Below are 57,671 nucleotides of genomic sequence, written 5' to 3' on the forward strand. Positions count from 1 at the left end.
ACAACAACTTCAGCCAGCGGCGATTGCCGAACCGAGTCATCCGGAATAAAGCGGAGTTACAGGCTCCTCACACCGGGTGATCCTTCGGGTGCGCGGGGTTGTCCCAGCGGCGAAGTCCCGGCCCTGGCCCCCGGCCACCGGGCCGAGGGCCCCGAAAGCGATGAGTTTCCGTGCGGAGCAGAGTCATGGCTTCGGAATGGGTACGTCACCCACAAGGAGGAGAGCCGACATGCTGCTCAAGGACAAGACCGCCGTCATCTACGGCGGCAGCGGCGCCATCGGCAGCGCCGTGGCCCGGACCTTCGTACGGGAAGGCGCCCGGGTCTTCATCGCCGCCAGGACGCCCGCCCCGCTGGAGCGTGTCGCGTCCGAGATCGGTGCGGAGATCGGTGCCGAGAGCGGCGTCATCGAGTCCGCCGTCGTGGACGCACTAGACGAACAGGCCGTGGACGCGCACGCGGACGATGTCGCCGCGCGGGCCGGGGGCATCGACATCTCGTTCAATCTGATCTCCCACAACGATGTGCAGGGCACCCCGCTCGCGGAGATGTCGTTCGCGGACTTCCACCAGCCCGTCGAGACCGCCCTGCGCACCAACTTCCTGACCGCGCGCGCCGCTGCGCGCCATATGATCCCGCGGCGGTCGGGCGTGATCCTCATGTTCGGGGGGTACGGCGATCCGCACCCCGGCTGGAATCTCGGCGGGCTTCAGGTCGCCTTCCAGGCCCTGGAGGCGCTGCGCAGGCAGCTCGCCGCCGAGCTGGGGCAGTACGGAATCCGCGCGCTCACCCTCCAGACCGCGGGCATCGTGGACACGATCCCCGAGGACTTCGAGGGCGGCCAGGCCATCGTCGAGGACATCGTGCGGCCCACCCTGCTGAAGCGGGCCGCCACCCGGGAGGACGTCGCGAACGTGGCCGCCTTCGCCGCCTCCGACCGCGCCCGCTCCATGACCGCGACCGCGCTCAACATCACCTGCGGTGCGGAAGTCGGCTGAAGCCGGTCGGGGCGGGGCGAGATCACTTGAAGCCGGTCGGGGGCGGGGCAAGATCACTGGTTGACGGGTCCGGCGGCGTCCGCATAGCGTCGCCGCCGACCCCCAGGACCGGGCACCCCGACCGGACCGCTGAAAGACCGCCGAGCGGCCACCAATCGACCGCCGAGCGGCCACTGAGCCACCTCCGATGAGCGACCTCCGAGAAAGGTGCCGCGTGCCCGAGCCGGACATCCTGACCGCGCCGGGTGCGCCCTTCGCCGTCGTACGGGCCGAGAACGGTTCGCCGATGTATGCCGACGGGCCCCGCACCCTGCGCGAGTTCGTCGAGGCGACCTGGGCCTACGGCGACCGCCCGTTCCTGGTGGCGGAGGGCGGAACGTACACGTACAGCCGGTTCTTCGCCGCCGCCACCGCGCTCGCCAACCACCTCCACGATTCGTACGGGCTGCGCCCCGGCGACCGCGCCGTCATCGCGATGCGCAATCACCCGGAGTGGCAGATCGCCTTCTGGGCGGCCCAGTTGGCCGGGCTGGTCGCCGTACCGCTCAACGCCTGGTGGACCGAGGCGGAGTTCAGCCACGCCCTGGACGACTGCGCGCCGCGCGTGCTGCTCGTGGACGGCGAGCGGCTGCCGCGTGTCGCGCGCTGGGCCGGGCGGCGCGAGGGGGTACGGACGGTCGTCTTCCGCTACGAGGGCACCGAGCCCGCGGGGGGAACCGAACGGTACGCAGCGTACGAACGGTACGAGGACCTGCCCGCCCCCGATCCCGCCGCCGCCCCGCCCGATGTCGAAGTACGGGCCGAGGACGACGCCACCATCATCTACACCTCCGGCACGACCGGCCGCCCCAAGGGCGCCGTCGCCACCCAGCTCGCACAGGCCGGGGCGGCCATGAACCCGCGCTTCCAGGCCGCCGCCTCCGCCCTCGCGCGCGGGCGGATCCCCGGCCAGGGGCCCGCGCCGGTCACGCTCATGACGTACCCCTTCTTCCATGTCGCCGCGTTCACCTGCTTCTATTCGGCGATGTCGGTCGGCGGCACGCTCGTCCTGATGCGCAAGTGGGACGCGCGGGAGGCCCTGCGGCTGATCCGTGTGCATCGGGTGACGCAGTTCGCCGGGGTCCCCACCACCGCGCTCCAGCTCCTGGACACAGAAGCCACTGAGAACGCCGGCAACGACCCGCTGGCGATGCTCACCCTCCTCAGCACCGGCGGCGCCGCCCCGCCGCCCGCGCTGCTCACCCGCCTGACCGCCCGCTGCGGCGAGCGCGTCGAGCCACGCAACGGCTACGGCCTGACGGAGACCTGCGGCGGAGTGCTGGCCGCCTTCGGCGAGGAGTACCGGCGCTTCCCGGGCACCGCGGGCCGGCCGACGCCCGCCACGGAGCTACGGATCGCCGGCCCGCGGGGCGAACCCGTACCGGACGGGCGGTCCGGCGAGCTGTGGCTGCGCGGGCAGTCGCTCGTACGGGGCTACTGGCGCGACGAGGCCGCCACCGCCGAGGCGTTCACCCCGGACGGCTGGTTCAGGACCGGCGATCTCGCGGTCGTGCGCGACGGGCGGGTCACGGTCGTGGACCGGATCAAGGACGTGATCGTCAGGGGCGGCGAGAACGTGTCCTGTGTGGAGGTCGAGGGCGTACTGCACGACCATCCCGATGTCCTCGACGCCGCGGTGCTCGGGGTCCCGCACCCGGAACTGGGCGAGGAGGTCGCCGCGGTGGTACGGGTCCGGCCCGGCGCCGCAACCGCTGTCGCGGAGCTGCGGGCGCATGTCGCCGCCCGGCTCGCCGCCTTCAAGGTCCCGGCCCATGTGCTCGTACGGGAGGAGCCGTTGCCCCGCAACCCGTCCGGCAAGCTCCTCAAGCGCGAGCTGCGCACGGAGGTCCTCAAGGCGACATCTCACGGACCGGGGACCTCAAGGGCGTGACACCCGCACCCGGAAGTTCCCGCCCGGCTCCTTCGCCATCACCGTGATCCGGATGTCGTGGTCGCTGTCCACGAACGTGTCACCCGGCTTGTACAACGCGTCCGACAGTTCCGCGTGCACATTGGGCCGCCGCGTGCAGCCGCCGCTGTTCCTGCGGCTGTCCGAGACCGCGATCGGGCCGCGCCCGGTGTCGACCGTCGAGTCCACGCGGTAGATCAGGACGCCGGGCTCACAGACCGCTTCATCGTTGCCCTCCCGGGTCCGTACCTCCACCGCGTAACCGGACTCCTTGGAGACCGGTACGAAGGTCACCTTGGGGCCGCCCGTCCTGGCCAGCGGTTCCAGCAGATACTCACTGACCCCGGCCATCGACGCGCAGCGGATCTGCTCGTCGTCGAGCCAGCCGAGCTTCCACTTGTGCCAGCCCAGCAGATCGTTGTTGGCGCCCCAGTCCTCGGACATGATGTCCCAGTGCCCGACCGAGCTGCCGCCGTCCATGGTGTAGAGGTCGGGGAGGCCGAAGACATGGCCGTTCTCGTGCGGCAGCACGCGGTAGCCGGTCTCCGAGTACGAGCCCGAGCCGTCGTCCTGGCGGCTGTAGACGAAGGACGTGTTGGCGAGGGGCGTGCCGTCGGCCTCGGGGGCGTCCGGGTTGCCGGAGAAGGTGACGGACAGCACGGTGTCCAGCGCAGAGGGCCCGGCATTGGGCGTGACCAGGACGTTGACCAGGTCGTACGCCGCGAAGTCCACCTGGGCGTCGGCGGCGGCCACGATGTCCTCGACGAGCCGCCGGTAGCCCGGTTCGTACGGCGCGCCGCGCTCTATCCCGTACGCCGCGAACGACAGCGGCATCCGCAGCCAGTCCGTCAGCGGAGCTTCGGCCTTGTAGTCGAGCCGTCCGTACGAACTGGTTCTGAACCACTGCGCGGTCTTCGGGAAGAACTCGCCGAGCCGGTCGAGCGCTGTGCCGGGGCCCTGTGCGTCCGGGAAGTCGATCATGAGGTTGAGCGCGCGGACCGTGCCGGTGGAGGGGGAGTAGCCGGGCGGGGTGGGCAGCCCCTCCGACATCTGTACGGTCGAGGCGGCGGCGATACGGCAGGGGGCGAGGGAGGCGTCCCTGCCCGCGGCCAGGGAGCCCGCGGAGGCGTGGGTGGGGCCGGAGAGCGTGTCGCTGGCGGTGGTGAGGGCGGCGAGGGCGAGGGCGGTGAGACCGGCGAGGGTGGAGAGCCGGTGGGAGCCTCCGCGGTAACGGTGTCCGCGATGTCCGCCGCCCGGGGTGGAGCCGGCGCCTGGGTGCGTGCCGTCCCCCGGTGCGGTGCTTTCGCCACTTGTACCGCTGTCGCCACTGGTACTGCCGTGGCCCGTTTTTCCGGCACTGCCGCCGGTTCTGCGTATCCGACGCGTCTGCTTCATGCGGTCGCCTTCGGGTCCGCGGCAGTCGGCCGTCCTGACTGCACTCCGTTCGATCACCCTCCGCCGTTCGGCGTGTCCGCGCGCGCTGGGTTCGGCCGAACGTGGGTACTTTCGGCGCGTCGAGGCGTGTCGGCGTGTGTGCTCAGACTTTGTGACTCAGGTCACATGGATTCACGGGGATTCCTGAAATAACCGGGGACCGCTTCCCCGTTTGCATCTACGTCCGACTGAACACCTCCGTACCTCCCGAACCGGGGACACCCCCCGAAGCGGGGACGGACCGAAAACCGAGGGAAGGGCCAGACGTGACCGCCGTTACCGCCGCCGCACCCGAAGCGCGCCGTACGACACGGCCGCGCGCGGACGCTCTGCGCAACCGGGAGCGGATCGTCGTCGCGGCACGCGAGCTGTTCGTGGAGTACGGAGCCGAGGCCCCGCTCGACGAGATCGCCCGCCGCGCCGGAATCGGCAATGCCACGCTCTACCGCCACTTCCCCGACCGGAACGCCCTCATCCACGACGTTGTGCTCTTTGTGATGGCCCGCGCCACGGACCACGCGGAGAGGATCAGCGCCGAGGAGTCCGACCCGTTCCACGCGCTGCGCCGCTTTGTGCACATCGCGGCGGACGAGCGGATCGGGGCGCTCTGCCCCCTGCTGTCGAACGCGTTCGACAGGGACCATCCCGATCTGCACGCCGGACGTGAGCGCCTCGAAGAGGCCGTCGAAGGGCTGATGGAGCGGGCGCGGAAAGCGGGACGGCTGCGTACGGATGTCGCCGTCGGCGATCTGATGGTCGCGCTGTCCCAGCTCACCCGCCCGCTGCCCGGCACCGGCTGCCTGACCATGGACCGGTTCGCCCACCGGCACCTCCAGCTCTTTGTCGACGGCCTGGAGGCGCCCGTCCGGTCCGAACTGCCCGGCTCGGCCGCGACCCTGGAGGATCTGCGCCGCGCCGCTCCGTGACGCGCCCTGAACCATGAACTCCGGCCCCGGAATCCCAGCCCGGCGGCCGAGCGCAGGAACCGGTGACCGGGGGCTGCGCATCCCGTACGGACCAGGTGGACCGTACGGACCGTATGCGCGGCTGCCGCGTACCCGTCGTCGTACCGACGTCCGGTCGGTCGTACCACCGTCCGGTCGTTACGTCGCCCGGTCGTTACGTCGTCCGGTCGTCGTCTGGTCGGCCGTAGTGTCGTCCGGTCGGTCCGTCGGTCCGTGCGGCACCCGTTCCCGTACGCCCCCGGATCCTCCCGTACATCATCCGGTCACCTGGTGATCCCGGTGGCTCCATGACCTCGTAAGTCCGGCAGCGTCGCCTGTACTTACCGACCTTTTCGCCTTTCTGCACCCTTAGGTGGATATCTCCATGTCAAAATCAGCGTCCTCGGCCGAACCGGCCGGATCAGAACAACAGCCGGCCCCGGCCGCGCGGCACGCCTCGGCGCCACATGTCGAGCCCACCCGCTGGAAAGCCCTGGGCTTCATCGCCCTCGCGCAGCTCATGGTCGTGCTCGACGCGACCATCGTGAACATCGCGCTGCCCTCCGCCCAGCGGGACCTGGGCATATCGGACGGCAACAAGCAGTGGGTCATCACCGCCTACGCCCTCGCCTTCGGAGGGCTGCTGCTGTTCGGCGGGCGCCTCGCCGACCTGTGGGGACGTAAGCGCGTCTTCGTCATCGGTCTGCTCGGCTTCGCCACCGCGTCCGCGATCGGCGGCGCGGCCAACGGCGAGGCGATGCTGTTCGGCGCCCGCGCCCTCCAGGGTGCCTTCGGCGCGCTGCTCGCGCCCGCCGCGCTCTCGCTGCTCGCGGTGCTGTTCACCGACGCCAAGGAACGGGCGAAGGCGTTCGGTATCTACGGCGCGATCGCGGGTGGCGGTGGCGCGGTCGGTCTGATCCTCGGCGGTGTCCTCACCGAGTACCTGGACTGGCGCTGGACCTTCTTCGTCAACATCCCGTTCGCGATCGTCGCCGCGCTCGGCGCGTACTTCGTGATCCGCGAGCCGGAGGGCGGCCGCAACCGCAACCCGCTGGACCTCGCCGGTGTTGTGCTGTCCACGCTGGGCCTGGTCTCGCTGGTGTACGGCTTCACCCGCGCCGAGTCCGACGGCTGGTCCGACACCACGACCATCTCGCTCTTCGTCGGCTCCGCCGTGCTCCTGCTGGCGTTCGTCGTCGTCGAGTCGAGGGTCGCGCACCCGCTGCTGCCCCTGCGGGTGGTCGCCGACCGCAACCGCGGCGGTGTCTACTCCTCCCTGGGCCTCGCGATCATCGCGATGTTCGGTCTGTTCCTCTTCCTGACGTACTACCTCCAGGTCGTCAAGGGCTACTCGGCGATGGAGACCGGCTTCGCCTTCCTGCCGATGATCGCGGGCATGATCACCGGATCGACGCAGATCGGCGCGCGGCTGATGACCCGGGTGGCGCCGCGGCTGCTGATGGGCCCCGGCTTCCTGGTCGCGGCGATCGGCATGCTGCTGCTGACGCAGCTCGAAATCGGTTCGTCGTACGCCGGTCTGATCCTGCCCGCGCAGCTCCTGCTGGGTCTGGGCATGGGTACGGCGTTCATGCCGGCCATGTCGCTCGCCACCTACGGCATCGAGCCGCGGGACGCGGGCGTGGCGTCGGCGATGGTCAACACGTCGCAGCAGGTGGGCGGCGCGATCGGTACGGCGCTGCTGAACACGATCGCGGCCTCGGCCACGACCTCGTACATCACCTCGCACGCGACGGCCGGCGGCAACCCGCAGCTCCTGGAGCTGCGGGGCATGGTCGAGGGCTACTCCAGCGCCATCTGGTGGGCGGTCGGGATCCTGGCGGTCGCCGCCCTGATCGCGGTGACCGCCATCAACACCGGGCGTCCCGACAACTCGCCGGCGGCCTCGGGCGGCGAGGGCGCGGAGGGCCTGGAGGACGCTACGAAGATGCCGATCGCGATGCACTGAGCGTGATGCATTGAGGATGCACTGACGTGGTCGTACGGCCTGGTTGTCGTGTTGTCGTACGACCCGGCAGTCGCATCCGGTGATCACCGCCGAACAAGCATCACCGCCGAACAAGCATTGCTGTCGAACAACCGAAGAACGGATGATCTGCCCTGGTGTTCCCGCTGCTCAGCGGCGCCAGGGCAGATCCGCGCCCGTGCCCTCCGGCTGCAGCCCCTCGGCCATCACCTGCATGATCTCCCCGAGTTGCTTCACCTGCTCGGGGCTGAGCCGGTCGAAGATCGCCTGGCGTACGGCGGCGACATGCCCCGGCGCCGCCTGCTTCAGCACCTCGTTGCCCAGCTCGGTCAGGAAGGCGTTCTGACCGCGCTTGTCGGAAGGGCAGTCCTCGCGCTGGACCCAGCCGTGCTGCTCCAGCCTCGCGATCGCATGCGAGAGCCGCGATCTGGTGATCTTGGCGTCCTTGGCGAGCTGGGTCATCCGCATCCGGCGCCGTGGCGCCCGCGCGAGATGCACGAGCAGCGCGTAATAGATGTGCGGCATCCCCGAGTCGCGCTGCAACTGGCGGTCGAGATGGTCCTCCAGCAGCGTCGTCGCCTGGAGATAGGCCTGCCAGACGCGCTGTTCCTCGTCGCTGAGCCAGCGCGGCTCCCCGCCGGTACCGGCGTCATTGCCGGTGGATGCCGTGGTCATGTAATCCACTGTACTCATTCTTGAAAGTTAAACTAGGGCTGGATAGGGTTGTATGAAATGAGTGCTTGAGGTTTCAAACGAATTGCCCGGGAGTCGCCATGAACGCTGTCGCGAAGCGCATGCCCGCCCTCTATCTCTCCCATGGCGCCCCGCCGCTCGCCGACGATCCGGTCTGGCCCGGCGAGCTGGCCGCCTGGGCCGCCGAGCTGCCGCGCCCCAAGGCGATCCTGGTGGTCTCCGCGCACTGGGAAGAGGCCCCGCTCGCGCTCGGCGCCATCGAGACGGTCCCCCTGGTCTACGACTTCTGGGGCTTCCCCGAGCACTACTATCAGGTACGGTACGCCGCCCCCGGCGCGCCCGAACTCGCGGACTCGGTGCGGAAGTTGCTGCGAGCGGCCGGTACGCCTGTCGTCGACGTGCCGGACCGGGGGCTCGACCACGGGGCGTATGTGCCGCTGGTGGAGATGTTCCCGGCCGCCGACATCCCCGTACTCCAGGTCTCCATGCCGACGCTCGACCCCCGGAAGCTGCTGGAGACCGGGCGCAGGCTGGCGCCGCTGCGGGATGAAGGGGTGCTGATCGTCGGCAGCGGCTTCTTCACCCACAATCTGGCGGCGCTGCGGCACCCGGGGGGAGGGGTGCCGGGCTGGTCGGCGGAGTTCGACGACTGGGGGATGCGGGCGCTGCTGGCCGGGGACGTCGACGCCCTGCTCGACTTCGAGAACAAGGCGCCGGCGGGGCGGTACGCCCATCCCCGCACCGAGCACTTCGCCCCGCTGTTCGTGACCCTCGGCGCCTCGGAGGGCGAGCTGGGCGGCGGCAGGAGCGTCATCGACGGCTTCTGGATGGGGCTGGCGAAGCGTTCGGTGCAGTTCGGCTGAGGCAACCTTTGCCGAGCGGGGGCCGTCTTGAAGATGAGAGCGAGGTTACTTCGGGGGAGGCGGAAGATGCGGCGACGGGGTGCCCGAGAAGGTCGTTACCCTGGCCCTGACCTGGGGTTCTGTCCCCCTCTGGGGCTTCTGTCCACCCCGGTCGGCGGCACAGGGTACTGCATGATCAGAAAACAGATGTACGCCATGGGAATTCTGTCCGGATTCCAGTCGTTGTTTCCTTCGGATGCAGGGCACCCGTGAGGGTGTCGCGACCTACTCAGTTCAGTAAGGGAGCTCGCATGGCAACCCGTGCCGTCGCCCGTCGTACCGCCGCCGGCGGGACGAACGCGGCAAGCAGTGTTCGCGCTGGAGGCGGGGAGATCGCCGACCGCGACCTGGTCGGCATGTACCTCGACGAGATCGCGCGTACGCCGCTGCTCGACGCCGCAAAGGAAGTCGAGCTGTCCCAGACCATCGAGGCCGGAGTCTACGCCCGCCAGATCCTCGACGGACAGGTGGAGAGCGAGGCGGGTGGCGCCTCGCGCGAGGAGCTGGAGGCGCTGGCCGCCGCGGGCGAGCGCGCGAAGGACATCTTCATACGGTCGAACCTCCGCCTGGTGGTGGCCGTGGCGCGCCGCTATCCGCGCAGCGGTCTGCCGCTGCTGGACCTGATCCAGGAGGGGAACGCGGGCCTGGTGCGCGCGGTCGAGAAGTTCGACTACGCGAAGGGCTTCAAGTTCTCCACGTACGCCACCTGGTGGATCCGCCAGGCCATCACCCGCTCCATAGCGGACCAGTCGCGCACGATCCGGCTGCCGGTCCATCTCGTGGAGGAGCTGGGCAGGATCCGCCGTGTGCAGCGGGAGTTCAACCGGGAGAACGGACGGGATCCCGAGCCCGAGGAAGTCGCCGCCGAGCTGGGCACGAACCCGGCGCGGGTCAACGATGTGCTGGACTGGGCCCGTGACCCGGTCAGCTTGAACATGTCGGTGGACGACGACGGCGACACCCAGTTCGGCGATCTGCTGGAGGACACCTCCGCCGTGTCGCCCGAGCAGTCGGTGCTGACGCTGCTGCGCAGTGAGGAGCTGGAGGACCTGATAGGCAAGCTCGACCAGCGCACGGCCTCGATCATCAAGATGCGGTACGGCATCGAGGACGGCCGGGAGCGTACGCTAACGGAGGTCGGCAAGCAGCACGGTCTGACGCGTGAGCGGATCCGGCAGATAGAGAAGCACGCTCTGCTGGAGCTGAAGAGGATGGCACGGGATACAGGTTTTGACGCGGCTGCGTGAGGACTTTTCGACGCGGCGGCGTGACGTCGCCGTCCAGTAGCCGTAGGGTCGGCCTTACTCGTACTGTTCCTCGTACGCACCGGCCGATTCATCGGCCCCCATAGACGAGCCCCGGCACCAACCCCCCCCAGGTGCCGGGGCTCACCTTTTCTCCGGGTCCGTGGTCTTCTGCTGGTCCGTCGTGCCGACGGCGGTGGCGCGGATGAGGCGGGCCGCCAGTTCGCGGAGATGCTCCGTCAGACTCGCCGGCTGACGCACGGTGAACTCGCAGTCGACCAGCGCCAGTCGCAGCGCCAGCCACTCCGGGGAGTCGCTGGTCGTGGTGCGCAGCCGGCAGGAGTCCGGGCCGGTCGGCTCGGGTGTGCCGAGATAGGCGGGGAGCCGTGCCCGTACCGCCTCCACGGGCGCCGCGAAGCTCACATCCACCTCCGTCAGCGGCTGCCTGCGGTAGATCGACCGGCTCAGAAACTGCCTGGCGTCCCCGGTCGGCACCTCCCTCGGGCTGAACCGGGCGCCGGTGGCGAAGGGCTCGTCGACCCGGTCGACGCGGAACGTACGCCAGTCCTCGCGCCCCAGGTCGTACGCCACCAGGTACCAGCGCCGGTCGGTGGAGACGAGGCGGTACGGCTCGACCTGCCGCTTTGTCTCCGTACCGGCCCCGGAGCGATAGCCGAAGCGCAGTCTCTCGTGGCCCGTGACGGCGGCGGCGATGACGGTCAGGGTGCGGGGGTCGATGGTCGCGCCGTCGCCCCGGGTGAGCGGAATCGTCGCGGCCTGGAGGGTGGAGACGCGGTGGCGCAGCCGGGACGGCAGCACCTGCTCCAGCTTGGCGAGGGCGCGTACGGAAGCCTCGTCGACACCCTCGATCGCATGGCCCGCGCCGGCCCGCAGCCCGACCGCGATGGCGACGGCCTCCTCGTCGTCGAGGAGCAGCGGGGGCATGGCCGTACCGGCGACCAGGCGGTAGCCGCCGATGGCGCCCTTGGTGGCTTCGACGGGGTAGCCGAGGTCGCGCAGCCGGTCGATGTCGCGGCGGATGGTGCGCGGGCTGACGCCGAGGCGCTCGGCCAGCTCGCTGCCCGGCCACTCGCGAGGGGTCTGGAGGAGGGAGAGCAGGGTGAGGAGGCGCCCGGGGGTATCGGTCATGGGATCCATGGTGCGGGTTAACTAGGACATGAACCGGCCTAGATGACTCCTAGCGTGCGGGGCATGAGTTCTTCGCCCGCCGTAGTGGATACGGCTGTAAGAGATACGGCTTCTGGGGCTGCTGACGGGGCTGTTGCTGGGACCGCTTCCGGGGTTGCTGCCGGGACCGCTTCCGGGGTCGGTGGTGCTGGTGGGAGTGGCGGTGCTGGTGGTGCCGGTGATGCCAGTAGTGCCCGTGGTGTCGGTGGTGTCGCGCCCGGGTCCGTCGACCGGCGGCGGTGGCTGGCGCTGGCCGTTGTGATGACCGCGGCGTTCATGGACCTGGTCGATGTGACCATCGTCAATATCGCGATCCCGAGCATGGAGCGGGATCTGGGGGCCTCGTTCGGGGCGATCCAGTGGATCACCGCCGGATACGCGCTGGCCTTTGCCGCCGGACTGATCACAGGTGGCCGGCTCGGCGATATCTATGGCCGCAAGCGGCTGTTCCTGATCGGAATCACCGGCTTTACGATCGCCTCCGCGCTCTGCGGTTTCGCCGCGAACCCGGAGATGCTGGTCGGATCCCGGCTCCTCCAGGGCGCGATGGCCGCGATGATGGTGCCGCAGGTGCTGGCGATCATCCATGTCACCTTTCCCGCTGAGGAACGCGGCAAGGTCTTCGGGATGTTCGGCGCGATCGTCGGCCTCGGCGCGGTCTCGGGCCCGCTGCTCGGCGCGCTGCTCACCCAGTGGGATCTTCTCGGCCTGGCATGGCGGCCGATCTTCCTGATCAATCTGCCGGTGGGGATCGCGGGTGTGCTGCTCGGCCGCAGGTTCATCACCGAGTCCAGGGCCCCCAAGGCGCTCAAGCTGGACCTGGTCGGTGTGGTGCTGGTGACCACCGCCCTGCTGATGCTGATCTATCCGCTCACACGCGGGCGTGAGCTGGGCTGGCCGCTCTGGGGGCATCTGTGCATGGCCGCCAGCCTGGTCGTGCTGACCGGCTTTGTGGCGTACGAGAGGCGGAAGACGCGCAAGGACGGTTCGCCGCTGGTCGAGCTGTCGCTGTTCAAGGTGAAGAGCTTCGCCGCGGGCATTGCCGTACAGCTCACCTTCGGTGTCGCCCTGGGCATCTTCTTCCTGGTCTGGACGCTCTACATGCAGATCGGGCTCGGCTGGAGCCCGCTGCGTGCTGGACTGACCGGTGTGCCGTTCTCGATCGCGGTGTCGGTGGCGGCGGGACTCTCCGTACAGAAGCTGGTCCCGCGCTTCGGGCGCGCCGTACTCCAGGCCGGGGCGCTGACGATGATCACGGGGCTGCTGCTCTACATCTGGGAGGCCGGACGGTACGGACTGGAGATCCACTCCTGGCAGATGGCGCTGCCGCTGACCGTGATGGGCCTCGGTATGGGGCTGATCGTGGCGCCGCTGACGGACGCGGTGCTGTCGGGGGTGCCACGCGAGCACTCGGGTTCGGCGTCCGGACTCATCAACACCACGCAGCAGATGGGCAACGCGCTGGGGCTCGGTCTGGTGTCGGTGGTGTTCTTCGGGGTGGTCGACGAGCGGCTCGCGGCCGGCGGTCCGGGTGGTCAGGGTGGGCCGGGTGCGGCCTTCGCGGACGGGTTCCAGCACGCGCTGTGGTGGGTGGTGGCGGTGCTCGCGGTCATCTTCGCGGTGATGTTCGCGCTGCCGGCCCGCGCGCGGGAGCGTGCGGAAGGGGCGGAGGCGGCGGAGGCGGCCTCGTGAGGGTTTGAGCGGTACGCGCGGAACGAGTCGCGTGTGCTGTCTGAGTGCGTCCGTCTTGTGTCCGTCCCATGTCCGGATCTGTTTACTTTCTGGAAATCCGGGCGTAGCGTGTCGCCGAAACCACAGGTTCGGTCATGGAACGGACGTAAAGCCAAATGTACGCACCGGAGCGCCAGCAGGAGATCCTGCGCCTGGCCCGCGAGGTCGGGCGGGTCGATGTCCTTGCGCTCGCCGAGGAGTTCCAGGTCACCGCCGAGACCGTACGGCGTGATCTGAAGGCCCTCGACCGCGCCGGGCTGGTACGGCGGGTGCACGGCGGCGCCATCCCGGCCGGGCGGCTCGACTTCGAACCCGACCTCGCCGAGCGCGAGTCCACCGCCGCCGACGAGAAGGACCGCATCGCGCACGCGGCGCTCGCCGAACTGCCGCAGGACGGCAGTGTGATCCTCGACGCCGGCTCGACCGTGGCCCGGCTCGCGGCGGCCCTTCCGCTGGACTGCGGGCTCACCGTCGTCACCCACGCGCTGCCCGTCGCCGCCCGCCTCGCCGACCATCCGGGCATCGATCTCCACCTCGTGGGCGGCCGGGTCCGGCACCGTACCCGCGCGGCCGTCGACGCCTGGGCCCTGCGGGCGTACGGCGAGATCCGCGCCGATGTCGTCTTCCTCGGCACCAACGGCTTCTCGCCCGACGGCGGACTCACCACCCCCGATCTCGCCGAGGCAGCCGTCAAGCGCGCGCTCGTCGGCGCCGCCCGGCGGGTGGTGCTGCTCGCCGACTCGGCCAAGCACGGCCAGGAGCACTTCGCGCGCTTCGGAACCCTCGCCGATGTCGATCTGCTCATCACCGACAGCGGACTCGGCGCTCCGGACGCCGCGGCGATCGAGGCCGCGGGCACCGAAGTCCTGAGCGTCTAGGGGGCTGGGGTGGAAGAACAACAGGAACGGGCGGCGGGCGCACAGAGACAAGGGCAGGGACAAGGACAGGGACGAGCGGCGGGTGCGGGCGGGCAGATGATCCTCACCGTCACACCGAACCCGAGCCTGGACCGTACGTACGAGGTCCCCGCCCTCGGCCGTGGCGAAGTCCTGCGAGCCACGGCCGAACGCATGGACCCCGGCGGCAAGGGCGTCAATGTCTCGCGGGCCGTCGCCGCGGCCGGCCGGCGCACCGTCGCCGTACTGCCGCTGGGCGGCGCGCCCGGCGCGCTCGTCGCCGAACTGCTCGCCGGACAGGGCATCGAGGTCGCCCCCGTGCCGGTCGCGGGCGCGACCCGCTCCAATATCGCGCTCGCCGAACCCGACGGCACCCTCACCAAGATCAACGCACCCGGTCCCGAACTCACCCCCGTCGAGTCGCAGTCCCTCCTCTCCGCCATCCGTACGCACGCCGGCGCCGCCGCCTGGATCGCCTGCTGCGGCAGCCTCCCGCGCGGGCTCGCGCCGGAGTGGTACGCCGAGCTGGTCGCCCGCGCACACCTCGCCGGGGCCAGGATCGCGCTGGACACCTCCGGGCCCTCGCTCCTGGCTGCGCTCCGGGAGCGGCCCGATGTCGTCAAGCCGAACGCCGAAGAACTGGCCCAGGCCGTCGGCCGCCCCCTCGCCACGGTCGGCGACGCTCTCAAGGCCGCGGAGGAACTCCGTACGTACGGTGCCAGGACCGTCCTCGCCAGCCTCGGCGCCGACGGCCAGCTCCTGGTCTCGGACGCGGGGACATACTTCGGCTCCGCGGCCGTCACCGCCGTCCGCAGCAACGTCGGTGCCGGTGACGCCTCGCTGGCCGGTTTTCTGACGGCGGGCGGCGAGGGCCCGGACGCCCTGGCCTCGGCGGTGGCGCACGGCGCGGCGGCGGTGCAGCTTCCGGGCAGCGTGATGCCCTCGCCCGCGGACCTCGATCCCGCGGCGGTCACGGTGACCGCCGACGTACCGATGGACCGCCCTCTCACGGAGCCCGCCCCATGAGCCGCCCCTCGTGTCTTCCCTTTCCCGGTGTGCCCGAACTCCCCGAACTCCCTGAACTTCCCGGTTTCCCTGGGCAGTTGATCCAGGCCGTCCCCCACCGGACAGTCCCCCAGCAGATATGCGAGCGAAGGAGCCCGCGATGAGCGAGTTGATCACCGCGGACCTGGTCGACCTCGACCTGGCCGCCGAGACAAAGGAAGCCGCGGCCCGCTCGCTGGCCGAACGGATGGTGAACCAGGGCCGGGTCACCGACCTGGACGGCTTCCTCGCCGATGTGGCCGCGCGCGAGGCGCAGATGCCCACCGGCCTCGACGGCGGGATCGGTATTCCGCACTGCCGGAGCGCCCATGTGACCGAAGCCACCCTGGCCTTCGGCCGCTCGGCGCGGGGCATCGACTTCGGCGCCCCGGACGGTCCGGCCGACCTGATCTTCCTCATCGCGGCCCCGGCCGGCGCCGACGACGCCCACCTGACCATCCTCTCGGCCCTGGCCCGCCGTCTGATGGACGAGGACTTCACCACAGCCCTGCGCACGGCCACGGACGCTACAGCAACGGCATCCCTGATCAGCGGCGACACCGAGCCCGCCGCCGCCGAACCCGGCGCCCCCGAGCCGGAGGCCGCTACGGCCGAAGCCGACGGTGAGGCCGGGCCGGACGTCCCTGTTTCCGCCGCCGAGCCGGACGCTTCCGCCACCGATCGTGTCTTCCGGATTGTCGCCGTCACCTCCTGCCCCACCGGTATCGCGCACACCTATATGGCCGCCGAGGCCCTGGAGAAGGCCGGCCGGCACGCCGGTGTCGAAGTGGTCGTCGAGCCCCAGGGGTCCGCCGGATTCAGCCGGCTCGACCCCGCTGTCATCGCCGCCGCCGACGGCGTGATCTTCGCCCATGATGTGCCGGTGCGGGAGAAGGACCGGTTCGCCGGAAAGCCCACCGTCGATGTCGGCGTCAAGGCCGGCATCAACCGCCCCGCCGAATTGATCGCGGAGGTACGCGGTAAGGCCCGTCGCGGCGAGATCACCGCCCCGGCCGCCGGGCGCGGCGGCGGGTCGCACGGTACACCCGTGGACAACGCCGGCGAGCCCGGCGAGGGGTACGGCACCAAGCTGCGCAAGTGGCTGATGTCCGGGGTCAGTTACATGGTTCCGTTCGTGGCCGCGGGCGGACTTCTCATCGCCCTCGGCTTCGCCCTCGGCGGCTACACGATCAACAAGGCTCCCTCCGTCGCCGAACACTTCGTCTGGACCGACCACACGAGCTGGGCCGCCCTGTTGTTCCAGGTCGGCGGTCTGGCGTTCAGCTTCCTCGTGCCTGTCCTCGCCGGCTATATCGCGTACGGGATGGCCGACCGCCCCGGTCTGGTACCGGGCTTCGTCGGCGGCTCCATCGCCCTCACCATCAACGCGGGCTTCCTCGGCGGTCTGGCCGCCGGTCTGATCGCCGGTGGCACCGTGATGGCCATTCAGCGGGTGAGCGTGCCCGCGCCGCTGCGGGGCATCATGCCGGTCGTCGTGATCCCCCTGGTCTCCTCGGCGGTCGTCGGTTTCCTGATGTTCCTGGTGGTCGGCAAGCCCATCGCCTCGCTCCAGAAGGCGCTCACCGACTGGCTGTCAGGCCTCTCCGGGGCCAACGCGATCATCCTGGGCGTCATCCTCGGCCTGATGATGTGCTTCGACCTGGGCGGCCCCCTGAACAAGGTCGCCTACGCCTTCGCCGTCGGCGGTCTCGCCAACCCCAATGAGGGCAGCCTCAAGGTCATGGCCGCCGTGATGGCCGCGGGCATGGTCCCGCCGCTCGCCATGGCGCTGGCCACGACCGTACGCGGCAAGCTGTTCACCCGTGCCGAACGGGAGAACGGCAAGGCCGCCTGGGTGCTCGGTGCCTCCTTCATCACCGAGGGCGCGATCCCCTTCGCCGCAGCCGACCCGCTGCGGGTGATCCCGTCGGCGATGGCGGGCGGTGCGGTCACCGGCGGGCTGTCGATGCTCTTCGAGTGCACCCTGCGGGCGCCTCACGGCGGCATCTTCGTGATCCCGCTGATCGGCGATCCGTTCCTCTATCTGCTCGCCATCGCGGTCGGTACGGCGGTGAGCACCGGTCTGGTCGTCCTGCTCAAGGGAGCCCGGAAGACGGGCCGTCCCGACCAGGGTGAAGGAGCCACCGGCCCTGACGACGCAGTCGGCATAGCCACAGCCGGCGCGACCGGCGCAACCGGGGGAGCCGGACCCGACGCCAAGGTCCCGGCGGTTCTCTGAGCCCGTTTCGCTCTGTCGTACGACCGCCCACCCCTGACGGCCGTTCGACATCCCCCTCCCCGAGTCACCTCACAGCACCCGCGCGCGGAGCTCCATGGCTTCGCGCGCGGTGCTTTCCGCCTCGTACACCTCGCACATATGGCGACCGTCCGGTGTCGCCGTGTGCTCCACCTCCCAGAGGCTCATCTCGCTGCCGTCGATCAGGAGGAACGCGTGCTCATAGAGCATGAACCCCGCGTCCTTGCCCTCGACCTGGCACTGCCGGCCGAAGACCTGGGTGATGTGGTGCGCGAAAGCCGTCTGCAGCAGTCGCGCGGTCGCCGCGCCGGGCCGGTCGGCGTTCTCGGCCCGGCGCAGCACCCGGCGCGCGTGGTCGGGGGAGTTGTCCGGGAAGTACTGCCGGGGCCTCGGCGCCTGCGGCAGCGCCCGCAGCCCGCGGAGCAGGGCCAGATGGGCGTCGATCTCGGCCGTGCGCTCGGACTCCAGCTCCGCGAGCAGACCGGCCGCGGCATCGTCCACGGGCGGTCTGCCCTCGGACGGCACCTCGCCGGGCCCGGAGACCAGGGGCGGTGCGTCGGGTCCGTCGACGGCCGACCGCGCCGCCTCGGGACTGCTGGGATGGGAGAGCCGGGCCGCGGCGAGCCGCACCTCGGACTCCTCCGCGTACAGCTCGTGCAGCCGCGCCCCGTCCCGGCCGGTGTTGTGCACCAGCTCCCACAGGGTGAGCGAACTGCCGTCGCGCAGCAGGAAGGTGTGCCGGTAGGTCTCGCGGTGCAGCCCCGCACTGTGGTGCGCGGAACACAGCGAGCTGGCGTGCGCCAGCGCATGGCCGAGCTTTTCGACCAGTGCGTCGGGCAGGTCGAAGGAGTTGAGTGCCCGACCCAGGAGTCGCTCGAGGTGCGTCTCGGTTGTCTCGTGAGGATCGTTCAAGATGGGTCTCCAGGCCGTCGCCACATGTCACTTGGTGATTGCATAACGTAGCGCCTAGGGCTGACATTGCGTCCCAGGTTTGGGAAAACGAAGGGGGCGTACGCGAAGTTCCCGTGCGCCCCCCATCAACTCGGCCTCCGCGCCGGTCAGTCGAGGCCGTACAGCTCGCCGTACGAGAGGAACGTCCCGCCGGGCCCCCGGACGCTCTTCGCCGCGCTGACGGCCCGTACGATCGCCCTGGTCACGACGTCCGCGCCGGCCGCCAGCACCTCGTTGAGGGCGAGCGGATCCCCCTTGGCGAGGGCACGTCCGCCCGTCGACAGGGCAAAAACCGTGTCCCCGTCGTTGAGCAGATGAACCGGACGGACGGCGCGCGCGATGCCGTCGTGCGCCGTCCCCGCGAGCTTCTGCGCCTGGGGTCTCGACAGTTCGGCATCGGTGGCGACGACGGCGAGCGTGGTGTTGAGCGGCGCCGGACCCTGCCGCTCGCGCAGCTCGGCCAGGCGCAGTTGCGCCGCCACATGGACCTCCGGCGCCGGATATTCCGTACGCCCGCTGAAGTAGCGCCCGTACAGCACACCCGTGAGCGGATCCACCGCCGAGCCCGCCGCGTTGGCCACGACCAGAGCGGCGACGGTGGCGCCGGAGTCCAGGACCGTGCTTGCCGTACCGATCCCGCCCTTGAGAGGTCCGACGAGGGCGCCCGTCCCCGCGCCCACAGCCCCCTCCGCGACCGGTGCCCCGCTCGCCGAACGGGCCGCAGCCTCCACCGCCGCGCGCCCCGTCGCGGCGTCCGGACGTATCCGCCAGTCCCCGCCGCGCCCCAGGTCGAAGACACCGGCCGCCGGGACGACCGGTACCACCTGGTCCGGGCCGGGACCGACCCGGACGCCCCGCCGGCGCTCCTCCAGCCAAGCGACCACACCGGAGGCCGAGTCGAGCCCGTACGCGCTGCCGCCCGTCAGCACGACCGCGTCGACGCGCTGGACGATATTGCGCGGGTCGAGGGCATCGGTCTCCCGGGTGGCCGGGCCGCCGCCCCGTACGTCCACCGCGGCCACCACCCCGCCCTGTGGGGCGAGGACGACCGTGGTGCCGGTGAGCGCACGGTCCCCTGCCACCCGGGCGTGTCCGACCCGCAGACCCGCCACATCGGTCAGTGCGTCATTGATTGCCATGAACCCCATCCGTACCACGCGTTCCTGAGGAGGCCACGAGCGTCACCCCGACCCCGCCGCCACCGTCGCCATCGCCACCAGCCCCGCGACGAGAACCGCCCAGGACGTGACGAACGTACAGGCGATCGACCCCACCGCCGACCCGTACGGTACGAGTTGCCGTACCGTACGGGCCCCGAAGCGGCGAGCCCGTGACCATCGGGCTCGCGCCCGCCGATCGCCTCGATGGAACCGTGACCCGGTGGGGCTCCGCATGGCCGCGAGCGGCCCTACGGAGGAGGCCCTCTGCCGCGCCGGTCGACTTCATGTGGACGGCAGTCCGGAGAGGCGGCTCGCGGGCCCTCAGGAGGCCCGCTGGCGGCCGGGAAGGGCGGGTCCGGACCAGCCCCCTCGCATATCCCGGCGCGGACCCCGCCCCCGTACTCTGGGGGTATGAGCACCGCCCCCACCCCCGAGCCGCCGGCCGCGGAGCCGCCGCCCAGCCGTCCCCGGGAGCCCCGGCCCCAACCGGCGTTGATCTTCGACGATCCGCTGGACCAGCAGTCCTCGGACGACACGGACAGCGGCTGGGGAGAGCGGCCCGCCGGGGGCGGCGACAGCGCCGCGGATCTCGCGTGGTTCCTGGACGAGAAGCCGCCCCACCACCTCTGAGCGCCGCTCCCGGCGCCGGCCGTCCCGGCCGCTACGGGGTGTTCTGCCCCGGCACGGTGCGCTGCGCGACCAGGGCGTCCCTGATCTCCTTCAGCACCTCCAGCTCGCTGACCTCGACGACCTCCTGAACCTCTTCCTTGGCGGCCTGCTGCCTGGCCCGCCTGGCGAGATACCTGGCCATCGGCAGGACCATCAGGAAGTACACGACCGCCGCGGTGATCAGAAAGGTCAGGGTCGCGCTCAGCACCGTGCCCCACATGATCGGAATGCCGTTGACGACCTCGCCCGCCGCGTTCGTCTCGCAGGGCGGCTTGAGACACGAGCTGTACTTGTTCAGATCCTTGGTGCCGAACGCGCCGACCACAGGATTGATCAGGCCCTTGACGATCGAGTTCACGACATTGGTGAAGGCGGTGCCGATGACCACCGCGACCGCGAGGTCGATCACATTGCCGCGCATCAGGAAGGCCTTGAAGCCCTCCAGCACGCTCTCTTTCTCCTTGCTCACGAGTGAGCCCTTCTTCACATGTGCGGTTGGAGTGACAATCTGCTCCGCAACCTAAGGCGGCGCGTGCCCGCGCTGTCCAATCCGCATACGCGATCAGGCGACGCCACAGTGCGCCAGTGCGACTCAGCACACCCCGGACCGCCCGCAGGCGGCCCGGCAGCCACCGGCTCAGCACATCGTCACCGCCAGCCGTGATGTGATGCTCGCCCCCGCCAGTGCCGTGGCGGTGGCGCGTGGCACGGACAGCACGACCAGTGCCCCGGCATCCGAGGAGATCTCCCGCGCCTCGGGGATTTCGGCCACCCGGACCCCGCTCGCCACCACCCGTGCCTCGGGTCCCGCGTCCGCCACTCCCGCCGGCCCCGGCGGAATCGCGGCGGTCGCGATCACATCGACCAGGTCGCCCCGCCGCAGCAGCCGGACCGTCTCCGCATCGGCGATACGGACCGCCGCGGTCACCATCCGCCCCCGGTGCTCGGCGGGTTGTCGCCCGGACGAAGCCGACGCCGGTGGCGGCGACGCGGCCACGGCACCGGCCGCGGCCTCCGCACGGGCGTCCGCGTCGGCCGCAGCACCGACCGCGCCGCTCGCTCCGGTGGCCGCCAGCGCGGCGGCCGTCATGGCCAGACCGGCCGCGGTCGCACGCCGCTGTCTGAGCAGGGCCCGGCGCAGCCGCTGCCCGGAACGGCGCACCCGCAGCGGACCGAACGGCGGCACAGCGCGCGGCTCCGGCGCGGCGGGAGGAGGAAGGGGGGAAAGGGGGGAAAGGGGAAGGGGCGAGGCCGAGGGAGGAGAGGAAGAAGAGGAAGCAGGGGACGGATCGCACGAGTTGTGCGAGAAGGAATGGGACATGGCGAACACCGCCTGACGTGAGGAGTTTCTGCGATCGCTCCTCACAATCCACGGTCCGGCGCGATCCCGCCGGGGCCTGTGGATCACCTACGGGTTGTGGACAACTCCGCCACCCGCACGAGTGGTTCCGGCCCTCGCCCGCTCAAATCCCGTTTCTCCGCGCATGGTTCGCGGAGGGCCGGGGCAACTCGTGATCAGGGCAGCTTGAGCCCGGTGTCGATCCCGTCCAGCGCATGCGAGCAGAGACAGTCGCGCGTCTCACTCGGCTGCAGTCCGCCCACCGCGTCGAAGAGCACGGTGCGCAGCCGGTCGACATTCTCGGCGAAGACTCTGAGGACCTCCTCGTGGGAGACCCCTTCTCCGGTCTCCGCCCCCGCGTCCAGATCCGTCACAAGTGTCATGGAGGTGTAGCACAGGCCCAGTTCACGAGCGAGCACGGCTTCGGGGTGCCCGGTCATCCCGACCACCGACCAGCCCATCGCCGCATGCCACCGGGACTCGGCTCGCGTCGAGAAGCGCGGACCCTCGATGACCACGAGTGTCCCGCCGTCCACCGGCTCCCAGCCGTGCCCGCGCGCCGCCGCCAGCGCCGCCCCGCGCCCCTCGGGACAGTACGGATCGGCGAGCGAGATATGGACGACCTTGGACGCGCTGCCGTCCGGCAGCGGCACCCCGTCGTAGTAGGTCTGTGTCCGTGCCTTGGTGCGGTCCACGAGCTGGTCGGGTACGAGCAGCGTGCCCGGCCCGTACTCCGGCCGCAGCCCGCCCACGGCGCACGGGCCCAGCACCTGCTTCACACCGACGGAACGCAGCGCCCACAGGTTGGCGCGGTAGTTGATGCGGTGCGGGGCCAGGCCGTGCGAGCGGCCGTGCCGGGGCAGGAACGCGACCTGCCGGCCCGCGATCTCGCCGAGGAAAAGGGAGTCACTGGGCGGTCCGTACGGAGTGTCCACCTGGACCTCGGTCACATCCTCCAGAAAGGAGTAGAAACCCGAGCCACCGATCACGCCGATCTCTGCGTTCGCCATCCGATCACAGTAGCCGTCCCGTCCCGGGCACACACGAAGGACCCCGGCCGCGGGAAGCGGCGGGGCCCTGCGAGAGAAAAGAGGACGACGCGGGGTCAGGCGGCCGAGGAGCCGCTGGAGCTGCCGCTCGACGCCGAAGAACCAGAGCTGGAACCCGAACCCGAACTCGAACCGGACGCGGAGGAACCGGAGGCCGAGGAGGAGGCCGACGCCGTGGTCTTGGACTCCGACGACGACTTCGTACCCGAGGAGGCCGAGCCCGACGAGTTCGCCGAAGCGGGGGCGCTGCCCGACGACGAGCCACGGCTGTCGTTGCGGTAGAAGCCGGAGCCCTTGAAGACGATGCCGACCGCGGAGAACACCTTCTTCAGGCGTCCCTGGCAATTCGGGCACACGGTAAGGGCGTCATCGGTGAATTTCTGCACCGCCTCGAGGCCCTCGCCGCACTCGGTGCACTGGTACTGATAGGTCGGCACTTGCTCCTCCTGGCACTCTCACTCAATGAGTGCTAACGACGCTCCATAGTGACGTATTCCGCGCGATCAGTCCACTGCCATCGGCACCCGGTGACTCATCCCACGCGCGGCGACCCGTTCCGGGAGCTTTGGGGCCAGCCGCGAGCGCAGTAGTACCAGGGTGGCGAGGGCCGCCACCGTACCGGCGAGCGGGACGGCGAATCCGGCGCTCGCGCCATGGGCGTCGGCGAGCTGTCCCGCGGCCGTCACCGCCGCGGCCTGGCCCAGCGCGACCGCGCCGGTCAGCCAGGTGAAGGCCTCGGTGCGGACCGAGGCGGGCACCAGCGATTCGACCAGTGTGTAGCCGGTGATCAGGGCGGGCGCGATACAGAGCCCGACCAGCAGGCCGAGCCCGGCGAGGAGCGGCACCGAGTGCACCGACCACAGAGAGGAGGCGACCAATGTCAGTCCCGAGTAACCGGCCATGAGCCTGCGGCGGGGACCGGTCTTCCAGGCGATGGCGCCGTACACGATTCCGGCGAGCATATTGCCGGCGGCGAAGATCCCGTAGAGCACACCGCTCAGTCCGGGGGTGCCGATCTCCTCGGTGAACGCCGTGAGCGAGACCTGCATACCGCCGAAGACGGAGCCGATTCCCAGGAAGGCCACGGCCAGTACCCGTACCGCGGGCACGGACAGCGCGGACCGGTGGGGCTCCGCCGAGGTACCCGTCCCGCGCCGGCCGGTCCGGGGCTGTGTCCCGCGCTGGGCGGCGAAGAGCAGTCCGCCGGCCAGGGTGAGAGCGGCTTCGGCGATCAGTCCGGCCGCCGGGTGGACGCCGGTGCACAGCGCGGTCGCGAGCACGGGCCCGATGACAAAGGTGAACTCGTCCGTCACGGACTCGAAGGCGGCCGCGGTCGGCAGCAGGGAAGCGAGGGAGGAAGAGGAAGGAGATGAGGCAGCCGAGGCCCGTGAAGCAACCGAGGCCCGCGAAGCATCCGAAGCCCGCGAGGCAGCCGAAGCGCCCGTGGAGCGTGTCCCCGAGTCGGTGCCCGCCGCCGGCCCGGACCCGGCGCCCAGCAGGGCGGCCCAGCGGGCCCGGACCATGGGGCCGATCTGCGGGACGGAGGCGCCGGTGGGGACGGCCGCGGCGAACAGCGCCCACAGAGGGGCGTCCGCCAGGGCGAGCACGGTGAGCGCCGCCGCCGAGCCGGTGTGGATCAGGACGCCCGGTATCAGGACCGCGCGCTGTCCGAACCGGTCCGCCAGCCTGCCGCTCCGGGGTGCGAAGAGAGCCATGGAGACACCGGTCACCGCGGCGACGGCTCCGGCGCTGCCGTACGAGCCCGTGGTGTGCCGGACCAGAAGGACGATGCCGATCGTCAGCATCGCGAAGGGCTGCCGGGCGGCGAAACCAGGAAGGAGGAATGTCCAGGCGCCGGGGGTACGGAGGAGCTGCCCGTAGCCGGGGCGGCGCGGGGCTCTGCCACTGGGCGGTGCGTCGGTGCCGACCGTGTTGCGGGACACGGCCCTTGCCTTTCTGCCGCCTGGTAGCGCGCCCCGGAGGACGGGGGAGGCCGAGGGCTGTCCTCTTGCGCGGAACTGCGGTAGATACCAGGGCCCACTGAGGGGAACGCCACGGCCGCCATACGGTCGCGCCAGCCCTGCGTCAGGCAGAGGTGGTGATCGATCAGTCAGGTGCGCCTGCATCATACAGGTAGGGGCAAGCGGCCCCCTGGGAATGGCCAGGTGCTATGCCCGTACGCCTCCGATTGCGAACCTGGATGGGCCGGCAGCCTCCGCCATCACCCCGGCCATCACCCCAGCCGACCCCACCCCACCCGGCCCGACACCCGCCACCCCCGTACCACCCCAGCCGCCCCCCGGCCATCACCCGGGACCATCCCCGCCTACCGCCTACCGCCTACCGCCTACCGCCTACCGTCCACCGACCCCCGCACCCGTCTCCGTACCCGAGGAGGACCCCGAGCCCGAGCCCGACCCCGAGCCACGCCCCGACCCCGACGAGCCCGTGCCCAGCCAGCCGGCCAGCTTGCCGCCCTGCCCGACTGCCCGCAGGCGCCGTTCTGCCGCGTCGCGTACCGGGTCCGTCGCCACCACCAGCAGTTCGTCGCCCCGGCGCAGCACGGTCGAGGGCGACGGTACGAAGCTCTTGCCCTCCCGCACGACCAGGGTGACCGCGGACCCGGCGGGCAGCCGCAGTTCGCCGACCTCCACGCCGTGCATCTTCGACCGCGGGGGGATCGCCACGGAGAGCAGATGGCCGCGCAGCCGTTCCAGCGGCGCCGACTCGATGCCCAGGTCGGCGGCCTCGGCGGAGTCGCCGAGCCGCAGTGCCTTGGCCAGCCAGGGCAGCGTCGGCCCCTGCACCAGCGTGTACACGACGACCAGGATGAAGACGATGTTGAAGATCCGCAGGCTGCCCTCGATCTGCGACACCATGGGGATGGTCGCCAGGATGATGGGCACGGCGCCGCGCAGCCCCGCCCACGACATGAGCGCCTGTTCCTGCCAGGGGATACGGAACGGCAGCAGGCTGATCAGGACGGACAGCGGCCGGGCCACCACCGTCAGGACAAGGCCGACGATCAACGCGGGCAGGAAGTCGTCGCCCAGTTCGTGCGGGGTCACCAGCAGCCCGAGCAGTACGAACATACCGATCTGCGCGATCCAGCCGAGCCCCTCCGCGAAGCCACGGTTGGCCGGGGCGTGCGGCAGTTTGGAGTTCCCGAGGATCACCGAGGTGACATAGACGGCGAGAAAGCCACTGCCGTGCGCCGTGGCACCGAGCGCGTACGCCGAGACCGCGATGGCCATCACCGCGATCGGATAGAGGCCCGAGGCGGGCAGGGCCACATGCCGCAGTCCGTACGCTCCCGCGAAGCCCACCGCGAGCCCGATGCACGCGCCGATGGCGAGTTCGAGCGCGATCACGCCGACGAGTACGTACCAGTGCTCGACCGGCCCCGATGCCGAGAGCGCGACCACGATGATCACCACGGGGGCGTCATTGAAACCCGACTCGGCCTCCAGCGCCCCGGTCACCCGGGACGGCAGCGGCACCTTGCGCAGCACGGAGAAGACCGCTGCCGCGTCCGTCGAGGAGACGACCGCGCCGATGATCAGCGCCTGCCGCCACTCCAGGCCGACCAGGTAGTACGCGGCGGCGGCGGTCACCCCGACGCTCACCCCGACCCCCACGGTCGACAGTGCGGCGGCGGCGGGCAGCGCCGGCCGTGCCTCTTTCCACTTGGTGCCGAGACCGCCCTCGGCGAGGATCACGACCAGGGCGGCATAGCCGATGACCTGGGTCAGTCCGGCGTTGTCGAACTTGACATGGAAGATCCCGTCCTGCCCTATGACGACCCCGATTCCGAGGTAGAGCAGCAGGCTGGGGAGGCCGCTCCGGGAGGAGATCCGTACGGCCGCGACCGCGATCAGCAGCACGAGTGAGCTGACGAGCAGGAGTTCATTGAGCTGGTGGACAGTCAGCGGCCGATCCTTCCCCTCGCGCACGCCGGATCGTTCCTCCGGCGGCCGGTACTTCGTTACCTTACCTAATCTTTAACGTTTTCTTGACGCCTTCGATCGTCTGTACGAGTTTCAGGCGGGCTCGGATGTGATCTGCGTCGCGCTCCGCACCCGGAAACCGGCGTCAACTCGGCATGAATCCCGCTTGTATCCTTCTGTGATCGTTCGATGAGTCGCCCTACATGACACCGCGTCGGGGCCCGGGAACGCCTGCGCCTATGGTTGCTCCAGCATTCCAGGACCACCCTGCCCCTCGAAGGACAGCGATGCCCGCCAACACAGCCCCCCCTTCCGTCAAAAAGAAGGGGCGACGCGCCCGTCTGATCGTGATCGTCCTGGTGCTGGCGCTTGTCGCGGGTGTCGGCTACGGCTCGTACTGGGGCGTCAGCACCGTCCGCGCCTCGTTCCCCCAGACGACCGGATCGATCCAGCTCAAGGGCCTCTCAGGACCCGTGGACGTCCGGCGGGACAGTTACGGCGTCCCGCAGATCTACGCCAACAGCGACGCGGACCTGTTCCGTGCCCAGGGCTTCGTCCAGGCACAGGACCGCTTCTGGGAGATGGACGTCCGCCGCCATATGACCGCCGGGCGGCTCTCCGAGATGTTCGGCGCGAGCCAGGTCAAGACCGATGCCTTCCTGCGCACCCTCGACTGGCGCGGAGTGGCCCAGCGCGAGTACGACAACGAGCTGTCCGACGAGACCAAGAAGAACCTCCAGGCGTACGCGGACGGCGTGAACGCCTATCTCGAAGGCCGCGACGGCAAGGACATCTCGGTCGAGTACGCCGCGCTCGACTTCACCAACGACTACAAGCCCGCGAAGTGGACCCCCGTCGACTCGGTGGCCTGGCTCAAGGCGATGGCCTGGGACCTGCGCGGCAATATGCAGGACGAGATCGACCGCTCGCTGCTGACGAGCCGGCTGAGCGAGAAGCAGATCGACGAGCTGTACCCGCCGTACCCGTACGACCGGAACAAGACCGTCGTCAGCGAGGGCGGGATCGACCCGGTCACCGAGAAGTACGACCCCGAAGCCGAGCCCACCAGCACGGCCCCCGGAGATACGAGCAGCGACGGCACAGGTACAGGCACCGGTACGAGTACGGACATCGGCACCGGTACGGGTACCGGCACCACCGACCCCACCACCGGCACCGTCGTCAACAGCTCAGCCGACAGCGCCACCGGCACCAGCGCCTCCGAAGCCACCGAGAACTTCAACTCCCAGCTCCAGGCCCTCTCCGGCACCCTCGACGAGATCCCCGCCCTCCTCGGCCCCAGCGGCGACGGCATCGGCTCCAACTCCTGGGTCGTCTCCGGCCGCTACACCACCACCGGAAAGCCGCTCCTCGCCAACGACCCGCACCTCGCCCCGCAGCTCCCGTCCCTCTGGTACCAGATGGGCCTGCACTGCCGCAGCGTCTCGGAGACCTGCCAGTACGACGTCGCGGGCTACACCTTCTCCGGTGTGCCCGGCGTCATAATCGGCCACAACCAGGACATCGCCTGGGGCTTCACCAACCTCGGCGCCGATGTGACCGACCTCTACCTGGAGAAGGTCGACGGCGACTCGTACCAGTACGGCGACGGCGAGAAGCAGTTCAAGATCCGCGAGGAGACCATCAAGGTCGCGGGCGGCAAGAGCAAGACGATCACCGTACGGTCCACCGACCGCGGCCCGGTGGTCTCCGACCGCGACACCGAGCTGGCGAAGGTCGGCGAGAAGGCCCCGGTCGGCGATGTCGCTCCCGACCGCGGCGAGGGTTACGCGGTCTCGCTCCAGTGGACGGCGCTCCAGCCCGGCAAGTCCATGGACGCGGTCTTCGAGCTGAACAAGGCCAAGGACTTCGCCGGGTTCCGCAAGGCCGCCGAGCACTTCGAGGTCCCCTCCCAGAACCTCATCTACGCCGACACCAAGAACCACATCGGCTACCAGGCGCCCGGCCGTATCCCGATCCGCGCCGAGGGCGACGGCCGGATGCCGGCTCCCGGCTGGGACCCGAAGTACCAGTGGAAGGGATACATCCCCTTCGAGCAGTTGCCGTACGAGTACGACCCCGCGCGCGGCTACATCGTCACCGCCAACCAGGCCGTCGTCGACCCCAAGAAGTACCCGTACCCGTTCACCGAGGACTGGGGCTACGGCGCCCGCAGCCAGCGGATCAACGATCTCATCGAGTCGAAGATCAAGGACGGCGGAAAGATCTCGACCGACGACATGCAGACCATGCAGATGGACAACAGCAGCCAGATCGCCAAGCTGCTGATGCCGATCCTGCTCAAGATCGATGTCAAGGACCCGTCCGTACGCGAGGCGCAGAAGCTCCTCGAAGGCTGGGACTACACCCAGGAACCCGACTCGGGCGCGGCCGCCTACTTCAACGCGGTCTGGCGCAATGTCCTCAAGCTGGCCTTCGGCAACAAGCTGCCCAAGGAGGTACGGGTCAAGGGCCAGTGCCTCAATGTCCGCCCCGCCAACGACTCGGCCCCGCTGGACGACCTCGACCAGGTGGTACGGGAGTGCGGCCAGCGTGATCCGGAGTCGGCGCAGCCGGACGGCGGCGACCGCTGGTACGAGGTGGTACGGCGCATCCTCGACGACGAGGACAACGCCTGGTGGAGCGTCCCGGCCAGCCGCAAGCTGCCCGCCACCACGACGCGCGACAAGCTGCTCGAACGCGCCATGGCCGACGCCCGCTGGGAGCTGACCGCCAAGCTCGGCAAGGACACGTCGAGCTGGACCTGGGGCCGGCTGCACCAGCTCACCCTGGACAACCAGACCCTCGGCACCAGCGGCCCCGGCTTCCTCAAGCGGATACTCAACCGCGGTCCGTGGAACCTCGGCGGCGGCGAGGCGGCGGTCAACGCGACGGGCTGGAACGCGGCGGGCGGCTACGAGGTCGTCTGGGTGCCGTCGATGCGGATGGTCGTCAATGTCGGTGACTGGGACAAGTCACGCTGGATCAATCTGACGGGCGCCTCGGGCCACGCGTACAGCGCGCACTACACCGACCAGACGAGCAAGTGGGCCAAGGGTGAGCTGCTCGACTGGGCCTATGGCGTCAACGCGGTGGAGCAGTCCACCGCCGACACCCTCACGCTGACGCCGTAGCGGTGGACGCGACCTCGGGCGCCGGGCGGTGTCAGCTGTTCTGCCGGCACCGCCCGTCCGGCACATGTCAGCTCTCGTGCCGGCACCGCCCGTCCGGCACGCGCGCGTCCCCGGTGGTGAAGCGCAGCACGCCCCCGGGCGTCACCACCGCCTGTACGGGACGGTCGTGCGGCTCCGCCGGGACCCGCGCGACGACCTCGCCGTCGTACAGCAGGACGGCCAGGGCCGGTACCGCCCCCGTCCGCTCCAGCCGGCCGAGGACCCGGTCGTACGAGCCGCCGCCGCGCCCCAGCCGCATACCGCGCCCGTCCACCGCCAGGCCCGGCAGCAGCACCACGTCCGCCTCCAGGACGGCGTCGGGGCCGAGCCGCGCACCGTCCGGTTCCAGCAGCCCCCGCCCGGCCCGTACCAGCCGCTCCGCGCCCTCGTACGGCGCCCAGTCGAGGTCGTTGTCCGCCATCAGTACCGGCAGCAGGACCCGTACGCCCCGCGTGCGCAGCGCGTCCAGCAGCGCGCGCGTGCCGGGTTCACGCCCCACCGAGACATACGCGGCGACCGTACGGGCCCGGGCCAGCTCCGGCAGCTCCAGCGCGCGCCGCGCGAGAACCGCCGCGGCGCGCCGGGCGTCCTCATCCGACAGCAGGCGCCGCGCGGTGAGCAGTTCGCTCCGCAGGGCCGCTTTTCCGGGCATCTCATCACGCACCAGACATCACAAACCTCTCGTATGCGTTTGTATGAGGCGAAAGTTAACCGGAGCATCATCTTCCGCCCATACGCAACAGATACTGTGTTCGGCATGACTCAGTCGCCCTCCAGGATCAGCAAGGCTGTCATCCCCGCTGCCGGTCTCGGCACCCGGTTCCTGCCCGCCACCAAGGCAACTCCCAAGGAGATGCTGCCGGTCGTCGACAAGCCCGCGATCCAGTACGTGGTCGAGGAAGCCGTGGCAGCCGGTCTCTCCGACGTGCTCATGGTCACCGGCCGCAACAAGCGGCCTCTTGAGGACCACTTCGACCGGAATTACGAGCTGGAGGAGGCGCTCACCCGCAAGGGAGACACCGAACGCCTCGCGAAGGTCCAGGAGTCCAGCGACCTCGCCACCATGCACTATGTGCGCCAGGGCGACCCCAGGGGTCTCGGCCACGCCGTCCTCTGCGCGGCGCCGCACGTCGGCGACCAGCCCTTCGCGGTGCTGCTCGGCGACGACCTGATCGACCCGCGCGACCCGCTGCTGGCCCGGATGGTCGAGGTCCAGGAGCGCGAGGGCGGCAGCGTCGTCGCGCTGATGGAGGTCGATCCTTCGCAGATCCACCTCTACGGCTGCGCCGCCGTCGAGCCCACGCGCGACGCCGATGTGGTCAAGGTGCACGACCTGGTCGAGAAGCCCGAGGCCGCCGACGCGCCCAGCAACTACGCCATCATCGGCCGCTATGTCCTCGACCCCGCCGTCTTCGGGATACTGCGTGAGACCGGGCCCGGCCGGGGCGGCGAGATCCAGCTCACCGACGCGCTCCAGCAGCTCTCCGTGGACGAGAAGGTCGGCGGTCCCGTCCATGGTGTGGTCTTCAAGGGCCGCCGCTACGACACCGGCGACCGCGGCGACTATCTGCGTGCCATTGTCAGACTCGCGTGTGAACGTGAAGATCTGGGACCGGACTTCCGGACCTGGCTCCGCAGTTATGTCGCCGAGGAGATGTAGCACTTGGAGATGTAGCACTTGACGAGGAGATGTAGCACTTGAGCAGCACGGCACAACCGGTACCGGCCTTCGGGCACGAGCGTCTCTGGTCGGTGGACGACCATCTCGCGGACATCCTGGCCGCGGTCCACCCGCTCGACCCGATCGAGCTGCAACTGCCCGACGCACAGGGCTGTGTGCTCGTGGAGGACATCACGGTGCCGGTGGCCCTGCCGCCGTTCGACAACAGTTCCATGGACGGTTACGCGGTCCGTACGGCCGATGTCGCGGGGGCCACCGAGGAGTTCCCCGCCGTGCTGACCGTCGTCGGCGATGTCGCGGCGGGCAGCGGCTCGCTGCCCGAGGTCGGCCCCGGCGAGACGGCCCGGATCATGACCGGCGCCGCGCTGCCGCCCGGCGCCGAGGCGGTGGTCCCGGTGGAGTGGACCGACGGGGGTACGGGGGGCGGGGCGGCCCTCTCGATGCGCCCGGCCGGCGAGGCTCCCGGCGGCGCGAGCGGCGAGGTGCGGGTGTACCGCCCGATCGAGGCCGGCGGGCATGTCCGCTCCCGCGGCAGCGATGTGCGGGCCGGTGATCTGGCGCTGGAGGCGGGTACGGTCCTGGGCCCGCCGCAGATCGGCCTCCTGGCCGCCATCGGCCGCGGTGCGGTACGGGTCAGGCCGCGCCCGCGCGTGGTCGTGCTCTCCACCGGCAGCGAGCTGGTCCAGCCCGGCGAGGAGCTGGGCGAGGGCCAGATCTACGATTCGAACAGCTTCGCGCTGACCGCCGCGGCCCGGGACGCGGGCGCCATCGCGTACCGCGTGGGCGCCGTCACCGACGACGCCGACACGCTGCGCGCCACCATCGAGGACCAGCTCATCCGCGCCGACATGGTGGTCACGACGGGCGGTGTCAGCGTCGGGGCGTACGACGTCGTCAAGGAGGCCCTCTCCGCGGTGGGGGACGAGGACGAGGACGGCGGCGGGGTCGATTTCCGCAAGCTCGCGATGCAGCCGGGCAAGCCGCAGGGCTTCGGGGCGATCGGCCGCGAGCACACCCCGCTGCTGGCCCTGCCGGGGAACCCGGTCTCGTCGTACGTCTCCTTCGAGCTGTTCGTACGGCCCGCGATCCGCAGGCTGATGGGCCTGGAGGACGTCCACCGCCCCAGGGTCCGCGCCACGCTCTCCGCCGACAAGCCGCTGACCTCCCCGGCCGGCCGCCGTCAGTTCCTGCGCGGGACGTACGACGCGGCGACCGGCTCGGTCACCCCGGTCGGCGGGACCGGCTCGCACCTCGTCGCGGCCCTCGCCCATGCCAACGCGCTGATCGTCGTCCCCGAGGACTCGGTCCTGGCCGAGCCCGGGTCGGACGTCGACGTCGTCCTGATCGGCTGACGGTCCGGTGGTGGCGGTACCGTGTCTGCCCACAGAGGCCCTGACGGGCCCGGACCGGGAGCGCCACAGCGAATGACCGCGTTTTCCCGGGGGGAGACCCCCGGACCCTCTCAGCAGGGCAGCCTGACCCACATCGACGAGTCGGGAGCGGCCCGTATGGTCGATGTCTCGGCGAAGGAGATCACCGCGCGCACCGCCAGCGCCAGCGGCCGGGTACTGGTGTCGCCGCAGGTCGTCGAACTGCTCAGGGGCGGGGGAGTGCCGAAGGGGGACGCCCTCGCCACCGCCCGTATCGCGGGCATCATGGGCGCGAAACGGACCCCGGAGCTGATTCCGCTCTGCCATCCGCTCGCGATCTCGGGGGTCACGCTCGACCTCGCGGTCGCGGACGACGCCGTCGAGATCCTGGCGACGGTCAGGACCACGGACCGTACGGGCGTCGAGATGGAGGCCCTGACCGCCGTGTCGGTCGCCGCGCTCACGGTCGTCGACATGGTCAAGGCGGTCGACAAGGGCGCGGTGATCACGGACGTACGGGTCGAGGAGAAGACGGGCGGCAAGTCCGGCCACTGGACCCGCCGGGTGACGGAGACGAGCGAGGGCACCTCATGAGCGGGCCTGCGAGAGACGGTACGGAGGCCGTGTCCGGTACGGGATCGACGCCCGCTCCGTACGGCTCGGGTCCGGTGCAGCCGGTCCCGTACCGCGCCCTGGTCGTCACCGCCTCGAACCGCGCTGCCGCCGGTGTCTACAGCGACACGGGCGGCCCGATCCTGGCCGGCGGCCTCGCCGCGCTCGGCTTCACGGTCGACGGACCGAAGGTCGTCCCCGACGGCGAGCCGGTCGAGCGCGCGCTGCGCGAGGGCGTGGCCGCCTCGTACGACGTCATCCTGACCACCGGCGGTACGGGCATCTCGCCCACCGACCGCACTCCGGAGGCGACCCGGCTCGTCCTGGACTACGAGATCCCGGGCATCGCCGAGGCCATCCGAGCCGAGGGCACCGCCAAGGTCCCCACCGCCGCGCTCTCCCGGGGCCTGGCCGGGGTCTCCGGGCGGACCCTGATCGTCAATCTGCCGGGCTCGTCCGGCGGGGTGCGCGACGGTCTCGCCGTGCTGGGCCGGCTGCTTGTCCACGCCGTGGACCAGATCCACGGCGGCGATCACCCCCGTACCTCCGGATGAACCCGGCGTGGCCCGTGACCCTGGTGGACGGTGAGGTCACCCTCCGCCCCATAAGGCTGCGCGACCAGCGCGCCTGGCGCGAGGTGAACCGGCGCAACCGCGACTGGCTGCGCCCCTGGGAGGCCACGATCCCGCCGCCGCCCCCGGGCGGCCCGGCCGCCCAGCGCCCCACCTACCGCCAGATGGTCCGCCATCTGCGCGCCGAGGCCAACGCGGGCCGGATGCTGCCCTTCGTGGTGGAGTACCAGGGGCGGCTGGTGGGCCAGTTGACCGTCGCGGGGATCACCTGGGGCTCGATGTGCAGCGGGCATGTCGGGTACTGGGTGGACCGCGAGGTCGCGGGCCGCGGTGTGATGCCGACGGCGGTCGCGCTCGCCGTCGATCACTGTTTCCGGATGGTCGGGCTGCACCGCGTCGAGATCTGCATTCGCCCGGAGAACGGGCCGAGCCGTCGGGTCGTCGAGAAACTCGGATTCCGCGAGGAAGGGCTGCGCCCGCGCTATCTCCATATCGACGGGGCATGGCGGGACCATCTCGTGTACGTCCTCACGGCCGAGGAGGTGCCCGAGGGGCTGGTCCGCCGGTGGCGCCAGGCACGGCCAGGAACACACAGAAAATAAGATAAGTGTTCGATATTGATCGGCATATGGCCATAAACTGATCTGAACAGTCACAAAAAAAGTCCGTGGTATCAGCCAGATCGTGCGACACACCGGCTCAATTGGCCGATGCCCTCGTGCGAACCCCTCTACGGTGTGAACCGTGAGCAGCAGCGGCCTCATCTACGCAGTCATCGTCGGGGCCTGGGCCGCCTACTTGGTGCCGATGTGGCTCCGCAGGCAGGACGAGCTCAATGAGGCACGTCCGACGGAGCGCTTCAGTACCGCCATCCGGCTGCTGTCCGGACGGGCGGCCATGGAGCGCCGTTACGCCAAGGAGCTTCAGGGACGTGCCGCCGAGGAGGCGGGGCCCGACGGGGAGCCGGACGCCGGCACGGAGTCGATGAGCTCCGTGGACGTCCGGGCCTTCGCCGCGCCCCCGGCCCGTACGGAAGCGCGGATGGAGATCCGCGCGGACGTCCCGGCCCCGGGCAGACCGGCACCGTCGCGCTCCCGGCCAGGTCCGGGACGACAGGCGGGCGCCGGCGGTACGGCCGGGGCCGCGCCCGAGAGTGTGCCCGCGCGGCGCGGGCGGCCTTCGGGGGGCGCGGCCGAACGCGCCCGGCGTGCGCAGCGCTCGCAGGTCCTGGCGCGCCGCCGGCGCACGACGATGGTCCTCTTCGTCGCCTTCACGCTCGGCACGGTCGTCGCGGCGGTCGGCGGTCTCGGCTTCCTCTGGGCGCCCGGCGTCCCGGCCGTCCTCCTCAGCGCGTACATCGTGCATCTGCGCGCCCAGGAGCGGCGCCGCTTCGCCTTCACGATGGACCGGCGCAGGGCCGAGGCGGCCGCGCAGCGGCTCCGCGAGAACCGGCCGCGCCGCCATCAGCCCTCCACGGCCGCCGTCGGCGAGCCGGACGAGGAGCCCGAACCCCGCCCCGAACCGGAACCGGTCCCCAAGGTCTCGCCCCAGGAGGCGGGCCGCCGCGCCCTGGTCGAGCAGACCGACCACGCGGAGTGGGTCGACCAGCAGCGCGAACGCGGCCCGGCGAGCGGCGAGAGCTGGGAGCCCGTCCCGGTCCCGCTCCCCACGTACGTCACGGCGCCGGTCGCCCCGCGCGCCACCAGCGGCGTCGAGGTCGGCGACCCGGAAACGTGGAGCGCGGCCCGCTCCTCCACCGCCGAACCCACCCCCGACCCGGCCACCCCCCAGCGCACCGCCCCGCCGCCCCGCCGCCCCCGCGACGGCGGCAGAACCCCCCTCTTCGACCAGTACGACGAAGAATCCCGCCCCCGCGCCGCCAACGAGTAACCCACCCCCGCCCCACCCCGTGACCAGCTCCTAACGGATTTCCGGGCACGGCGGCGGGGGTGCTAAGGTTTCACACGTCGCAAGGGCCTGTGGCGCAGACTGGTAGCGCACCTCGTTCGCATCGAGGGGGTCAGGGGTTCAAATCCCCTCAGGTCCACAAGCGAGAGAGCGGGGCCTGTCCGCAGAAAGCGCGGACAGGCCCCGCTCTCTCCTTTTTGCCCGGCTTCGCCTCGCGCGGCGGGGGCTTCGCCACCCGCACCCCCTTTCGGGTCGGCCGGGGCGGGCTGCGCGGCTCTGTCCTCTACGGTTGCATGTGATGTGGCAATGGCAGGGCCGGGACTTCTGGGCGCGGGGGCGGTGTGATGGGCGACGGTGTCAGGAATGAGCTGTCCGGGACGGTGTACGGGCCGGCTGTCCAGGCTCAGCAGATCCATGGCGGCATCACCTTCAATGTCCAGGCGCCACCGGCCCACGGGCCCGGCTCCGCGCCGGATCAAGTGCCGCCGCTGACCTTCGAGTTCATCAATCGCTCGGCGGATCTCTCCTTACTGGACGACCGCCTCGGCGCCCCGGGGAGCGGTTCCTCACGGGTCGGGTTCGGGGTGCTGACCGGGTTGCCGGGGATCGGGAAGACGGCGCTTGCCCAGCGGTGGGCGGAGAAGGCGCGTGAGCGGTTTCCCGACGGGCAGATCTATGTCGACTTCGCCGCGCTGCGCGGCCGTACGGGCGGTGATGTCTCCGCTGCGGTGGGACAGTGTCTGAAGGCCCTCGGGGTGGACGACACCTATATCCCGCAGTCCCTCGCCGGCCGGGTCGAGCTGTTCCGGAGCAGGTCCGCAGGCCGGCGGATCCTGGTCGTACTGGACGACGTTAACCAGCCCGCGCAGGTCAATGTCCTGGTTCCCAAAGGTCCCGGCAGTGCCTTGCTGGTCACCGGCAGCGGCAGACTCGGGGAGCTGGCCATGGACGGGGCGCGGCTGCTGCCCCTCGAACCGCTCGATCTGCGCAGCGGGCTGGAGATCCTGGCCGACCGCTGCGGCGAGCCGGCCGTCACCGCCGAGCGGGACGCTGCCGAGCGGCTCGTCGAGCTGTGCGCGGGACTGCCGAAGGCCCTGCATGTGGTGGCGGCACGGCTGGTGACCGACACCGGCCTCACCATGAGCGGGCTGGCCGGGGAACTCGCCGATGAAACCCGCCGGTTGGCGGGCATGTCTCTACGAGGACGAGGGGAGCACTCCGTGTCCGCGGTTCTGGGACTCGCCTACCGTGATCTGCCGCCCGACGCGGCCCGGCTCTACCGGCTGCTGGGATGGCTCCCCGGGCGGTCGTTCGACGCCGGTACGGCCGCGGTCGCCGCGGACATCGGCACACCGGCCGCCGAGTCGCTCCTCGAAGCGCTTCGGGAGTCCAGCCTCCTGGACCGGACGCCGGACGGCCGGTTCCGCTTCCACGATCTCGTACGGCTGCATGCCCGCGAGCGTGCCACCGAGGAGCAACCGGCGCAGGAGCAGCGGGAGTTGACGGCCCGGGTCGCGACTCACTATCTCGCGCTCACCGCCCTCGCCGACCGCGCCGTACGCGCCGACCGGCTGCGGATCGCCGACCTGCCCGAGCTGCTGAGCGGCGCGTCCGACCCCTTCGCCGCGGAGAACGGTCCCCCTCCGCTGGAATGGCTGGACGCCGAGCGCGCCAATATTCTCGCCGTCCTCCGCGAGGCCTCCCGCCATGGCCTCCATACGCTGGTCTGGCCGCTGTCCGAGGCCTTTACGGTGCTCTTCCTGCACCGCAGGCACCTCGGCGACTGGAAGGAATCCCTGGAGCTGGGAGCCGCCTCGGCCGCCGAAGCCGTCGTCCCCGCGGCGGAGGCGCGCCTGCGCAGTCTGCTGTCCCGGCCGCTGATGGACCTCGGTGAGTACGACAGGGCGCGTACGGAGCTGGAGACCGCGGTCGCCTGCGCCGACGCCTCCGGGCATGCCGCGCTCGGCGCGTCGGTGCGGGAGTTCTCCGGCCGGTACTGGGACCGCTTCGACCCCGACCGTGCCATGGACGCCTACCGCCGGTCCATCGAACTCAACATCGAGGCCGGCGAATGGCGTGGAGTCGCCATCGTCACCTACTTCCTCGGCTGCGCCCAGGACGCCAAGGGCGACCACGCCACTGCCCTGGAGAGCCTGCGCAGGGCGTACGAGGACCTGATGGGCCGCGCCGACCGGCGGATGGCGGCCCGGGCCATGGCCGCGATCGGCGCCGCCCACGAGCATCTCGGTGATACGGACGAGGCGAAGCGCGCGCTGAGCGAGGCGGCCCGGACCCTGCGCGAGCAGAACGCCAGCCACTACGAGGCACAAGCCCTGGTCCGGCTCGCGGACCTCACCGAGCGGACGGGCGGCGGACGTACGGTCAAGGGCCTGGCGGCCGTACGGGAGCAGCTCACCAGGGCGTACGAGATCTACGCGGACGGCGGCAGCCCCGAGGCCGACACCCTGCGCGAGCGCCTCGACCGCCTCCAGGACCTGCCCGAGCACGAATAGCGCTGAAAAGCGCCCTCAGTACGCCGGACCGCGCGGCCGGGAGGTCCGGAAGCGCAGGGCGACATCCTCCTCCCGCACCCCGCCCACCCTGAGCGTCACGATGATGTCGTCCATCGCGATCCCCGCGCGCAGACACGTATAGACGACCGCGGCCGGCAGACCCACATGGACGCCGGCGCCGGTCGACGTCGCCTCGACGGTCCGTCCGTCACGCAGCCCCACCAGAAAACCGCCCCCGTCCAGCGCCACCGCGGCCAGGCGGCTGCCGGGAAACCCGTCGAGCGTCTCCCCGATCCAGCGCAGCGCGCCCACCGCGGTCGGCGCGGGCCGGTCACGCACCAGCACTGACGCGCTCTCGCTCAGCCGCCGGTCGCGTTCCTCCTCGTCACACGCGAGATGCACGAACGACCCGGGAGTCTCCTGGGGTCCCGTGCGGCTGTCTTCGCAGGCCGCCGCGGGGTGACGGCGTACGGTCACGACCCAGCGGCCGTCCTCCGGGGCCGCTTCGGTGGCCACCGTCCAGGAGGTGACGGCCGCCGCGGGCGGATCGGGGCGGGGGAGCGTCAGCAGGGGAGGCGGCAGGGCGGAGTCCGGCTCGGCCAGCCCCATCAGGCGGTACAGCGCGGTACGCAGCCTGACCAGCGCCTGCCCCGGCTCCGCGAAGGCACCGGCCGCGATCTCCGCGTACCGCTCCGGGCTGTGCGTCCGTACGGCCGATTCGATCTGCCCGCGCAGATCCCCGCGCGGGTCGAGCCGGGGCGCGGACCGGCCGAGCCGCGCGATCGCCGTCCCCGGTACGGCGTCGCTGCCGAACGCGGCGAGCAGTACGGGCTTGCCCAGCGCCGCACCGTACAGCGTCACCGAACCGTGGTCGCCCACCACGGCGTCCGCCGCCACCAGCGCGGCCTGCCAGGCGTCGACCGGCGGCATCAGCAGCAGGCCCGAGTCCTCCGCGGCGGCCTGGAGCGTATGGATCTGCCAGGCGCCGTGCCCCGACCAGACATTGGGGTGCACGATCGCCGCGACCCGGTATTCGTCGTACGGCAGTGACGCGAGCAGCCGTGCCGGAAGCTCCGGATCCCGGCCGATCAGGGAGGTGCGGCCCCAGGTGGAGCTGAGCACCACCAGCCGCCGCCCGTCCTCGACACCCAGCGCGCGGCGGTACGAACCGGCCCGCGGCAGACTGGCGGCCAGCCGGTCGAACACCGGGTCCCCCACCAGCAGGGTGTGACCCGCGGCCTTGGGATGGGTGGTGAGGAGCTGCTCCTCCTGGTCCGGATGCGAGATGGCGAGCCAGGCCCGGCCCGCCTCCAGCAACGCGTCCGGCACCACACCGGACAGCCGGGTCCGTGGGGAGCGGGAGTCCGGCACGAGCTTCTGGAAGCCGACCCCGTGCGGCAGGACGAGTACGGGACAGCCCTCGCCCGGGGCACCCCAGTTGGGCACTCCGAGACCGGGCACACCGGCGCTGGGCAGCCCCGCCCCCGGCACCTCGACATTCTCGCTGGCGGAGACGATCAGATCCGGGGTGATGCTGCCCAACTGGGCCCAGGGCATGACCCGGCATCCCGAGTCATGCAGCAGATCGAGGACTCCGTCATTGAAGGCGGAGGTCGGGTCATGGGCGAAGACGACGGTGATCCGGGCGTCGCCGCGCAGCAGGGCCGGCAGGATCTCCAGGACCCGCACGGTCGAGGTGACCGTACGGGCGGCCACGACCAGGGTCTTCTCGCCGGGGAAGGTGCTCCACCGCCGGGCGTCATGGCCCACCGGGACCCTGAGCGGCGGCCCCGCGCTACCGTGCATGGCCACGGCTACACCGTACCGGGGGCGGCCCCTGCCCCTTGGCGTACGCGCACGTCACCCCGCGCGCCCTCGTTCTCCCGAGCCCCTCCCGAGCCCCTCCCACGCTCTTTCCCAAGTGCCTTCCCAGGACGGAGACATGAATAAGTCTCGTACTGGGGAACGAAATTGAGGAATCGATGGCGGGAAGCAGCCAGCGAATTCCCCCACTCGGGTGACACGGGCTCACGGAATTAACACGGAGGCCACTACTGTGCCGAGGCATGACCTCTTCCAACACCGCGTCGGGCAGTGTTCAGTACGCCCCTCTTCTGGGCACCCTCTCGGTGATTCCCTGGACCAGCGATCCTTCCGAAGGCGAGCGCAACGCGCCTTTTCTGCTTGCCTATTCGCTCGGTGACGGCCGGGGTGGTCCGGCGGCCGGCGAGGAGGCGATGCGCGCGGTCCTCCAGGAGATCGGGCTGAATCCCGGTGGCGATCTGGTCGATGTCGCGCACGCGCCCCAGGTCCCGATCAAGCTGCTGGTGGAGGCGGGGCAGGCGGTGCTGACCATGCCGTATCTGAACTCGCAGTGCCCGGTTCCGCCGGAGTGGGAAGAGGACGCGCGGCGGACCCGGCAGGTCTATTTCATGGTGGCGACCCGCCCCTGGCCGGACGGTACGCCGGGACGGCCGGTGACCGAGGAGCGGCTGCGCGCCTTTGTCGGCGACGTCGGCATGCTCGCCGGCGCCGCGCACTGTCTGGTGCCGGTCAGCAGTCTGCGCGGCTGAGGCGCGACGGGCGAGGCGAGGCATACGAAGCGAACGAATCGGACCGTCATGACAACGACTTGGGACCGGACCACGCCCGCCGGACAGACCGGGGAAGCCGGAAGAACCGGGGAAGCCGAAGAAACCGGGAAAACCGGTGAGGCCGGGAAACACGCCTCCGGAAGCGGCACGGCGGAAGTGGGCGGCAGCCGGGGGTTCGCGCTGCTGCTGGTGATCACCGGCGCCGCCGGGCTGCTGGCGGCATGGGTGATCACCCTCGACAAGTTCAAGCTGCTTGAGGACCCGGACTTCACCCCGGGATGCAGCCTCAACCCGGTGGTGTCCTGCGGCAACATCATGAAGAGCGAGCAGGCCTCGGCGTTCGGATTTCCCAATCCGATGCTGGGGCTTGTGGCGTATGCCGTGGTGATCGGTATCGGCGCGGGTCTGCTCGCGGGGGCGCGTTATCGGCGCTGGTTCTGGCTCGGTCTGAACGCGGGCACGCTGTTCGGTGTCGGATTCTGCACCTGGCTCCAGTACCAGTCGCTGTACGAGATCAACTCGCTGTGCCTGTGGTGCTCTCTGGCCTGGGTCGCCACCATCGTGATGTTCTGTTACGTCACCGTCCACAACATCGAGCACCGGATTCTGCCCGCCCCCGCCGGGGTGCGCGGGGCGCTGAGCGAATTCCACTGGGTGCTGCCCGTGCTGTGGACCGGGGTGATCGGGATGCTGATCCTGATCCGCTGGTGGGACTTCTGGACGAGCTGACCCCGCCGCGGAGTCCGGGTCCGCGAGGACCCGGACCGTCCGCTCCCTCCCCGCTCGGTTCCGGCGGTTACGGGGGATCACTTGCCGAGCGACAGCCCGCCCAGGAGCTTGCCGAGGCCCTGCTCCTTGCTGCTGGTCTGCTTGGAGCCGGTCTGCTTCGTGCCGCTCTGCTTCTTGCTCCCGGACTGCTTCTTCGCCTGCTTCTTGTTCAGCCCGTCCGTGGTCTTCTTCACCGCGTTGATGACAGAGCCCTCGTTCTCCGTGTCCAGCGCGTTGGTGTGGAGCGGCTTTCCGTCGCGCAGTCCGTCGCGGGCGACGGTGTCCAGGGCGCCGTTGAGGCTGGACGGGGTGAGGTTCTCGGTGGCGAAGGCCGGGGCCGCGGCGCCGAGGGCCATGACGGAACCGGCGACGACCGCGGCGATCTTCAGGGGCTTCATGGGGGAATCCTTCTTTCGGAGTCTCTCGGAGTTCTCGGACGACAGGGCAACTGTCTTTTCGCGCACGCCTCTTGGAGGTTTTCGCGCGGCCTTGTCCCGCCCTGAGTAACGATTCTCCGGCGTGCCGGAAACGGGCCGGAAACGGACAACAAAGGGCAACAGAAGAGCCGCTCAGCCCCCGGGGGGACGAGCGGCTCTTCCGCGTCACGTCATCGACGAGGCGAATAAGGTCACGCGTTGAAGCAGGTGTTGCCGAAGGTCGGGTTCAGCAGCCCGATGATGTCGATGGTGTTGCCGCAGAGGTTCAGGGGGATGTGAACCGGGATCTGGAGGACGTTGCCGGACAGAACGCCCGGGGAGCCGACGGCCGCGGCCTTCGCGTCGGCGTCGGCGAAGGCGACGCCGGAGGTACCGGCGACAGCGGCGGCTGCCGTGGTGGAGAGAACAACAGCCTTGGCGATACGCGACATGTGAGAAGCGCTCCTCGGTCGTAATGAGATGGCATAGATGCCGGGCGCGACTGCCCGACTTATGCATCAACGCCAGGGACGGCCATCGGTTGCGCACCCGAATGAGTGACGCTCCCCCAGGAGTTGGCCCCGGTCTGCTAACGGGAGTTGCGCCACGGCGCCATTGCCCGAAGTCGTCTTGTACGTTCAGCTCGTTTCAGCGCGTCTGACGTGATTTTCACTCCGCGCTCTGTAAAGGTGCCTTCTTGTTTCGGTCTTTGTTTCGTTCTTTCGCGGCGGAGGAGATTGTGCGGTTAGGCGGAATTCGGTGAGCAGTTGATGTGCAAGCGCCTTGGGACCGTTCAAGAGATTGCATTTCTGTAGCTATAGCTGTAGTAGCGACGAGTGGAAAGAGTTGCGCGTGCGGGCACAACGGCACCTTCCCGGGACCGGCTTCACAGCGCTCCATCTCGTACAGCCGGTCGACGGCGGAGTGGCCCGGGTGGTTCTCGATCTGATCGGCGCCCAGCGGAGTGCCGGAGTCCGGACCGTCGTCGCCTGTCCCCCCGGGGGTCCGCTCGCGGAGGCGGCGGCACGGCGGGGGGCCGAGGTCCATCTCTGGCACGCGACACGCGCCCCGGGGCGCGGCCTGCCGGCCGAGGTACGGCAGGTCGAGCGGCTGGTCGAACTGATCCGCCCCGATCTGGTCCACGCCCACAGTGCCAAGGCCGGCCTAGCGGGACGGCTCGCCGTCCGGGGCCGGGTGCCGACGGTCTTCCAGCCGCACGCCTGGTCGTTCGAGGCGGTCGGGGGAGTGACCGGCAGGCTGGCCAGACAGTGGGAGCGGTGGGCGGTCCGGTGGACCGACCGGGTCGTCTGCGTGAGCGAGGCGGAACGGCTCACCGGCGAGCGCGCCGGGATCCGCGCCTCCTGGTCCGTCGTCCACAACGGAGTCGACACCGGCCGGTTCGCGGGCACGTACGCCACCCCGACCGGCACCGACAGCACCTCGACCGGCCCGGGCACCAGCACCGACAGCATCCCTGCCGGTACCGACACCGGGCCCGGCACCACCCTCACCCGCACCGCCGCCCCCGGCCGTGCCGCCGCCCGTGCCTCCCTCCCGCTGCTCGCCACCCTGGAGCCGACCGCTCCGCTCGTGGTGTGCGTCGGACGGCTGTGCAGGCAGAAGGGGCAGGACATCCTCCTGCGGGCCTGGCGGCCGGTCGTACGGCAGATGCCGCAGGCGCGGCTCGTACTCGTCGGGGACGGTCCCGACGCCGACGTGCTGCGCGCCACCGCCCCGCCCTCGGTGCTCTTCGCCGGGGCCGTACCGGACACCGCGCCCTGGTACCGCGCGGCCGATCTCGTTGTCCTGCCGTCCCGTTGGGAGGGCATGGCGGTGGCCCCGCTGGAGGCCATGGCCAGTGGCAGGCCCGTCGTCCTCAGCGATGTGGACGGCGCGCGCGAGAGCCTGCCGCCCGGCCGCGAGACCCTCTGTCTCACCCCGCCCGAGGACCCGCCCGCGCTGGCCGCCGCCGTGAGCACCCTGCTCCGGGACGGGCCGCTGCGCGAAACCATCGGCCGCCAGGGCCGGCAGCACGTACTCAGCACCTATGACGTGCGGCAGACCGCGCAGGCCATCGCGGACGTGTACCGCGAAGTCGCCGCCGTGCCGCGCCCCGAGCGCAGGGAGCCGATCGCCCAGTGACCACGGAAAGCACCAGCGTTCCCCCACCGTCCGGGCCCGCGAGGGCGACGGGACAGCGCCTCGCGCGCGTCCCGATCGCGCCGCCCCGGGACGCCCCCGACCGCGTCGCGCCGCCGCCGCGCCGCCGCCCGCGCGGCCCGCTGGGCTCCGGCCTGCCGCTGCTCGCGGCGGACGCGCTCGCCGCCGTACTGTCCGCCGCCGTGCTCAGCGACGAGGAGCGGGAGGCCGTCCTGGCCGTGCAGCTCGTCGTCTGTGTGACCGTGCTGAACGCGCTCGGCGGGCTCTACCGGCCCGGAGTCGTGCCGTCGGCGCTCGACCAACTGCCCGCGCTGGCCGCCCGTGTCGCCGCGTCGTGGTGCGCCGCCGCGGCCATGCTCGCCGCGTTCCTGCCCGCCCGCACGCTGGGTGTCACGGCGCTGCTCGGCGGCGCCGCCGTACAGCTTGCCGTGGCGTGCTGCGGCCGGTCGCTGGTCCATGCGCGGCGCCGCGCGGTGGCGCGGGGCCGGCTGCGGTCCGCGCTGGTCGTCGGTACGGGGACGGTGGCGCGGCGGCTGACCACGCTGCTCGCGCAGCATCCCGAGTACGGGCTGCGGCCCGTCGGGATCGTCGCGCCGCCGGGGGACGGCGGGCGCGGCGGCGGAGGTACGGACGGTCCGGCGCTGCCGGTGCTGACCTCGGCCGAGGAGATCCACCGGGCCGTCATCCAGAACGGTGTGCGGGAGGCGCTGTTCATCGGCCCGTGGGTCCCCGGTGCCGATTCCGCGGGCTTCCCCGAACCAGACTTCCCCGACGCGGGGTTCGGTGAGCCCGGTTTCCCCGACTCCGACTTTCCCGGCCCTCGCGACCGTACGAACCAGGCTGCGCTCGTCGCGCTGTTCCATGAGTACGGCTGCGCCACCTCGTTCCTCGGTCCCGGCCCCTGGGACACCGCGGCCCCGGCGCCCGGGATGGCCCAGCATCTGTGGGGATACGCCTGGCGCCGGCTGGAGCCGCCCGCCGCTCGCCGTCCCGGTACGGTCGCCAAGCGTCTGCTGGATGTGGTGATCGCCGCGCCCGCGCTGCTGGCCGTCTCTCCGGTGCTGCTGATCTGCGCGCTCGTCGTACGGTTCGGTGACGGCCCCGGCGTGCTGTTCCGCCAGGAGCGTGTCGGCCAGAACGGCCGCCCGTTCACCCTGCTGAAGTTCCGTACGCTGCGCCCGGCCGACGACCATGAGGCCGCCACCCGCTGGAACATCGCCAACGATCTGCGGCTGAGCCCGGTGGGCGGCTTTCTGCGCCGTACCTCCCTCGACGAACTGCCGCAGCTCTGGAACGTCCTGCGCGGCGACATGAGCCTGGTCGGGCCCCGGCCCGAACGCCCCTTCTTCGTCGCCAACTTCAGCAAGACCCACCCCGGTTACGCGGCCAGGCACCGGATGCCCGTCGGCATCACAGGGCTGGCGCAGGTCCACGGGCTGCGCGGGGACACCTCCATCGAGGACCGGTCCCGTTTCGACAACCACTACATCGACCACTGGTCGCTCTGGCAGGACGTCTGCATCCTGCTGCGGACCGCCGTCTCCCTGGTCCGTCCGGCGGGAAGCTGATGACCGCCGACGCCGCCGGGGCCCTGCTGCCCGCCGCCCGCCGCCCGCGCCAGGACGGCCGGGCGGCGGGCAGCGCCGCAGACGGGTGGCGGGGCGCGCTGCGCGGTGCCGTGCGCCGGTCGGGGCCGGTGCTGCCGGCCGTGGCGGTCGTCGCGCTGGTGGCCGTACCGGCGGCTCCCGCCGGGGACGGCTCCGCCGGTACGGGCAGCGTGGCCGACGCGGCCTCGGCGCTGCTCGTCGCGTACTGCCTCGTACGGCTGGCGCGCGAGCGGGCCCGGCCGCTGACCCGTACCGCAGCGCTGGTGCTGGGACTTCCGGTGCTGGGGGTGACCGTCGCCGCGCTGACCTCCGGCGACGCTCCGGCGGCCCTGCCCGGGGTGGCGCGCTATCTGCAGATCTTCGTGCTCGTACCGGCCGCGCTGCTGCTGCTGATCCGTGACCGGCGGGACTTCCGGCTGGTCGCGGGGGCGGTTGTGGCGCTCGCGCTGGTGGAGGGCTCGATCGGGGTGACGCAGTATCTGACCGGCACCGGCGCCTCGTACATGGGCGAGAACATCCGCGCCGTCGGCACCTTCGGGCCCACCGATGTGATGGGCATGGCCACGGTCGTCGCGTACGGACTGGTCATCTGCGTGGGGTACGCGCTGGCTCCCGTACGCAAACCGGGCCCCCGGCGCCGTACGGTCGCGCTCGTCGGCGCCGGGCTGCTGCTCGTACCCCTCGCGCTGTCCTTCAGCCGGGGTGCCTGGATCGCCACGGGCGTCGCGCTCCTGCTCCAGCTCATCGTCTCCGGGGTGCGCAGGGCCGCGGTGGTCGTGCTGGCCGCGGGGGCGCTCGGGGTCGTTCTCGTCGGCGGTCTCGGGATCGGCTCGCAGATGATCAGCGAGCGTCTCAGCAGCATCACCCGGGTCACCGACGCGCCCGACCAGTCCGTCGCCGACCGGTACACGATGTGGGCCGCGGCCACCGACATGTGGCGGGAGCGGCCGGTCACCGGCGTCGGGCTGAAGGGCTTCCCCGCCCACCGCGACAGCCATGCCTCGCTGGGACTCTCGTCCGGCAGCGACACCGCGGGCGCCGGACTCGGCTTCCAGCGGCAGCCACTGCTCTCGCCGCACAACATGTATCTGCTGGTGCTCAGCGAGCAGGGGCTGCTCGGGATCATGGCCCTGGCCGGAAGCTGGGCCGCGCTGCTCGTCCTCGCGCTGAGACGGCTGCCACGGTACGGACGCGGTGGCGGCGGCTGCGCGCTCGTTGTCACAGGGCTGCTGGTCTGGCAGTTCGTGGACTTCGGGTACGCGGACATCGGCGGCCCGTCCACCGTACTGACGGCCGTGATGTTCGGGCTGGCCGCGTGGTGGGCGCTGAGCCCGGACCACGGCCGGCCGGATCCTGCGCGGAACCGCGAGACCGGGAGCGGGGCTGCCGCCGCGTGACCGGTACGAGTCATACGAGTGAGTCGCCACGCCCGCCCACGGTGCCCCGGCAGGCCGGCCACAACGCCCCCTCCTCAGGAGGGTTCCTGGCCAGGGCCGCCTTCCTGACCGCCCTGCTGACCGCCGTCGGCGCGCTCCTCGGTCTGGTACGTGACCAGACCATCGCCCATCTGTACGGCGCGGGCCCCGACACCGATGCCTTCCTCGTCGCCTGGACCGTGCCCGAGGTGGCCGCCACGCTCCTCATCGAGGACGCCATGGCCCTGATCCTCGTACCGGCCTTCAGCCTGGCCCTGGCCCGCAGGGCCGCCGGATCCGCGCCGCCCGGGCAGGATCCCGTACGGCTGCTGCTCCGTACGACCCTGCCCCGGCTCTTCCTCGCCCTCAGCGCGGGCGCCGCCCTGCTGATCGCCGCCGCGCCGTGGGTGGTGGCGGTCCTCGCGCCGGGGCTGCCCGAGCCGGGACTCGCCGTCGACTGCACCCGGCTCACCGCCACCTGCGCACTGACCTTCGGCATGGCCGGGTACTGCAGCGCGGCGCTGCGCGCGCACGGCAGCTTTGTGGCGCCCGCGGTGATCTACGTCGTCTACAACGCGGGCATCATCGCGACGATGCTGGCGGCCGGGGACCGGTGGGGGGTACGGGCCGCCGCCGCCGGGGTCGCGCTCGGCGGGGTGCTGATGGTGCTGGTCCAAGTGCCCTCGCTCTGGCGAAAACTGACAGAACGTCAGAGACAGAGCGACAGCGGGGCGAAGGCCACGCGCACCGGACCGCCCGTCGCGCTCGCGCTCCTCGCGCCCGTGATCGTCTTCGCGCTCAGCAGGCAGTCGCAGGTCCTCATCGAACGGTTCCTGGCGGCGCCGCTGCCCGCCGGCGCGATCTCGCATCTCAACTACGCGCAGAAGGTCGCGCAGATCCCGATGACGCTCTCCATGATGCTGTGCACGGTCACCTTCCCGGTGGTCGCCCGCGCCATGGCGGCAGGGGAGACCGGCCGGGCGCGCCGCCGGGTCGAGCGCGATCTCGCGCTGGCCGGGACGGTCGTCCTGATCGGCGCCGCCACGGTCATCGCCTGCGCGCCGCAGCTCATCGAAGTGCTTTTCCAGCGCGGCGCGTTCGACCCGGCCGACACGGCCGCGACCGCCTCCGTGATGCGGGTGTACGCGCTCGGACTGCTCGGCCACACCCTCGTCGGGGCGCTGGTGCGCTGCTACTTCTCCGCCGCGCGCCCCCTCTGGTTCCCCGCCCTCGCCATGCTCACCGGCCTCGCGCTGACCACCGGCGCGGGCGCCCTGCTGGTACGGGTCTGGGGCGTGCTCGGCATCGCCGCGGCCAACGCCCTCGGCATCACCCTCACCGCCGCCCTGATGCTGCACGGCGTCGGCCGCCACAGCGTGCCCGTCGCCCTCCGGGCCGTCACCGGCGGACTGCTCAAGCTCAGCTCCGCGGCCGCCGCGGCCACCGGCTCCGGCTGGCTCTGCGCGGTCCTGATCCCCTCGCCCGTCCTGGGCACCGCGGCGGCCTGCGCGGCCGTCACCGCGGTGTTCCTGGTCATCGCCCGCGCCCTCGGGGCACCCGGGACCGACACCGTCCTGCGCGCCCTCACCCGCGTTCTTGTCCGCCCCCTCACACGAAAGCTCGCACATGCCCGCTGACACGGAGTCCCCAGGCCCCTTGTGGACAGCCATGTACCACTCCGTCGCCGACACGGCCGACGACCCCTACCAGGTGACCGTCTCCCCGGCCCGTCTCGAACGGCAGCTCGGCTGGCTGCGCCGGCGCGGACTGACCGGCGTCGGCATGGAGCGGCTGCTGCGCGCACGCGCCGAGGGCCGCGGCGCCGGACTCGTCGGGCTGACCTTCGACGACGGGTACGCGGACTTCCTGGACCACGCCGTACCGCTGCTCAGGAAGTACGGGTTCACTGCAACGGTCTTCGTCCTGCCCGGCCGGCTCGGCGGTACGAACGAGTGGGACAGGCCGGGCCCCAGCAAGCCCCTCCTCACCGGGCCCGGTATCCGCGCCGCCCAGGCGGCCGGCATGGAGATCGGCTCCCACGGCCTGCGCCACACCGATCTCACCAAGGCCGACGACGACCTGCTCGCCGCCGAGACCGCCCGGAGCAGGGAGATCCTCCGTACCCTCACCGGCGCCGAGGTGACCGGCTTCTGCTATCCGTACGGCGCGGTCGACACCCGGGTGATCGGTGCCGTACGGGCCGCCGGCTACGCGTACGCCTGCGCCATCAGCCCCGGGCCGCTGACCGGGATGTTCGCCCTGCCCCGGGTCCATGTCGGCGAGAAGGACACCGGACCGCGGCTGCGCCTCAAACACGGACTGCACCGCTGGCGCCGCGAGCCCGTCCCGGCAGCGGACTACGCGGCGTACGCCGGCGCACCGGCCGGACCTGACGGAGGGACGGGCCGGTGAAGGTGCTGCACATCATCACCGGACTCGGCATCGGCGGCGCCGAGCAGCAGCTCCGGCTCCTGCTCCGCAGACTGCCGACCGACAGCGAGGTCATCACGCTGACCAACCCCGGCCCGGTCGCCGAGGGCATCGTCGCCGACGGCGTGCCCGTCACGGACCTCGCCATGGCCGGGAACAAGGACCTCGGCGCGCTGCCACGGCTGACCAGACTGGTCAAGCAGGGGCGGTACGACGTGGTGCACACGCATCTCTACCGGGCCTGTCTGTACGGGCGGTTCGCCGCGCGGCTCGCGGGCGTACGGACCATCGTGGCCACCGAACACTCCCTGGGCGCCGTCCAGATCGAGGGCAGACAGCTCTCCACCAGCGCCCGCTCGCTCTATCTGGCGGGCGAGCGCCTGGGCACCGCGACGGTCGCCGTCTCCGCCACCGTCGCGCGCCGCCTGGAGCGCTGGGGGGTGCGCCGCGACCGTATCCATGTCGTGCCCAACGGCATCGACGTGGGGCGCTTCGCGTACGACGAGGACGCCCGCCGCGCCGCCCGGAGCCGTCTCGGGCTGCCGCAGGACGCCTTTGTGGTGGGCGGTGTCGGCCGGCTCACCGGCAGCAAACGCTTCGACGCGCTCGTACGGGCCGTCGCCGAACTCCCTTACGCGCGGCTGCTCCTGGTCGGCGACGGGCCCGAGCGGGAGCGGCTGCGGCGGCTCGCGGCGGAGCAGGGGGCGGCCGGGCGGGTGCTGCTGCACGGTGCGTGCGAGGACCCGCCACCGGAAGTGAAAACTGACGAGGCATCAGATTCGGGCAGGTCCTCGGGCCTCGACCTGCCTTCCCTGCTCGCCGCCATGGACGTCTTCGTCTCCACCTCCTACGACGAGGCCTTCGGGCTCGCCGTCGTCGAGGCCCTCGCAGCCGGTCTCCCGGTGCTCCATGTCACCTGCCCCGCCCTCCACGACCTGCCTGCCGAAGACGCGCCGGGAGCCCGGCAGATCAGCGGCTCCGTACCCGAACTGGCCGCCGAACTGCGGCGGTTCGAGGGCGCACCGCCGCAACGGCTGCCCGTGCCCCGGGCGGCGCGCCACTACGACATCTCTCACAGCGCCGACCAGTTGATGGCGGTGTACGAGCACGCCGTCCGAGGTACGGCCTCCACCCGAGAAGTGAGTTGCTCATGAACGAGTCGCACCAGTCGAGTCCTCCGCGGCGCCGGGCCGCGCGGCGCACCCCGGTGGCGGCGAGGCTGAAGGCGCTGCCGGTCTGGGCGGTCGTACCGGCGACGGCGCTGGCCGGGGCGCTGGCCGGGGGCGCGTACGGGCTGCTCCGTACCCCCGAGTACTCCGCGACCAGCTATGTCCTCGTCGTACCGACCGAGAAGGCGGACCCGGCGGCGGCGCTCGGGTTCGCGACGGCGTACGGGCGGATCGCCTCGCATGTGGCGCTGCTCGGGGACGCGCCGGTCTGGGCCGGGGTGTCGGCGCGGACCCTCAAGGAGAGCGTGCGGACGGCGACTTCGCCGGACGCGCCGATGATCTCGGTGACGGCGACCTCGCCCGAGGCGTCGACCGCGGTGAACATGGCGGACGGGGTGGCGCGCTCGCTGGTCGTCAACGGCTCGCATCTGCAGAGCAGTACGAACGTACGGGTCATCCAGTTCTCGCGGGCGGTCGCGCCGATGAGCCCGGTCTCGGTGTCCGCGCCGCTGGCGGCCCTGGTGGGGGCCGGGGCGGGCGGGCTGCTCGGCGGGCTCGGGCTGCTGGTACGGCCGGGGCGGCGGACCGGGCAGCAGGTGCACGCGACGGTGCCGGCCCCGGCGGCGGCACCCGAGCCGCAGCCGGGGTCCAAGTCGCGGACGGAGGCGGTCTGATGGCCGCCGAACCGAGGCCCGGAACGGCCGTGTCCCCGACCCCGACCGCGGCCCGCCCGGGCCCCTCCGTACCCCCCGCATCCCCGGTGCCGGCCAAGGCGCCCAAGCCGGCCGGCGTACCGGCCGGGCCGACCCCCGCGTCCCCCGCATCGCCTGTGCCGCCCAAGCCGTCCCGCGCGGCCTCCGCCCCGCTGGTCTCCGCCACTCCCACCGCGCCCGCCGCCTCCTCCGGCGCTTCCGGCGTGTCCGGCGCTTTTGTCTCGGGGCCTGCCTTCACCACCGAGCTGTGCCGGGACATCGGCCGCTTCGGCGCGCTCGGGCCCGCCTGGCAGGCGCTGCACCGCCGGTGCCGTACCGCCACCCCCTTCCAGAGCCACGCCTGGCTGCACTCCTGGTGGCAGTCGTACGGCACACCGGGACGGCTGCGGATCGTGCTCGTACGCCGGGCGGGGCAGCTCGTCGCGGCGGCGCCGCTGATGCTGGTCCACCGTCCGGTCCCGGTCCTCGTACCGCTCGGCGGGACCATCTCCGACTTCTCCGACGTCCTGCTCGACGACGGCTGCCCCGACGCCGCCGCGTCCGCGCTGGCCAGGGCCCTCAAGGGCGCTGCCCGTACGGCGGTGATCGATCTGCGCGAGGTACGGCCGGGTGCCGCGGCGGAGCGTCTCTACTCCTGCTGGAACGGGCCGCGCAGGCAGCTCGCCGACTCGCTCTGTCTGGAACTGCCCGCCGTCCCCATGGACGAGCTGCTCGGCAGGCTCGCCTCCTCCCGCGCCCAGCGCTTCCGCGCGAAGCTGCGCAAGCTGGACTCGCTCGGGATCGAGGAGCGGGTGGTGCCGGAGGGCGAGATCCCCGTCGCGGTCGCGCGGCTGCTGGAGCTGCACCGGCGCCAGTGGCAGGGCCGCGGGGTCACCCCCGAGCATCTCTCCGCCCGGTTCGCGGACCACCTCACCCGCGCGGTCGGCGCGATGGCCGGGTGCGGGGACGCGCGGGTCACCGAGTTCCTGCTCGGCGGGGAGGTGGTCGCCGCGGATCTGACCCTGATGTCGGGGCAGCTCGCGGGCGGCTATCTGTACGGGGCCGATCCGGTCCTCCGCGCCAAGAAGGTGGATGTGGCCACGATGCTGCTGCGGAGCGGGGCCCGCCGGATCAGCGGGAGCGGGCGCGCCGCGCTGAGCATGCTGCGCGGCAACGAGCCGTACAAGCACCACTGGCGCCCGGACACCGTTCACAACCGGCGCTTCCTGCTGTGCCGGCCGTATCTGGAGCCCTCGATGCTGCTGCTGACCGGGCGCGCGGCGGCCCGGGGGAGGGCCGCCGCGCTGGTCAAGCGGCTGCGAAAGGCATGAGGCCGCCGGGGCGGCCGCGCTTCAGGAGCCCAGCCGCCGCCACCAGTCCAGCGGGATGCAGACCTTCCCGCCCAGCCATTTCTCGATCCACGGGCCGAGGTCCATCGGCGTACAGGCGGGCCGGCCGGGCGCCGGTGTCGAAGGCGATGTCGGTACCGGTGTGGGCGCTGGGGTCGGCGTCGGAGTGGGCGTGGGTGCCGGACTGGGTGTCGGCGCGGGTGTCGGCGCCGGTTCCGGCACGCGGCCGTAGAGCATGGACCGGTACACCTTCGACGATTCGGGATTCTGCTCGCACTGCCATACGCCGTGCGGACAGTAGTCGGTGACGGTGTTGTAGAGCGGCTTGTACGTGTCGATCCACTGGAGCATGCCCCGCATGTATTCGGGGTTGTCACCATTGCGGAAGAGACCCCACTCCGGATAGGAGATCACCTTTCCATGCGCGGCGGCGAAGTCCACATGGTCCTGGAGTCCGTACGGTTCGTCGACCTGTTCCCGGAAGGTCCGGCCCGGCGGCTGGTCGTACGAATCCATGCCGATGATGTCGACGACATCGTCGCCCGGATAACACGAGGTCCAGGGAACGGCGTCGCGGCCGCGGTTGGGGGCGAAATCGAAACGGAAATTCTGGCCCGGCACGGCGCGCATGGTGGTGACAATGCGGCGCCAGTACATTTTCCACGCCGCCGGGGCGGGCCCGCAGCGATGGGTGTACGTCGCCCCGTTCATCTCCCAGCCCAGCACGATCACCGTATCGGGAACACCGAGCCCGACCAGCCGTCGCGCCAAGGCGCTGAAATGCTCGTCGTACCGGCCCGCCGCGCCTTTGTACAGCTCACGGCGGACGACCGAGTCCCTGACATGGTCCTCGTTGCGCTCCAGCATGGGAACGTTGAGTACGAACAGCCGGTCGTCCCTGGCCTTTCGCCACTCGGCCCACTGCTCCAGGAAATCCGGGGCGCCCTCGATGTTGGACCACAGGTCCCCGGGGAGATAGGTGTGCCCGACGCGGACATCCGCACCGCCGAGCCATTTCTTGAGCGCGGGAATGCGCTCGATGCCTTTGGGGCCGTAGTCGAGATAGGCGCCCATCGCGGGCGAGGGCGCCTGCGGCGGTTTGCGCCCGCCCGTACGGTCCGGATCTGGCGGGCTGTCAGGATCGGCCAGTACCGCGCCCGAGGAAAGGAGGGCGGCCGTGACCACACCCAGGCACGCGACCGTCATCCTTCTGCGGCGGGGTCGTTGGAACATGTACGCGCTCCTTGCGAGTCGGGACCACTTCCGCGGCCACGGATGGTCACGCTCGCTCAAAAGTATTTCTAATAAGCCGAATGGGAACCCGGTCCGGTACTCCAGTAGTCCGTCCGTGCTTTTCATCCCCCGCTTGGGCCATCGCATTGGGCCATCGAATTGAAGGACACACCACCGTGCCGAGCTTGGACACCCGCGTTCCCGCCGTACTGCTGAGGCTCGACCAGAACCCGTTCCACCACGGGACGCTGGGCGCCGTCCGGTCCCTCGGCCGGGCCGGGATCGAGGTGCACGCGGTGGTCGAGGCGGCGCGCGGGCCCGTGGGGCACTCCCGCTATCTGCGCCATACGCATCCACGGCCCGACGGCTGCCGGGATCTGGCGGACATTCAGCGACTGCTACTAGGTGTCTCGGACCGGCTCGGCACCCCGGCGGTGCTCATTCCCATGGACGATCTGAGCGCGATCGCCGTGGGACGGCTGCAGACCTGTCTGACCGGCCGTTATCTGCTGCCTGAGCAGCCGTCAGGACTGCCCGAGCGGGTCGCTGACAAGGCGGAGCTGGTGGGGATCTGCCGGGATCTGGGCATCGCCCACCCGAGGACGGTGATCCCCGGCTGCGCGGCGGAGGCGGCGACGGCCGCGCGGACGCTGGGGCTGCCGGTGGTGGCGAAGTGGAGCAGACCGTGGCTGCTTCCGGAGGCGGGCGGGCTGCGCAGCACCCAGCTCGTACGCTCCGCGCGCGAGGCCGGCGAACTGTACGGGCGGAGCGCCGAGGCGGGCAGCCGGCTGCTGCTCCAGGAGTTCCTGCCGCACGGCCGGGGCCTCGACTGGTTCTTCCACGGATACAGCGGGGGCGGCGGCGAGTGCCTGGTCGGGGCGGCGGGCCGCAAGGACCGGTCCTGGCCGGCCGGGGCGGGGCTGACCGCGGTGGGCACCTGGCTGCCCAATCCGGCGGTCGAGCGGACGGCCCGTCAGATGGTCGCGGCGCTCGGCTACCGGGGGATCCTCGATCTCGACTTCCGCCGTGACACCGCGACCGGCGCCTACCACCTGCTGGACTTCAACCCCCGGCCCGGCGCGCAGTTCCGGCTCTTCACCGACCGGGCGGGCACCGATGTCGTACGGGCGCTCCATCTCGACCTGACCGGCAGGACCGTCCCGGCGCAGACCGCGGCGCACGGCAGGACGTTCATGGTGGAGAACTACGCGCTGCTGTCCGCCCTCACGGCCCTGCCCTCCGGCCGCGCGGACGGATCCCGCAGGACGGGGTCCGTGGAGACGGCGTGGTTCGCGCCGGACGATCCCTCGCCCGCGTACGCCATGGCCGTCGCCTGGGGACTGCACGCGGTACGGCGGGGACAGCGCGGGCTCGGGCGCGGCCTGGAGCGGGCGCTCGGGCGCGGTGCGGGCGGGCGGCGTACGGGCGAGCCGGGGCAGCGCGAACCGGTGCTGCCGCGGACGAGCCCGGTGATCCGCCCGCCGCGCGGGCGCAGCCCGGAGTCCACCACTCCGGGCGCCGCGGTCCCGCACGGGTCCGGATGACCCGCGGCCGCGGGGCGGCGGACCGTACCCGCGGATCGCCACGCAGGACCGGCTCGCGGACCGCCCGGCCCGGCAGACCGGCCTCGCAGACCAACCGACCGACCCGACTGATCACTCCGACACTGACCACTCCGGCCGACCCCCGGCTACCGACCCCGGCACAGAGAGCGGGACACATGATGCACGACCTGGCAGTGGTGGGCGCAGGCCCCTATGGACTCTCCATCGCCGCGCACGCCGCGGCGGCCGGACTCGATCTGCGGGTGTTCGGCAGGCCGATGGCCTCCTGGCGGGACCACATGCCGCCCGGGATGTTCCTCAAGTCCGAACCCTGGGCGTCGAATCTGTCCGACCCGAGAGGAGCCTTCGGCCTCGCCGACTACGCGGCGACCCAGGGGGTGGAGGTCCGGCACGGAGTTCCGCTGCCGGTCGGCTTCTTCGCCTCGTACGGGCTGTGGTTCGCGGAGCGCGCGGCCCCGCCGGTCGACGAGCGGATGATCACGGCCGTACGGCCCTGCCCCGGCGGATTCCGGCTCTCCACCGAGGACGGCGAGAGCGTCCTCGCCCGTACGGTCGCGCTCGCGATCGGTGTGATGCCGTTCATCGACATCCCCGGGCCGCTGCTCGCGCTGACCGCCGAGCACGTCTCGCACAGCAGCCATCACGCGGATCTGACGCGCTTCAAGGGGCGGGACGTCACCGTCATCGGCGCGGGCCAGGCGGCCCTGGAGACCGCCGCGCTCCTCGCCGAGCAGGGCACCACCGTCAGGGTGGTCGCCCGGTCGGGACAGTTGAACTGGAACACCCTGCCGCCGCCCCTGCGCCGCCCCCTCAGGGAGACGGTCCGTCAGCCGCACACCGGACTGGGCTGCGGCTGGAAGAACTGGCTGTACGCGGAGTCGCCCGGCCTCTTCCGCCGGCTGCCCGCCGCGACCCGGGCGCGCGTCTTCACCTCGGCACTGGGTCCGGCGGGCGCGTGGTGGCTGCGGGAGCGCTTCGAGTCCGCGGTGGAGGCGGGTCTCGGCGAGAGCGTGGCCAACGCGGACCCGGTGGACGACGGGCGCGTACGGCTCGAACTGGTCTCCATCGCGGGCCGGGTACGGGTCGTCGAGACGGACCATGTGATCGCGGCCACCGGATTCACCCCGGGTCTCGAACGGCTCGGTGTGCTCGACTCCGGCCTGCGGGCCACCCTCACCACGGTCCGCCCCAGCAGCGCGCCCGAGGCGAGCCCGCTCTTCGAGTCCTCGCACCCCGGGCTGTTCCTGGCCGGGCTGCTGAGCGCGCCGTCGTTCGGCCCGTCGATGCGGTTCGTGTACGGAGCGGCCTACACGGCGGAGCGGCTGGTGCACGGGGTACGGCGGCGGCTCGGGGCCCGGGGCGGAGCAGGCGGCGCAGTGGCCGAGGCCCCGGTGGGCGGATCGCTCGGTACGGTCCGGCAGCGGCAGGCGTCCGGGGCGGACCGCTCACCGGAGCCGACAACGGCCGGGAAATCACAGCTCTCCTGACGAGCTGTCAGCTCTCGGTTTCACTTGGAAACGCCTCGGCCGGGAGAATCCCCGTGATTCTCCCGGCCGGAGGGCGCTACTTCGGTCAGCGGCGGGCGGCGGTGCCGCGCCGGTAGAGGATCCCGCCCCCGAGCAGCAGACCCGCGCTGATCGCCGCCAGGGCGAACAGGTTGGTGTCGCTGCCGGTGGACGCGAGCGTGATGGTCTCGGAGGTGGTGGCCGCGCCGGGGTGCTCGGCGGGGGTGGCCGAGCCCGGAGTGGCCGAGCCCGGAGTGGTCCGGTCTCCAGGAGGCGCGGCGGGTCCGAAGGGCCCGGACGGCTCTGTGGTCCGGCCGTCGGGCGGCGTGGAGCCCTCAGGGGTCTCGGGTGCCTGGGGTGTCTCGGGACCGCCCGGAGCCTCGGGACCGCCGGGCGCCTCGGGGTTCTGGGGCGGCGCCTCGGTCTCGGGGCCTTCGTGGGCGCCGGGGCCCTCCGGGCCTTCGTGGTGGGCGGCCTGCGGCGGGTTGTTGGCGCAGCCGTTGCCGAAGGCCGGGTTGAGGAGACCGACCAGGTTGGCCGAGTTGCCGCAGGCGTTCACCGG

The 57,671-nt window shown here is 71.3% G+C and carries 48 protein-coding genes and 1 tRNA gene (1 of these 49 only partly in view); 32 read left to right on the forward strand and 17 right to left on the reverse strand.

Going from position 1 to position 57,671, the window contains the following annotated elements; all coding sequences use genetic code 11:
* Positions 1–229: 229 nt before the first annotated feature.
* A complete protein-coding gene (locus ACFU9P_RS24325) occupies positions 230–997 on the forward strand; it encodes an SDR family NAD(P)-dependent oxidoreductase (RefSeq protein WP_384084352.1) in 768 nt (255 codons plus the stop codon).
* A 187-nt stretch (positions 998–1,184) separates the two neighbouring features.
* Entirely contained in the window at positions 1,185–2,927 is a 1,743-nt protein-coding gene (locus ACFU9P_RS24330) for a class I adenylate-forming enzyme family protein (protein ID WP_384084355.1), read from the forward strand.
* Here the strand turns inward: ACFU9P_RS24330 and ACFU9P_RS24335 are convergent.
* Positions 2,916–4,340, reverse strand: coding sequence for a M6 family metalloprotease domain-containing protein (locus tag ACFU9P_RS24335; RefSeq protein WP_376377571.1), 1,425 nt, complete (start codon positions 4,338–4,340; stop codon positions 2,916–2,918). The genes ACFU9P_RS24330 and ACFU9P_RS24335 overlap by 12 nt on opposite strands.
* Positions 4,341–4,645: 305 nt before the next feature.
* Here ACFU9P_RS24335 and ACFU9P_RS24340 point away from each other — a divergent pair, with 305 nt between their 5' ends.
* On the forward strand, positions 4,646–5,305 hold the full coding sequence (locus tag ACFU9P_RS24340; RefSeq protein WP_376377573.1) for a TetR/AcrR family transcriptional regulator: 660 nt from the start codon (positions 4,646–4,648) through the stop codon (positions 5,303–5,305).
* A 403-nt stretch (positions 5,306–5,708) separates the two neighbouring features.
* The gene (locus tag ACFU9P_RS24345; protein ID WP_376377575.1) at positions 5,709–7,289 is read left to right on the forward strand and encodes a DHA2 family efflux MFS transporter permease subunit; all 1,581 of its coding nucleotides are present in this window, start codon (positions 5,709–5,711) and stop codon (positions 7,287–7,289) included.
* Positions 7,290–7,457: 168 nt separating this feature from the next.
* Here ACFU9P_RS24345 and ACFU9P_RS24350 read toward each other — a convergent pair whose 3' ends face one another.
* The gene (locus ACFU9P_RS24350) at positions 7,458–7,991 is read right to left on the reverse strand and encodes a MarR family winged helix-turn-helix transcriptional regulator (protein ID WP_376377678.1); all 534 of its coding nucleotides are present in this window, start codon (positions 7,989–7,991) and stop codon (positions 7,458–7,460) included.
* An 89-nt stretch (positions 7,992–8,080) separates the two neighbouring features.
* Here ACFU9P_RS24350 and ACFU9P_RS24355 point away from each other — a divergent pair, with 89 nt between their 5' ends.
* Together ACFU9P_RS24355 and ACFU9P_RS24360 are read left to right on the forward strand one after the other, a co-directional pair.
* A complete protein-coding gene (locus ACFU9P_RS24355; RefSeq protein WP_384084359.1) occupies positions 8,081–8,863 on the forward strand; it encodes a dioxygenase in 783 nt (260 codons plus the stop codon).
* Positions 8,864–9,153: 290 nt separating this feature from the next.
* The gene (locus tag ACFU9P_RS24360) at positions 9,154–10,149 is read left to right on the forward strand and encodes an RNA polymerase sigma factor RpoD/SigA (protein WP_384084362.1); all 996 of its coding nucleotides are present in this window, start codon (positions 9,154–9,156) and stop codon (positions 10,147–10,149) included.
* Between the two features lie 141 nt (positions 10,150–10,290).
* Here the strand turns inward: ACFU9P_RS24360 and ACFU9P_RS24365 are convergent, their stop codons facing one another.
* Positions 10,291–11,295, reverse strand: a complete 1,005-nt coding sequence (locus ACFU9P_RS24365; protein WP_384084365.1) for a helix-turn-helix transcriptional regulator — start codon at positions 11,293–11,295, stop codon at positions 10,291–10,293.
* Positions 11,296–11,577: 282 nt separating this feature from the next.
* Between ACFU9P_RS24365 and ACFU9P_RS24370 the strand changes: the two genes are divergently transcribed.
* The 4 genes from ACFU9P_RS24370 to ACFU9P_RS24385 all read left to right on the forward strand — a co-directional run bounded on the left by ACFU9P_RS24370 (position 11,578) and on the right by ACFU9P_RS24385 (position 17,244).
* The gene (locus ACFU9P_RS24370; RefSeq protein WP_384084777.1) at positions 11,578–13,026 is read left to right on the forward strand and encodes an MFS transporter; all 1,449 of its coding nucleotides are present in this window, start codon (positions 11,578–11,580) and stop codon (positions 13,024–13,026) included.
* Positions 13,027–13,181: 155 nt separating this feature from the next.
* Entirely contained in the window at positions 13,182–13,943 is a 762-nt protein-coding gene (locus ACFU9P_RS24375) for a DeoR/GlpR family DNA-binding transcription regulator (protein WP_384084368.1), read from the forward strand.
* Positions 13,944–14,039: 96 nt separating this feature from the next.
* Positions 14,040–14,987, forward strand: coding sequence for a 1-phosphofructokinase (gene pfkB / locus ACFU9P_RS24380; RefSeq protein ID WP_384084371.1), 948 nt, complete (start codon positions 14,040–14,042; stop codon positions 14,985–14,987).
* A gap of 139 nt (positions 14,988–15,126) precedes the next feature.
* Positions 15,127–17,244 (forward strand): fructose-specific PTS transporter subunit EIIC, encoded by a 2,118-nt coding sequence (locus ACFU9P_RS24385; protein WP_384084374.1) that lies wholly within the window; start codon positions 15,127–15,129, stop codon positions 17,242–17,244.
* Positions 17,245–17,313: 69 nt separating this feature from the next.
* On the opposite strand, the gene ACFU9P_RS24390 is transcribed toward ACFU9P_RS24385, so the two are convergent.
* A complete protein-coding gene (locus ACFU9P_RS24390) occupies positions 17,314–18,174 on the reverse strand; it encodes a DUF6227 family protein (RefSeq protein ID WP_384084376.1) in 861 nt (286 codons plus the stop codon).
* Positions 18,175–18,320: 146 nt separating this feature from the next.
* Positions 18,321–19,352, reverse strand: a complete 1,032-nt coding sequence (locus ACFU9P_RS24395) for a P1 family peptidase (RefSeq protein ID WP_376377591.1) — start codon at positions 19,350–19,352, stop codon at positions 18,321–18,323.
* A 432-nt stretch (positions 19,353–19,784) separates the two neighbouring features.
* Between ACFU9P_RS24395 and ACFU9P_RS24400 the strand changes: the two genes are divergently transcribed.
* Positions 19,785–20,003 carry a hypothetical protein gene (locus ACFU9P_RS24400; protein ID WP_384084381.1) on the forward strand — a complete coding sequence of 73 codons (219 nt, stop codon included), beginning with the start codon at positions 19,785–19,787 and terminating at the stop codon, positions 20,001–20,003.
* A 31-nt stretch (positions 20,004–20,034) separates the two neighbouring features.
* On the opposite strand, the gene mscL is transcribed toward ACFU9P_RS24400, so the two are convergent.
* The 6 genes from mscL to ACFU9P_RS24430 form a co-directional block, all read right to left on the reverse strand.
* On the reverse strand, positions 20,035–20,511 hold the full coding sequence (gene mscL, locus ACFU9P_RS24405) for a large conductance mechanosensitive channel protein MscL (protein ID WP_376377595.1): 477 nt from the start codon (positions 20,509–20,511) through the stop codon (positions 20,035–20,037).
* A 168-nt stretch (positions 20,512–20,679) separates the two neighbouring features.
* Positions 20,680–21,228, reverse strand: a complete 549-nt coding sequence (locus tag ACFU9P_RS24410; protein WP_376377597.1) for a hypothetical protein — start codon at positions 21,226–21,228, stop codon at positions 20,680–20,682.
* Between the two features lie 329 nt (positions 21,229–21,557).
* Positions 21,558–22,391, reverse strand: a complete 834-nt coding sequence (locus ACFU9P_RS24415) for an S-methyl-5'-thioadenosine phosphorylase (protein WP_376377599.1) — start codon at positions 22,389–22,391, stop codon at positions 21,558–21,560.
* Positions 22,392–22,486: 95 nt separating this feature from the next.
* Positions 22,487–22,867, reverse strand: a complete 381-nt coding sequence (locus tag ACFU9P_RS24420) for an FmdB family zinc ribbon protein (protein ID WP_384084386.1) — start codon at positions 22,865–22,867, stop codon at positions 22,487–22,489.
* Positions 22,868–22,933: 66 nt separating this feature from the next.
* The gene (locus tag ACFU9P_RS24425; protein WP_384084389.1) at positions 22,934–24,373 is read right to left on the reverse strand and encodes an MFS transporter; all 1,440 of its coding nucleotides are present in this window, start codon (positions 24,371–24,373) and stop codon (positions 22,934–22,936) included.
* A 411-nt stretch (positions 24,374–24,784) separates the two neighbouring features.
* Positions 24,785–26,359 carry a potassium/proton antiporter gene (locus ACFU9P_RS24430; protein ID WP_376377682.1) on the reverse strand — a complete coding sequence of 525 codons (1,575 nt, stop codon included), beginning with the start codon at positions 26,357–26,359 and terminating at the stop codon, positions 24,785–24,787.
* Between the two features lie 305 nt (positions 26,360–26,664).
* On the opposite strand from ACFU9P_RS24430, the gene ACFU9P_RS24435 reads away from it, so the two are divergent.
* The gene (locus tag ACFU9P_RS24435; RefSeq protein WP_384084391.1) at positions 26,665–29,511 is read left to right on the forward strand and encodes a penicillin acylase family protein; all 2,847 of its coding nucleotides are present in this window, start codon (positions 26,665–26,667) and stop codon (positions 29,509–29,511) included.
* A gap of 67 nt (positions 29,512–29,578) precedes the next feature.
* Here ACFU9P_RS24435 and ACFU9P_RS24440 read toward each other — a convergent pair whose 3' ends face one another.
* Positions 29,579–30,202, reverse strand: coding sequence for a 5-formyltetrahydrofolate cyclo-ligase (locus ACFU9P_RS24440; protein WP_384084394.1), 624 nt, complete (start codon positions 30,200–30,202; stop codon positions 29,579–29,581).
* 105 nt (positions 30,203–30,307) lie between these two features.
* Between ACFU9P_RS24440 and galU the strand changes: the two genes are divergently transcribed.
* The 8 genes from galU to ACFU9P_RS24480 all read left to right on the forward strand — a co-directional run bounded on the left by galU (position 30,308) and on the right by ACFU9P_RS24480 (position 38,206).
* Positions 30,308–31,210 (forward strand): UTP--glucose-1-phosphate uridylyltransferase GalU, encoded by a 903-nt coding sequence (galU, locus tag ACFU9P_RS24445; RefSeq protein ID WP_384084397.1) that lies wholly within the window; start codon positions 30,308–30,310, stop codon positions 31,208–31,210.
* A gap of 38 nt (positions 31,211–31,248) precedes the next feature.
* Complete coding sequence (gene glp / locus ACFU9P_RS24450) at positions 31,249–32,583, forward strand: gephyrin-like molybdotransferase Glp (RefSeq protein ID WP_384084400.1); 1,335 nt, start codon at positions 31,249–31,251, stop codon at positions 32,581–32,583.
* Positions 32,584–32,655: 72 nt separating this feature from the next.
* Positions 32,656–33,195 carry a cyclic pyranopterin monophosphate synthase MoaC gene (gene moaC / locus ACFU9P_RS24455; protein ID WP_384084403.1) on the forward strand — a complete coding sequence of 180 codons (540 nt, stop codon included), beginning with the start codon at positions 32,656–32,658 and terminating at the stop codon, positions 33,193–33,195.
* A complete protein-coding gene (locus ACFU9P_RS24460; protein WP_384084406.1) occupies positions 33,192–33,767 on the forward strand; it encodes a molybdenum cofactor biosynthesis protein B in 576 nt (191 codons plus the stop codon). The genes moaC and ACFU9P_RS24460 overlap by 4 nt, the downstream gene beginning before the upstream one ends.
* Positions 33,764–34,387, forward strand: a complete 624-nt coding sequence (locus tag ACFU9P_RS24465; protein ID WP_376377618.1) for a GNAT family N-acetyltransferase — start codon at positions 33,764–33,766, stop codon at positions 34,385–34,387. The genes ACFU9P_RS24460 and ACFU9P_RS24465 overlap by 4 nt, the downstream gene beginning before the upstream one ends.
* A gap of 142 nt (positions 34,388–34,529) precedes the next feature.
* Positions 34,530–35,675: a gephyrin-like molybdotransferase receptor GlpR gene (gene glpR, locus ACFU9P_RS24470; RefSeq protein WP_376377620.1), complete on the forward strand. Its 1,146-nt coding sequence runs from the start codon at positions 34,530–34,532 to the stop codon at positions 35,673–35,675.
* Between the two features lie 83 nt (positions 35,676–35,758).
* Positions 35,759–35,832, forward strand: a tRNA-Ala gene (locus ACFU9P_RS24475).
* A 205-nt stretch (positions 35,833–36,037) separates the two neighbouring features.
* Positions 36,038–38,206, forward strand: coding sequence for an NB-ARC domain-containing protein (locus tag ACFU9P_RS24480; protein ID WP_384084410.1), 2,169 nt, complete (start codon positions 36,038–36,040; stop codon positions 38,204–38,206).
* Positions 38,207–38,221: 15 nt separating this feature from the next.
* Here ACFU9P_RS24480 and ACFU9P_RS24485 read toward each other — a convergent pair whose 3' ends face one another.
* Positions 38,222–40,012, reverse strand: a complete 1,791-nt coding sequence (locus tag ACFU9P_RS24485; protein ID WP_384084780.1) for a hypothetical protein — start codon at positions 40,010–40,012, stop codon at positions 38,222–38,224.
* Positions 40,013–40,272: 260 nt separating this feature from the next.
* Between ACFU9P_RS24485 and ACFU9P_RS24490 the strand changes: the two genes are divergently transcribed.
* Positions 40,273–40,779, forward strand: coding sequence for a DUF5949 family protein (locus ACFU9P_RS24490; protein WP_376377626.1), 507 nt, complete (start codon positions 40,273–40,275; stop codon positions 40,777–40,779).
* A gap of 48 nt (positions 40,780–40,827) precedes the next feature.
* Positions 40,828–41,529, forward strand: a complete 702-nt coding sequence (locus tag ACFU9P_RS24495) for a vitamin K epoxide reductase family protein (RefSeq protein WP_384084413.1) — start codon at positions 40,828–40,830, stop codon at positions 41,527–41,529.
* Between the two features lie 77 nt (positions 41,530–41,606).
* Here ACFU9P_RS24495 and ACFU9P_RS24500 read toward each other — a convergent pair whose 3' ends face one another.
* Entirely contained in the window at positions 41,607–41,966 is a 360-nt protein-coding gene (locus tag ACFU9P_RS24500) for a hypothetical protein (protein ID WP_376377630.1), read from the reverse strand.
* A 230-nt stretch (positions 41,967–42,196) separates the two neighbouring features.
* Positions 42,197–42,436 carry a chaplin gene (locus ACFU9P_RS24505; protein ID WP_384084416.1) on the reverse strand — a complete coding sequence of 80 codons (240 nt, stop codon included), beginning with the start codon at positions 42,434–42,436 and terminating at the stop codon, positions 42,197–42,199.
* A gap of 400 nt (positions 42,437–42,836) precedes the next feature.
* On the opposite strand from ACFU9P_RS24505, the gene ACFU9P_RS24510 reads away from it, so the two are divergent.
* Genes ACFU9P_RS24510 through ACFU9P_RS24545 form a run of 8 tightly spaced genes read left to right on the forward strand, consistent with a single transcriptional unit; the run spans position 42,837 to position 52,788 of the window.
* A complete protein-coding gene (locus ACFU9P_RS24510) occupies positions 42,837–44,126 on the forward strand; it encodes a glycosyltransferase family 4 protein (RefSeq protein ID WP_384084419.1) in 1,290 nt (429 codons plus the stop codon).
* Positions 44,123–45,712: a sugar transferase gene (locus tag ACFU9P_RS24515; protein WP_376377636.1), complete on the forward strand. Its 1,590-nt coding sequence runs from the start codon at positions 44,123–44,125 to the stop codon at positions 45,710–45,712. The genes ACFU9P_RS24510 and ACFU9P_RS24515 overlap by 4 nt, the downstream gene beginning before the upstream one ends.
* Entirely contained in the window at positions 45,712–47,148 is a 1,437-nt protein-coding gene (locus ACFU9P_RS24520) for an O-antigen ligase family protein (protein ID WP_376377638.1), read from the forward strand. The genes ACFU9P_RS24515 and ACFU9P_RS24520 overlap by 1 nt, the downstream gene beginning before the upstream one ends.
* Entirely contained in the window at positions 47,145–48,803 is a 1,659-nt protein-coding gene (locus ACFU9P_RS24525) for a lipid II flippase MurJ (RefSeq protein ID WP_376377640.1), read from the forward strand. Before ACFU9P_RS24520 ends, ACFU9P_RS24525 begins: the two co-directional genes overlap by 4 nt.
* Positions 48,804–48,834: 31 nt before the next feature.
* On the forward strand, positions 48,835–49,578 hold the full coding sequence (locus tag ACFU9P_RS24530; protein WP_376377642.1) for a polysaccharide deacetylase family protein: 744 nt from the start codon (positions 48,835–48,837) through the stop codon (positions 49,576–49,578).
* On the forward strand, positions 49,575–50,750 hold the full coding sequence (locus ACFU9P_RS24535; protein WP_376377644.1) for a glycosyltransferase: 1,176 nt from the start codon (positions 49,575–49,577) through the stop codon (positions 50,748–50,750). The genes ACFU9P_RS24530 and ACFU9P_RS24535 overlap by 4 nt, the downstream gene beginning before the upstream one ends.
* Positions 50,747–51,439 (forward strand): lipopolysaccharide biosynthesis protein, encoded by a 693-nt coding sequence (locus tag ACFU9P_RS24540; protein WP_376377646.1) that lies wholly within the window; start codon positions 50,747–50,749, stop codon positions 51,437–51,439. The genes ACFU9P_RS24535 and ACFU9P_RS24540 overlap by 4 nt, the downstream gene beginning before the upstream one ends.
* A complete protein-coding gene (locus tag ACFU9P_RS24545) occupies positions 51,439–52,788 on the forward strand; it encodes a GNAT family N-acetyltransferase (protein WP_384084425.1) in 1,350 nt (449 codons plus the stop codon). Before ACFU9P_RS24540 ends, ACFU9P_RS24545 begins: the two co-directional genes overlap by 1 nt.
* Positions 52,789–52,809: 21 nt before the next feature.
* Here ACFU9P_RS24545 and ACFU9P_RS24550 read toward each other — a convergent pair whose 3' ends face one another.
* Positions 52,810–54,039 (reverse strand): glycoside hydrolase family 26 protein, encoded by a 1,230-nt coding sequence (locus ACFU9P_RS24550; RefSeq protein WP_384084428.1) that lies wholly within the window; start codon positions 54,037–54,039, stop codon positions 52,810–52,812.
* A 176-nt stretch (positions 54,040–54,215) separates the two neighbouring features.
* Here ACFU9P_RS24550 and ACFU9P_RS24555 point away from each other — a divergent pair, with 176 nt between their 5' ends.
* Together ACFU9P_RS24555 and ACFU9P_RS24560 are read left to right on the forward strand one after the other, a co-directional pair.
* Positions 54,216–55,583, forward strand: coding sequence for an ATP-grasp domain-containing protein (locus tag ACFU9P_RS24555; RefSeq protein WP_384084431.1), 1,368 nt, complete (start codon positions 54,216–54,218; stop codon positions 55,581–55,583).
* Positions 55,584–55,762: 179 nt separating this feature from the next.
* Positions 55,763–57,091 (forward strand): NAD(P)-binding domain-containing protein, encoded by a 1,329-nt coding sequence (locus ACFU9P_RS24560; protein WP_384084783.1) that lies wholly within the window; start codon positions 55,763–55,765, stop codon positions 57,089–57,091.
* An 85-nt stretch (positions 57,092–57,176) separates the two neighbouring features.
* Here ACFU9P_RS24560 and ACFU9P_RS24565 read toward each other — a convergent pair whose 3' ends face one another.
* A protein-coding gene (locus ACFU9P_RS24565) for a chaplin (RefSeq protein WP_384084434.1) crosses the window boundary here: on the reverse strand, positions 57,177–57,671 show its 3' portion. It continues 531 nt past the right edge of the window; 495 of the gene's 1,026 nt are visible here — the last part of the coding sequence; its start codon lies off the right edge, out of view; it ends in the stop codon at positions 57,177–57,179.

It is taken from the genome of Streptomyces sp. NPDC057617, assembly GCF_042800555.1.
Classification (GTDB): Bacteria; Actinomycetota; Actinomycetes; order Streptomycetales; family Streptomycetaceae; genus Streptomyces.

Excerpts from the sequence above, each read along its gene's own strand:
- ACFU9P_RS24345 (WP_376377575.1), top strand. The coding sequence starts at position 5,709 with ATGTCAAAATCAGCGTCCTCGGCCGAACCGGCCGGATCAGAACAACAG.
- ACFU9P_RS24330 (WP_384084355.1), top strand. The coding sequence starts at position 1,185 with ATGAGCGACCTCCGAGAAAGGTGCCGCGTGCCCGAGCCGGACATCCTG.
- ACFU9P_RS24540 (WP_376377646.1), top strand. The coding sequence starts at position 50,747 with ATGAACGAGTCGCACCAGTCGAGTCCTCCGCGGCGCCGGGCCGCGCGG.
- ACFU9P_RS24495 (WP_384084413.1), top strand. The coding sequence starts at position 40,828 with ATGACAACGACTTGGGACCGGACCACGCCCGCCGGACAGACCGGGGAA.
- ACFU9P_RS24435 (WP_384084391.1), top strand. The coding sequence starts at position 26,665 with ATGCCCGCCAACACAGCCCCCCCTTCCGTCAAAAAGAAGGGGCGACGC.
- ACFU9P_RS24400 (WP_384084381.1), top strand. The coding sequence starts at position 19,785 with ATGAGCACCGCCCCCACCCCCGAGCCGCCGGCCGCGGAGCCGCCGCCC.
- ACFU9P_RS24490 (WP_376377626.1), top strand. The coding sequence starts at position 40,273 with ATGACCTCTTCCAACACCGCGTCGGGCAGTGTTCAGTACGCCCCTCTT.
- ACFU9P_RS24465 (WP_376377618.1), top strand. The coding sequence starts at position 33,764 with ATGAACCCGGCGTGGCCCGTGACCCTGGTGGACGGTGAGGTCACCCTC.
- ACFU9P_RS24365 (WP_384084365.1), bottom strand. The coding sequence starts at position 11,295 with ATGACCGATACCCCCGGGCGCCTCCTCACCCTGCTCTCCCTCCTCCAG.
- ACFU9P_RS24505 (WP_384084416.1), bottom strand. The coding sequence starts at position 42,436 with ATGTCGCGTATCGCCAAGGCTGTTGTTCTCTCCACCACGGCAGCCGCC.
- ACFU9P_RS24545 (WP_384084425.1), top strand. The coding sequence starts at position 51,439 with ATGGCCGCCGAACCGAGGCCCGGAACGGCCGTGTCCCCGACCCCGACC.
- ACFU9P_RS24550 (WP_384084428.1), bottom strand. The coding sequence starts at position 54,039 with ATGTTCCAACGACCCCGCCGCAGAAGGATGACGGTCGCGTGCCTGGGT.
- ACFU9P_RS24415 (WP_376377599.1), bottom strand. The coding sequence starts at position 22,391 with ATGGCGAACGCAGAGATCGGCGTGATCGGTGGCTCGGGTTTCTACTCC.
- galU (WP_384084397.1), top strand. The coding sequence starts at position 30,308 with ATGACTCAGTCGCCCTCCAGGATCAGCAAGGCTGTCATCCCCGCTGCC.
- ACFU9P_RS24520 (WP_376377638.1), top strand. The coding sequence starts at position 45,712 with ATGACCGCCGACGCCGCCGGGGCCCTGCTGCCCGCCGCCCGCCGCCCG.
- pfkB (WP_384084371.1), top strand. The coding sequence starts at position 14,040 with ATGATCCTCACCGTCACACCGAACCCGAGCCTGGACCGTACGTACGAG.
- ACFU9P_RS24485 (WP_384084780.1), bottom strand. The coding sequence starts at position 40,012 with ATGCACGGTAGCGCGGGGCCGCCGCTCAGGGTCCCGGTGGGCCATGAC.
- ACFU9P_RS24385 (WP_384084374.1), top strand. The coding sequence starts at position 15,127 with ATGAGCGAGTTGATCACCGCGGACCTGGTCGACCTCGACCTGGCCGCC.
- ACFU9P_RS24480 (WP_384084410.1), top strand. The coding sequence starts at position 36,038 with ATGGGCGACGGTGTCAGGAATGAGCTGTCCGGGACGGTGTACGGGCCG.
- ACFU9P_RS24335 (WP_376377571.1), bottom strand. The coding sequence starts at position 4,340 with ATGAAGCAGACGCGTCGGATACGCAGAACCGGCGGCAGTGCCGGAAAA.
- ACFU9P_RS24530 (WP_376377642.1), top strand. The coding sequence starts at position 48,835 with ATGTACCACTCCGTCGCCGACACGGCCGACGACCCCTACCAGGTGACC.
- ACFU9P_RS24460 (WP_384084406.1), top strand. The coding sequence starts at position 33,192 with ATGAGCGGGCCTGCGAGAGACGGTACGGAGGCCGTGTCCGGTACGGGA.
- ACFU9P_RS24440 (WP_384084394.1), bottom strand. The coding sequence starts at position 30,202 with ATGCCCGGAAAAGCGGCCCTGCGGAGCGAACTGCTCACCGCGCGGCGC.
- ACFU9P_RS24355 (WP_384084359.1), top strand. The coding sequence starts at position 8,081 with ATGAACGCTGTCGCGAAGCGCATGCCCGCCCTCTATCTCTCCCATGGC.
- ACFU9P_RS24560 (WP_384084783.1), top strand. The coding sequence starts at position 55,763 with ATGCACGACCTGGCAGTGGTGGGCGCAGGCCCCTATGGACTCTCCATC.
- ACFU9P_RS24325 (WP_384084352.1), top strand. The coding sequence starts at position 230 with ATGCTGCTCAAGGACAAGACCGCCGTCATCTACGGCGGCAGCGGCGCC.
- ACFU9P_RS24360 (WP_384084362.1), top strand. The coding sequence starts at position 9,154 with ATGGCAACCCGTGCCGTCGCCCGTCGTACCGCCGCCGGCGGGACGAAC.
- ACFU9P_RS24375 (WP_384084368.1), top strand. The coding sequence starts at position 13,182 with ATGTACGCACCGGAGCGCCAGCAGGAGATCCTGCGCCTGGCCCGCGAG.
- ACFU9P_RS24395 (WP_376377591.1), bottom strand. The coding sequence starts at position 19,352 with ATGGCAATCAATGACGCACTGACCGATGTGGCGGGTCTGCGGGTCGGA.
- moaC (WP_384084403.1), top strand. The coding sequence starts at position 32,656 with ATGACCGCGTTTTCCCGGGGGGAGACCCCCGGACCCTCTCAGCAGGGC.
- ACFU9P_RS24500 (WP_376377630.1), bottom strand. The coding sequence starts at position 41,966 with ATGAAGCCCCTGAAGATCGCCGCGGTCGTCGCCGGTTCCGTCATGGCC.